At 59.4% G+C, this 56,898-nt stretch carries 52 protein-coding genes and 1 pseudogene (1 of these 53 only partly in view); 17 read left to right on the forward strand and 36 right to left on the reverse strand.

The features are described 5' to 3' along the window. Positions 1–236 precede the first annotated feature (236 nt). The 3 genes from AC07O1_RS24490 (at position 237) to AC07O1_RS24500 (ending at position 2,959) form a co-directional block, all read left to right on the forward strand. Complete coding sequence (locus AC07O1_RS24490; protein ID WP_495090434.1) at positions 237–959, forward strand: lysophospholipid acyltransferase family protein; 723 nt, start codon at positions 237–239, stop codon at positions 957–959. A gap of 288 nt (positions 960–1,247) precedes the next feature. Then, a complete protein-coding gene (locus AC07O1_RS24495) occupies positions 1,248–1,811 on the forward strand; it encodes a hypothetical protein (RefSeq protein ID WP_495090435.1) in 564 nt (187 codons plus the stop codon). A 176-nt stretch (positions 1,812–1,987) separates the two neighbouring features. Continuing rightward, entirely contained in the window at positions 1,988–2,959 is a 972-nt protein-coding gene (locus tag AC07O1_RS24500) for a magnesium and cobalt transport protein CorA (RefSeq protein ID WP_494993950.1), read from the forward strand. A 115-nt stretch (positions 2,960–3,074) separates the two neighbouring features. Here AC07O1_RS24500 and AC07O1_RS24505 read toward each other — a convergent pair whose 3' ends face one another. The 3 genes from AC07O1_RS24505 to AC07O1_RS24515 all read right to left on the reverse strand — a co-directional run bounded on the left by AC07O1_RS24505 (position 3,075) and on the right by AC07O1_RS24515 (position 7,287). Further along, positions 3,075–3,803 (reverse strand): amidotransferase, encoded by a 729-nt coding sequence (locus AC07O1_RS24505; protein WP_495090436.1) that lies wholly within the window; start codon positions 3,801–3,803, stop codon positions 3,075–3,077. A 108-nt stretch (positions 3,804–3,911) separates the two neighbouring features. Next, positions 3,912–6,056 carry a 3-hydroxyacyl-CoA dehydrogenase NAD-binding domain-containing protein gene (locus AC07O1_RS24510; protein WP_495090437.1) on the reverse strand — a complete coding sequence of 715 codons (2,145 nt, stop codon included), beginning with the start codon at positions 6,054–6,056 and terminating at the stop codon, positions 3,912–3,914. A gap of 25 nt (positions 6,057–6,081) precedes the next feature. Further along, on the reverse strand, positions 6,082–7,287 hold the full coding sequence (locus AC07O1_RS24515) for an acetyl-CoA C-acetyltransferase (protein ID WP_495090438.1): 1,206 nt from the start codon (positions 7,285–7,287) through the stop codon (positions 6,082–6,084). 122 nt (positions 7,288–7,409) lie between these two features. On the opposite strand from AC07O1_RS24515, the gene AC07O1_RS24520 reads away from it, so the two are divergent. Together AC07O1_RS24520 and AC07O1_RS24525 are read left to right on the forward strand one after the other, a co-directional pair. Continuing rightward, complete coding sequence (locus AC07O1_RS24520) at positions 7,410–7,568, forward strand: hypothetical protein (protein WP_495090439.1); 159 nt, start codon at positions 7,410–7,412, stop codon at positions 7,566–7,568. 447 nt (positions 7,569–8,015) lie between these two features. Continuing rightward, positions 8,016–8,822 carry a c-type cytochrome gene (locus AC07O1_RS24525; protein WP_495090440.1) on the forward strand — a complete coding sequence of 269 codons (807 nt, stop codon included), beginning with the start codon at positions 8,016–8,018 and terminating at the stop codon, positions 8,820–8,822. A 105-nt stretch (positions 8,823–8,927) separates the two neighbouring features. Here the strand turns inward: AC07O1_RS24525 and AC07O1_RS24530 are convergent, their stop codons facing one another. From AC07O1_RS24530 to AC07O1_RS24595, 14 genes are all read right to left on the reverse strand, one after another. Continuing rightward, positions 8,928–9,731 carry a transglutaminase family protein gene (locus AC07O1_RS24530; protein ID WP_495090441.1) on the reverse strand — a complete coding sequence of 268 codons (804 nt, stop codon included), beginning with the start codon at positions 9,729–9,731 and terminating at the stop codon, positions 8,928–8,930. Beyond that, positions 9,728–10,678: an alpha-E domain-containing protein gene (locus AC07O1_RS24535; protein ID WP_495090442.1), complete on the reverse strand. Its 951-nt coding sequence runs from the start codon at positions 10,676–10,678 to the stop codon at positions 9,728–9,730. The genes AC07O1_RS24530 and AC07O1_RS24535 overlap by 4 nt, the downstream gene beginning before the upstream one ends. A 12-nt stretch (positions 10,679–10,690) precedes the next feature. Beyond that, the gene (locus AC07O1_RS24540; protein ID WP_495090443.1) at positions 10,691–12,100 is read right to left on the reverse strand and encodes a circularly permuted type 2 ATP-grasp protein; all 1,410 of its coding nucleotides are present in this window, start codon (positions 12,098–12,100) and stop codon (positions 10,691–10,693) included. A gap of 313 nt (positions 12,101–12,413) precedes the next feature. Further along, positions 12,414–12,755, reverse strand: coding sequence for a ribonuclease E inhibitor RraB (locus tag AC07O1_RS24545; protein ID WP_493061445.1), 342 nt, complete (start codon positions 12,753–12,755; stop codon positions 12,414–12,416). A 191-nt stretch (positions 12,756–12,946) separates the two neighbouring features. After that, entirely contained in the window at positions 12,947–13,207 is a 261-nt protein-coding gene (locus tag AC07O1_RS24550) for a hypothetical protein (RefSeq protein ID WP_495090487.1), read from the reverse strand. A gap of 123 nt (positions 13,208–13,330) precedes the next feature. Next, positions 13,331–13,939, reverse strand: a complete 609-nt coding sequence (locus AC07O1_RS24555) for an START domain-containing protein (RefSeq protein WP_494993959.1) — start codon at positions 13,937–13,939, stop codon at positions 13,331–13,333. A 41-nt stretch (positions 13,940–13,980) separates the two neighbouring features. Then, entirely contained in the window at positions 13,981–14,235 is a 255-nt protein-coding gene (locus AC07O1_RS24560) for a YkgJ family cysteine cluster protein (protein ID WP_495010697.1), read from the reverse strand. A 169-nt stretch (positions 14,236–14,404) separates the two neighbouring features. Next, the gene (locus AC07O1_RS24565) at positions 14,405–14,869 is read right to left on the reverse strand and encodes a translation initiation factor 2 (RefSeq protein ID WP_495090444.1); all 465 of its coding nucleotides are present in this window, start codon (positions 14,867–14,869) and stop codon (positions 14,405–14,407) included. Positions 14,870–14,970: 101 nt separating this feature from the next. Continuing rightward, complete coding sequence (locus AC07O1_RS24570) at positions 14,971–16,410, reverse strand: aminotransferase-like domain-containing protein (RefSeq protein ID WP_495090445.1); 1,440 nt, start codon at positions 16,408–16,410, stop codon at positions 14,971–14,973. A gap of 198 nt (positions 16,411–16,608) precedes the next feature. Further along, positions 16,609–17,421, reverse strand: a complete 813-nt coding sequence (locus AC07O1_RS24575; protein ID WP_495090446.1) for an OmpA family protein — start codon at positions 17,419–17,421, stop codon at positions 16,609–16,611. After that, on the reverse strand, positions 17,418–17,774 hold the full coding sequence (locus AC07O1_RS24580) for a DUF4398 domain-containing protein (RefSeq protein WP_495090447.1): 357 nt from the start codon (positions 17,772–17,774) through the stop codon (positions 17,418–17,420). The genes AC07O1_RS24575 and AC07O1_RS24580 overlap by 4 nt, the downstream gene beginning before the upstream one ends. 230 nt (positions 17,775–18,004) lie before the next feature. Next, entirely contained in the window at positions 18,005–18,826 is an 822-nt protein-coding gene (locus AC07O1_RS24585) for a substrate-binding periplasmic protein (RefSeq protein ID WP_495090448.1), read from the reverse strand. Between the two features lie 80 nt (positions 18,827–18,906). Then, the gene (locus tag AC07O1_RS24590; RefSeq protein ID WP_477768316.1) at positions 18,907–19,836 is read right to left on the reverse strand and encodes an electron transfer flavoprotein subunit alpha/FixB family protein; all 930 of its coding nucleotides are present in this window, start codon (positions 19,834–19,836) and stop codon (positions 18,907–18,909) included. 2 nt (positions 19,837–19,838) lie between these two features. Next, positions 19,839–20,588 (reverse strand): electron transfer flavoprotein subunit beta/FixA family protein, encoded by a 750-nt coding sequence (locus AC07O1_RS24595; protein WP_477768317.1) that lies wholly within the window; start codon positions 20,586–20,588, stop codon positions 19,839–19,841. 545 nt (positions 20,589–21,133) lie between these two features. Here AC07O1_RS24595 and AC07O1_RS24600 point away from each other — a divergent pair. Continuing rightward, the gene (locus tag AC07O1_RS24600; RefSeq protein ID WP_495090449.1) at positions 21,134–22,798 is read left to right on the forward strand and encodes an electron transfer flavoprotein-ubiquinone oxidoreductase; all 1,665 of its coding nucleotides are present in this window, start codon (positions 21,134–21,136) and stop codon (positions 22,796–22,798) included. A 240-nt stretch (positions 22,799–23,038) separates the two neighbouring features. Here AC07O1_RS24600 and AC07O1_RS24605 read toward each other — a convergent pair whose 3' ends face one another. Next, positions 23,039–23,929: an AraC family transcriptional regulator gene (locus AC07O1_RS24605; protein ID WP_495090450.1), complete on the reverse strand. Its 891-nt coding sequence runs from the start codon at positions 23,927–23,929 to the stop codon at positions 23,039–23,041. Positions 23,930–24,109: 180 nt separating this feature from the next. On the opposite strand from AC07O1_RS24605, the gene AC07O1_RS24610 reads away from it, so the two are divergent. Next, on the forward strand, positions 24,110–25,162 hold the full coding sequence (locus AC07O1_RS24610; protein WP_494993968.1) for an NAD(P)-dependent alcohol dehydrogenase: 1,053 nt from the start codon (positions 24,110–24,112) through the stop codon (positions 25,160–25,162). A 15-nt stretch (positions 25,163–25,177) separates the two neighbouring features. On the opposite strand, the pseudogene AC07O1_RS24615 reads toward AC07O1_RS24610, so the two are convergent. Both AC07O1_RS24615 and AC07O1_RS24620 read right to left on the reverse strand, forming a co-directional pair. After that, positions 25,178–25,291 (reverse strand): annotated as a pseudogene (locus tag AC07O1_RS24615) (IclR family transcriptional regulator); the annotation flags it as partial. A gap of 146 nt (positions 25,292–25,437) precedes the next feature. Next, on the reverse strand, positions 25,438–26,220 hold the full coding sequence (locus AC07O1_RS24620; RefSeq protein ID WP_495090451.1) for an SDR family NAD(P)-dependent oxidoreductase: 783 nt from the start codon (positions 26,218–26,220) through the stop codon (positions 25,438–25,440). A gap of 210 nt (positions 26,221–26,430) precedes the next feature. Here AC07O1_RS24620 and AC07O1_RS24625 point away from each other — a divergent pair, with 210 nt between their 5' ends. Then, positions 26,431–27,579: an aldose epimerase family protein gene (locus AC07O1_RS24625; RefSeq protein WP_495090452.1), complete on the forward strand. Its 1,149-nt coding sequence runs from the start codon at positions 26,431–26,433 to the stop codon at positions 27,577–27,579. Positions 27,580–27,680: 101 nt separating this feature from the next. Here AC07O1_RS24625 and araH read toward each other — a convergent pair whose 3' ends face one another. The 6 genes from araH to araD1 form a co-directional block, all read right to left on the reverse strand. Next, on the reverse strand, positions 27,681–28,649 hold the full coding sequence (gene araH / locus AC07O1_RS24630) for an L-arabinose ABC transporter permease AraH (protein ID WP_123583067.1): 969 nt from the start codon (positions 28,647–28,649) through the stop codon (positions 27,681–27,683). A 9-nt stretch (positions 28,650–28,658) separates the two neighbouring features. Beyond that, a complete protein-coding gene (araG, locus tag AC07O1_RS24635) occupies positions 28,659–30,203 on the reverse strand; it encodes an L-arabinose ABC transporter ATP-binding protein AraG (protein ID WP_495090453.1) in 1,545 nt (514 codons plus the stop codon). A 63-nt stretch (positions 30,204–30,266) separates the two neighbouring features. Then, complete coding sequence (locus AC07O1_RS24640) at positions 30,267–31,277, reverse strand: substrate-binding domain-containing protein (RefSeq protein WP_494993972.1); 1,011 nt, start codon at positions 31,275–31,277, stop codon at positions 30,267–30,269. Between the two features lie 64 nt (positions 31,278–31,341). Beyond that, positions 31,342–32,217: an SMP-30/gluconolactonase/LRE family protein gene (locus AC07O1_RS24645; RefSeq protein WP_495090454.1), complete on the reverse strand. Its 876-nt coding sequence runs from the start codon at positions 32,215–32,217 to the stop codon at positions 31,342–31,344. Positions 32,218–32,268: 51 nt separating this feature from the next. Continuing rightward, positions 32,269–33,849, reverse strand: a complete 1,581-nt coding sequence (locus AC07O1_RS24650) for an aldehyde dehydrogenase (NADP(+)) (RefSeq protein ID WP_495090455.1) — start codon at positions 33,847–33,849, stop codon at positions 32,269–32,271. 10 nt (positions 33,850–33,859) lie between these two features. After that, on the reverse strand, positions 33,860–34,852 hold the full coding sequence (araD1, locus tag AC07O1_RS24655; RefSeq protein WP_494993975.1) for an AraD1 family protein: 993 nt from the start codon (positions 34,850–34,852) through the stop codon (positions 33,860–33,862). 272 nt (positions 34,853–35,124) lie between these two features. On the opposite strand from araD1, the gene AC07O1_RS24660 reads away from it, so the two are divergent. Beyond that, on the forward strand, positions 35,125–36,861 hold the full coding sequence (locus AC07O1_RS24660; protein ID WP_495090456.1) for an IlvD/Edd family dehydratase: 1,737 nt from the start codon (positions 35,125–35,127) through the stop codon (positions 36,859–36,861). Positions 36,862–36,951: 90 nt separating this feature from the next. Further along, entirely contained in the window at positions 36,952–37,674 is a 723-nt protein-coding gene (locus AC07O1_RS24665) for a FadR/GntR family transcriptional regulator (protein WP_427528430.1), read from the forward strand. Between the two features lie 12 nt (positions 37,675–37,686). Here AC07O1_RS24665 and AC07O1_RS24670 read toward each other — a convergent pair whose 3' ends face one another. The 5 genes from AC07O1_RS24670 to AC07O1_RS24690 all read right to left on the reverse strand — a co-directional run bounded on the left by AC07O1_RS24670 (position 37,687) and on the right by AC07O1_RS24690 (position 42,950). Continuing rightward, positions 37,687–38,490, reverse strand: coding sequence for an IclR family transcriptional regulator (locus AC07O1_RS24670; protein WP_495090457.1), 804 nt, complete (start codon positions 38,488–38,490; stop codon positions 37,687–37,689). A gap of 60 nt (positions 38,491–38,550) precedes the next feature. Beyond that, the gene (locus tag AC07O1_RS24675) at positions 38,551–39,861 is read right to left on the reverse strand and encodes an MFS transporter (protein WP_495090458.1); all 1,311 of its coding nucleotides are present in this window, start codon (positions 39,859–39,861) and stop codon (positions 38,551–38,553) included. A 174-nt stretch (positions 39,862–40,035) separates the two neighbouring features. Further along, positions 40,036–41,184: a galactonate dehydratase gene (gene dgoD, locus AC07O1_RS24680; RefSeq protein ID WP_494993980.1), complete on the reverse strand. Its 1,149-nt coding sequence runs from the start codon at positions 41,182–41,184 to the stop codon at positions 40,036–40,038. Between the two features lie 135 nt (positions 41,185–41,319). Then, a complete protein-coding gene (locus tag AC07O1_RS24685; RefSeq protein WP_495090459.1) occupies positions 41,320–41,940 on the reverse strand; it encodes a 2-dehydro-3-deoxy-6-phosphogalactonate aldolase in 621 nt (206 codons plus the stop codon). 32 nt (positions 41,941–41,972) lie between these two features. Next, positions 41,973–42,950, reverse strand: a complete 978-nt coding sequence (locus tag AC07O1_RS24690) for a 2-dehydro-3-deoxygalactonokinase (RefSeq protein ID WP_495090460.1) — start codon at positions 42,948–42,950, stop codon at positions 41,973–41,975. Between the two features lie 278 nt (positions 42,951–43,228). Here AC07O1_RS24690 and AC07O1_RS24695 point away from each other — a divergent pair, with 278 nt between their 5' ends. Beyond that, positions 43,229–43,936 carry a TetR family transcriptional regulator gene (locus AC07O1_RS24695; protein ID WP_495090461.1) on the forward strand — a complete coding sequence of 236 codons (708 nt, stop codon included), beginning with the start codon at positions 43,229–43,231 and terminating at the stop codon, positions 43,934–43,936. An 89-nt stretch (positions 43,937–44,025) separates the two neighbouring features. Here the strand turns inward: AC07O1_RS24695 and AC07O1_RS24700 are convergent, their stop codons facing one another. The 4 genes from AC07O1_RS24700 to AC07O1_RS24715 form a co-directional block, all read right to left on the reverse strand. Beyond that, positions 44,026–47,580, reverse strand: coding sequence for a molybdopterin cofactor-binding domain-containing protein (locus AC07O1_RS24700; protein WP_495090462.1), 3,555 nt, complete (start codon positions 47,578–47,580; stop codon positions 44,026–44,028). 16 nt (positions 47,581–47,596) lie between these two features. Next, positions 47,597–48,073: a (2Fe-2S)-binding protein gene (locus AC07O1_RS24705; RefSeq protein ID WP_495090463.1), complete on the reverse strand. Its 477-nt coding sequence runs from the start codon at positions 48,071–48,073 to the stop codon at positions 47,597–47,599. Between the two features lie 200 nt (positions 48,074–48,273). Continuing rightward, entirely contained in the window at positions 48,274–48,762 is a 489-nt protein-coding gene (locus tag AC07O1_RS24710; RefSeq protein WP_495090488.1) for a MarR family winged helix-turn-helix transcriptional regulator, read from the reverse strand. 276 nt (positions 48,763–49,038) lie between these two features. Beyond that, complete coding sequence (locus tag AC07O1_RS24715) at positions 49,039–50,091, reverse strand: 2,5-dihydroxypyridine 5,6-dioxygenase (protein ID WP_495090464.1); 1,053 nt, start codon at positions 50,089–50,091, stop codon at positions 49,039–49,041. 314 nt (positions 50,092–50,405) lie between these two features. Between AC07O1_RS24715 and AC07O1_RS24720 the strand changes: the two genes are divergently transcribed. The 6 genes from AC07O1_RS24720 (at position 50,406) to AC07O1_RS24745 (ending at position 56,519) form a co-directional block, all read left to right on the forward strand. After that, positions 50,406–51,554: an FAD-dependent monooxygenase gene (locus AC07O1_RS24720; RefSeq protein WP_495090465.1), complete on the forward strand. Its 1,149-nt coding sequence runs from the start codon at positions 50,406–50,408 to the stop codon at positions 51,552–51,554. After that, positions 51,551–52,369 (forward strand): alpha/beta fold hydrolase, encoded by an 819-nt coding sequence (locus AC07O1_RS24725; RefSeq protein ID WP_495090466.1) that lies wholly within the window; start codon positions 51,551–51,553, stop codon positions 52,367–52,369. The genes AC07O1_RS24720 and AC07O1_RS24725 overlap by 4 nt, the downstream gene beginning before the upstream one ends. An 18-nt stretch (positions 52,370–52,387) precedes the next feature. Next, entirely contained in the window at positions 52,388–53,140 is a 753-nt protein-coding gene (locus tag AC07O1_RS24730) for a maleate cis-trans isomerase family protein (protein ID WP_495090467.1), read from the forward strand. A gap of 12 nt (positions 53,141–53,152) precedes the next feature. Then, positions 53,153–53,785 (forward strand): N-carbamoylsarcosine amidohydrolase, encoded by a 633-nt coding sequence (locus AC07O1_RS24735; protein ID WP_495090468.1) that lies wholly within the window; start codon positions 53,153–53,155, stop codon positions 53,783–53,785. 226 nt (positions 53,786–54,011) lie between these two features. After that, positions 54,012–55,334 carry an MFS transporter gene (locus tag AC07O1_RS24740; RefSeq protein WP_495090469.1) on the forward strand — a complete coding sequence of 441 codons (1,323 nt, stop codon included), beginning with the start codon at positions 54,012–54,014 and terminating at the stop codon, positions 55,332–55,334. A gap of 105 nt (positions 55,335–55,439) precedes the next feature. Next, entirely contained in the window at positions 55,440–56,519 is a 1,080-nt protein-coding gene (locus AC07O1_RS24745) for a nucleoside hydrolase (protein WP_495090470.1), read from the forward strand. A 53-nt stretch (positions 56,520–56,572) separates the two neighbouring features. Here AC07O1_RS24745 and AC07O1_RS24750 read toward each other — a convergent pair whose 3' ends face one another. Beyond that, on the reverse strand, positions 56,573–56,898 hold the 3' portion of the coding sequence (locus tag AC07O1_RS24750; protein WP_495090471.1) for a GNAT family N-acetyltransferase. Its footprint extends 154 nt past the window's final position; the window shows 326 of its 480 coding nt (coding positions 155–480); the start codon falls outside the window, past its right edge; it ends in the stop codon at positions 56,573–56,575.

Genomic DNA, 56,898 nt, shown 5'->3' on the forward strand with positions numbered 1-56,898 from the left:
TTTAAAATACAAAACGCCCGATGCGGTGCATCGGGCGTTAGAGTGAAACAGGTGTAAACCTATTTCAGGACTAGACACCCGCCGTTTAAAGTCCCTCGGCCGCTCTAAACCGCATCTGACGCTATAAGTCGGAAACATGCGCTTAAACATCGGCCATCTCCCGCGTCTAACAGGCAATTGCCGAAAACAGTGCACATCCGTACACTGCGCCACCTTTTGTCCCGGCTGGCCTGTAAATGCTGTATTTGTTTCGTATGTTATTGATGAGCCTGCACTTTATCAGCGCGGGCGTGCTCGGGGTATTGCTGGGATTGTGCCGGCCGTTCAATCCGGATAACAGTCGTTTGTGCGCCCGTCTCTACGCCTGGCCGGCCATGTGTATTTTGCGCCTGCGGGTAAAGGCCGAGGTCGGTCCGCTGATGGACAACCCCCCGGGTTGCGTGATCATCGCCAATCACCAGTCCAACTATGATTTGTTCGTGCTCGGCAACGTAGTGCCGCGGCGCACAGTGTGCATCGGCAAGAAGAGCCTGAAATGGGTACCGTTATTCGGGCAGTTGTTCTGGCTCGCGGGGAATGTGCTGATCGACCGTGGCAACGCCCACAAGGCCCGTCAATCAATGCTGACCACCACCCACACGTTGCGGCACAAGGACACCTCGATCTGGGTGTTTCCGGAAGGCACGCGCAACCTCGGCGAAGAGTTGCTGCCATTCAAGAAAGGCGCATTTCAAATGGCCATTGCCGCCGGGGTGCCGATCGTCCCGGTGTGTGTCAGCAGCTATATCAAGCAAATGCGCCTGAACCGTTGGCGCAGCGGCAAAATCCTGATCCGCTCGCTGCCGGCGATTCCCACCGCCGGGTTGAGCCTGGACGATATGCCGATGTTGATCGCCCAGTGCCGCGAGCAGATGCGCGCGTGCATCGAGTCGATGGATCAGCAGCTACAACCGGACTGATGCCAAGCCCGCCTCGTGCGGGCTTTTTTTTGGTTCTTCACGGATTGCCGGGAAAGTCGTTCTTGATCGTCAAGCACACACCGGGCCGCGAGCCTTATACCGACATAGAACTTGGCATGTTTTCCAGGGTATCTGTGCCGCCATGAGAGTAGTTGCGAGCGTTTTCAGATTGTGCTTTAAAATATGGCCGCGAGCCTAAGGGTTCCTGGTGTGCTCCTGGACGGTGCGCTGGTCGAGTGAGGCGCAATGTCTCCAGGTCTTTTTACAAAAACTAAAAGGATTTTAGCTATGACGTCTCTTCAAGACATAAAACCTGAGCAGATCGATGCCCTCAACCAGCAATCACAGGCTGCCTTTGATGCACAAATCAAACGCCTGCGAGAGCTTTCCAATGCGAAGCCGGCGCTAGAAGAGGTTCTCCATCAGAACGTGGACCCGCAATCATTGTGTGGATGCGGGGAGCCGCAGAACATTTGCGGCTACTTCAACTTCGAAGGTTGCGGCGACGGTGGTTACCCTCATACCGAAACCATCCAGATTAGTGCGTCACCCGCCAAGATCGGACCAAATGCTCCTCAGCAAGGAGCCGCAGTGCGGTTCATCGGCCAGGCGACAGGTACGGGGACCGATATCAATCTTTCCGGTATCTACCTGCAAGGCAAGGTGCCTGATGCTGAGAACCTCATCGGCATCTCGTTGTTGCTGAAATTGTCGATTAGTCCAGGTTCGCTCACCCTGTACCTTTATGAAGGGCAGCGCCTGCTGGCCGTACTGGTCCATCCATCGCAATATGGCGGGAGCATTGGCGGGGAGTTCTCCGGCAGTGGGACCGGCTATTTCCAGCTGGCGTGATGTAGTCGACCAGGAATAATCAGCCCGACGCCGGGTAAGAAAGCCCTAGCCTCAAACGCTAGGGCTTTTTTTTTGCTTGCGAACTACCGCATTGTTGCTGACTCTGATCAGGTAGAGCACGCTAAGTTGCACCATGCCTGCCACTGCCATTTGATAATAAAAAGCGGACAACCATTATGGGTAGAGTCGTTGCTGCTGCCGTTTACAGCGCTGGTAAGAGAATCACCAACATCACCCTCGATGAAGGCAGTGTCTGGGCCGCAAAACCTGACCATTTCGTCTGGATCGGCCTGGAAGAGCCCACCCCTCAAGAGCTGGCCAGCCTGCAAAAACAGTTCAACCTGCACGAACTGGCCATTGAAGACGCCCTGGAAAAACACAGCCGACCGAAGCTGGAAACCTTCGGTGACGCGCTGTTTATCGTGATTTACTCGCCAATTCGCCACGAGGGCAAACTGGAGTTTATCGAGACTCTCATTTTCGCCGGCAAGGGTTACATTATCACCGCCCGCTACGGCCATTCGGCGTCCTACGCCCATGTGCGTCAACGTTGCGAGGCGCGACCGCTGTTGCTCGGTCATGGCGAAGACTTTGTGCTCTACGCCCTGCTCGATTTCGTCATCGAAAACTATCAGCCGGTCAGCGAGGCGATTCATGCCGAAATCAATGAGCTGGAACGCAACGTGCTGAGCAGTTCACTGAATGAACGCGATATCCAGAATCTGCATGGCTTGCGCCAGGATTTGCTGCGCTTGCGCCGATACGCGGCGCCGATGGTAGAGATCAGCGAAGAACTGCAGAAGCTGACGTTTCCGTTTATCGACAAGAGTATGCGCCCGTACTTCCGCGACGTGCAGATTCATGTGACACGGCAGATGGAAGACCTGGCAACGTTGCGCGATATCGCCAGCCAGACCATCGAGATCGGCGTGTTGCTGGAGGCGTCGCGGCAAAGCGTGGTGCAACGCAAGTTCGCAGCCTGGGCGGCGATTCTGGCGCTCCCGACGGCTATAGCCGGGATTTATGGGATGAACTTCCAGAACATGCCTGAGCTGAGTTGGCATTATGGTTATTTTTCGGTGATGGGGTTTATTGCGGTGGGTTGTGTCGCGTTGTGGGCGAGCTTCAAGCGGTCGGGGTGGCTGTAAGCGCTCTTTCGTAGCCACTGCCGCAGGCTGCGATCGACCGAGGATCGGGCGTGCTTTTCGAACCGCAGAAGCCCCTACGGGACTTATCGCAGCCTGCGGCAGCGGCTACAGGGGCTTAAACGGATTCAGCCTTCGGCTTATGGGCAACGAATCGCATCATCCACTCCGCCACAGTGGCGCCGTGGTGTTCATGGGCCAGGCTGGCCACGCCTTTCTGGTAGACCTGCTCGCCAAGGTGCTGCTGACGGATCTCCAGCAACGCTCGCGAATAGTCGTGGATGAACTCAGGGTGGCCCTGGAAACACAGAACCTGATCGTTGATGTGATAGGCGGCGAACGGGCAAAAATCGCTGGAGGCGATCACCGTGGCGTTTTCCGGCAGCGCGGTGACCTGATCCTGATGACTGATCAACAAGGTCAGCTCTTCGACCACCGGACTCATCCACGGCGCTTTGGCAGCCAATGTGTAGCTGTGGGTGCCGACACCCCAGCCCTGGGTCGCGCGCTCGCTCTTGCCGCCCAGCAGCAACGCCAGCAGCTGATGGCCGAAGCAGATGCCCAGCAGCTTGTCGCCACGCTCGTAGCGCGCCAACAGGTAAGTCTTGAGGGTTTGAATCCACGGATCAGTGCCAAAGGAATCGGCCTTGCTGCCAGTGACCAGATAGGCATCGAAACTCAAATCATCGCTGGGGTAGTCGCCTTGCATCACGTTGTAGACGGTGAACTCGGCAGCGATCGGTTGCTGTGAGAACAGGCGCTGGAACATCTGCCCATAACCCTGATATTGATCGACCAGTTCTGGACGCAAGATGTCGGTTTCCAGAATGCAGATGCGTAACGACATAAAAAGTACCTGACACGATTAGGCGATAGTGCGCACGTTTGAGCCTGCCTTGAAATGCCGTTGCAAGGCAAGCCCGGAACGTACCGCCGGGCAGTCGGGAACCTTCGGTCAGAACAGCTTCCCTTGAGCCGCTTTCTCCAACAGTAATGCCGGTGGTGCGAAACGTTTGCCATATTGCTCGGCCAGGTACCGGGCGCGGGCAATGAAATCCTTCAAGCCGTATTGGTTGATGAACTGCAACGCGCCACCGGTCCAGGCCGCGAAGCCTATGCCGAAGATCGAACCGATGTTGGCGTCGGCCGTCGAGTGCAGCACGCCCTCCTCCACGCAGCGCACGGTTTCGATGGCCTGCACGAACAGCAAGCGATCTCGTACGTCTTGCGCTGATATCTGAGCGTCGGTTTTTTCGAAGCGTTTTTTCAACTCCGGCCACAGGTGCTTTGGTCCCCCGGCCGGATAGTCGTAGAACCCCCCACCCGCCGCTTTGCCCGGACGTTTGTAGTCATCGAGCAGTAGATCGATCACGGCAAAGGCCGGATGTTGCGTCAGCGGTTTTCCTTCGGCTTGCAGATCCTTGGCGGTTTGCTGACGGATATGGCTCATCAGGCTCAGGGATACTTCGTCGGAAATCGCCAACGGACCAATAGGCATCCCGGCCTTGCGCGCTTCGGTTTCGATCATCGGTGCCGAAATGCCTTCGCCAAGCATGGCGATGCCTTCGTTGGTGAAGGTGCCGAACACCCGCGAAGTAAAGAACCCACGGCTGTCGTTCACCACAATCGGGGTTTTCTTGATTTGCAGTACGAAATCAAAACCGCGAGCCAGGGTTTCATCACTGGTGTTGACCCCTTTGATGATTTCCACCAGCGGCATTTTTTCTACCGGGCTGAAGAAGTGCAGACCAATAAACTTTTCCTGCTGCGGCACGGCAGCGGCGAGGCCGCTGATGGGTAAGGTAGAGGTGTTGGACGCAATGACCGCATCGGCACCGACCACGCGCTGCGCAGCGGACGTAACCCTGGCTTTCAACTCACGATCTTCGAACACCGCTTCGATGATCAGGTCGCAACCGGCCAGGTCAGCATCCTGCTCGGTGGTTTTGATTCGCGCCAGGGTGATTTCCCGCAGCTCGGCAGTCAGTTGCCCGCGAGCGAGTTTTTTGTCGAGCAACGCCGCCGAGTGCGCTTTGCCCTTTTCGGCGGCAGCGAGGTTGATGTCCTTGAGTACCACCTCGATACCGGCCACGGCGCTGACGTAGGCAATCCCGGCGCCCATCATGCCCGCGCCGAGGACACCGACCTTGTGTGTCACATAGGGTGCGAAACCTTGTGGCCGGGAGCTACCGGCATTGATCTGGTTGAGTTGGAACCAGAAAGTGCCAATCATGTTTTTCGCCACCTGGCCGGTGGTCAGCTCGGTGAAGTAGCGGGTTTCAATCAATTGCGCAGTGTCGAAATCGACCTGGGCGCCTTCCACCGCCGCACAGAGGATTTTCTCTGGAGCCGGCAGGCAGCCATAGGTTTTGCTGCGCAGGATCGACGGCGCAATGGCCAGCATCTGCGCCACTTCTGGATGGGACGGTGTACCACCGGGAATCTGGTAACCACTCATGTCCCAGCGCTGTTTGACCGCCGGGTTGGCGACGATCCACGCCCGGGCCTTGGCCAATAGTTCATAACGGTCAGCTGCCAGCTGATCAATCAATCCGGCCTGCAGTGCTTGTTGCGGTGTGACTTTTTTGCCTTCAAGCAGGTACGGCAAGGCTTTTTCCAGCCCCAGCATGCGCACCATGCGCACCACACCGCCGCCGCCCGGTAGCAGGCCGAGAGTCACTTCCGGCAAACCGATCTGCAGCGACTTGCTGTCCAGCGCCACCCGATGATGGCACGCCAGGCAAATCTCCCAACCACCGCCCAGTGCCGCGCCGTTGATCGCGGCAACCACCGGTTTACCCAAGGTCTCCAGCGTGCGCAATTGACCCTTGAGCGACAGCACCATGTCGTAGAAGGCTTTGGCTTCGGGCTTGCCCACCTTGATCAGTTCATTGAGGTCGCCACCGGCAAAGAAGGTTTTCTTCGCGGAGGTGATGATCACCCCGGCGATCGACTCTTTGTCGGCTACCAGCTGTGCAACGCTGGCGGCCATGGCATCTCGGTAGACCGCGTTCATCGTGTTGGCCGTCTGGCCCGGCAGGTCGATAGTCAGGACGACGATCTGGTCCTGACCTTTTTCGTAACGGATAGCATCAGTCATGAAAGTGCTTCCTTGATGTCAGGGCTCAGAGGCGTTCGATGATGGTGGCAATACCCATGCCGCCGCCGACACAGAGGGTCGCCAGGCCGTAGCGCAGGCGCCGCACTTCCAGTTCATCGAGCAAGGTGCCGAGGATCGCGCAACCGGTCGCGCCAAGCGGGTGGCCCATGGCGATGGAGCCGCCATTGACATTGACCTTGTCCGGGTCGATGGCCATGTCCTTGATGAATTTCAGTACGACCGAAGCAAAGGCCTCGTTGACCTCGAACAGGTCGATGTCTTCGACCCGCAACCCGGCCCTGGCCAGCGCTTTGCGGGTGGCCGGGGCGGGACCGGTAAGCATGATGGTCGGATCGGTACTGATGACCGCCGTGGCGACCACGCGCGCGCGCGGCTGCAAACCCAGCTCGCGACCTTTGGATTCAGAGCCAATCAGCATCAGTGCGGCACCGTCGACAATCCCCGAGCTGTTGCCTGGGGTGTGGACATGGTTGATGCGCTCCACATGGCTGTAGACCCGCAACGCCGTAGCGTCGAAGCCCATTTGCCCGATCATTTCAAAACTGGGTTTGAGATTGCCCAGGCCTTCCAGCGTGGAGCCGGCGCGGATGAACTCATCGTGATCGAGCAGGATGATGCCGTTTTGATCCTGCACCGGTACCAACGATTTCTTGAAGGAACCGTCCGCCCTCGCCCGTGCGGCTTTTTGCTGGGAGTGCAGCGCGAAGGTGTCGACATCCTGGCGGCTGAAGCCTTCAAGCGTGGCGATCAGGTCCGCGCCGATACCCTGGGGCGCGAAATGGCTGTGCATGTTGGTTTGCGGGTCAAGTGCCCAGGCACCGCCGTCGCTGCCCATCGGTACACGCGACATGGACTCGACGCCACCCACCACCACGAGATCCTCGAACCCGGAGCGCACTTTCATGGCGCCGAGATTGACCGCTTCCAGCCCCGAAGCGCAGAAACGGTTGATTTGCAGGCCGGCCACGCTCACCTCCCAATCGGCAACGGAGGCGGCAGTCTTGGCAATATCGGCGCCCTGATCACCGACCGGCGTCACGCAGCCGAGCACAATGTCATCCACCTGGCTGGTATCGAGTTCCGTGCGCTGTTGCAGAGCGCTCAGCAACCCGGCCAGCAGGTTCACTGGCTTGACGCTGTGCAAGGCGCCATCGGCCTTGCCTTTGCCACGGGGCGTGCGTAACGCATCGAAAATCAAAGCTTCAGTCATGACGTCCTCGAACCGCAGTACAGGTGAGTAATTGCTGAGTTCTCACATTAGGGTCTGTTGATGTTTGGTGACGATTCGTCACCAAACATCAACAGACCCTACGCGCAGCAGCGATGGATTCAATGACCGAAGCGCTCACTGACCTTGACGGTCACGCTCAGACGAACGGTAGCGAGCTAATTGAAAACGAGGATTTAGCAACGGAACTGTCTAGCCAAAGGGCGGCCAAGCAACTGGCAATAAACCTCATGCCTTTTATAAAGCGTTTAGCCAATGGTTGATACGAAATGGATCTAAAGCAAGTGCAATGCGGCCCCTAAGGTAAACCGTAGGAGGTGGTCGTCGGGCTTTGCCGAGACCCTCCTCAGAAAGGAAGTACAACGCTTTGCCGTCATGGAGATATGCAGGCAAGCATTTGACGCTCAGGACATAACAAAAAAGGCAGTCAGCCATGTTCAAACAATCGAAAGTACGTCAGGCCGGGCTCATTCTATTCGCCACCACACTGATCCTCATCTTGCCGAACCTCACCAGAGTGATCGGCTAAAGGTGTGGCCGTTTTACAGCGCCGCATTGCAAATGTGCCCCGGTTCACTACCGGGGCAGGCGCTTGTGTGCCAACCTTTGGGCAAGATCCGGAAGCTCAAGTGCGCCGTGGTCGATCACGTCTCCCCATCCCAGGACATCCTGCCGGGCGACGAAATTTCTGACGACATTACGGCGATCAATTGAAACCTTTCATTTTGCTTTGGGCCTTGCTGCTCAGCACGCCCCTGTACGCCGCACAACTGGTCCTGGACCTGGGTGCGGGTAGTCGAACCTGGCAAACCGAGGAATTGCTCAAGCACCCTCAAGCCCGGACGATCAGAGTTTCTGACGATGTTTCCTACAAGCGAGAGATGAGCTATCGCGCCGTGCCTCTGTCGGCATTGCTGACTGGCATCAACGCTGACGACCATCTGCAAGCAGTAGCGCTTGACGGTTTTGCCGCCGAACTGGCCGCCGCGCCGTTGCTCAATCGCGACGGTGCTCAGGCCTGGCTCGCGGTGGAAGACCCACAGAAACCCTGGCCGCCATTGGCCGAGGGCAAGCCAGGTGCCGGGCCGTTCTATCTGGTCTGGCTCAACCCGCAAGCCGGCCAGATCAGCCCTGAACAATGGCCCTTCCAGGTTGCCAGTATCAAAAAACTGGCCGCCGTTTCCGAGCGTTTCCCGGCCCTGCGCCCTGATCCGAAGCTGGTGCCCGGTGATCCGGTGAATCAGGGTTTTGCGTTGTTCCAGAAGAACTGTCTGGCCTGCCATCGTCTGAACGGCGCGGGTGACGCGCAGTTTGGTCCTGATCTGAATATCCCGTTCAACCCTACCGAATACTTCGGTGCCGACTTTCTCAAACGCTATATCCGCGATCCGCAAAGCCTGCGCCATTGGCCACAGGCGAAAATGCCCGGCTTCTCCGCAACCGTGCTACCGGATACGGAGCTGGACTTGTTGGTGGGGTATTTGAAGCACATGGCCGGGCGTAAGCAGCAGCCGTAATGGCTTGAGTCTTGTGCTGCCTGTTCCGGCCTCATCGCGAGCAAGCTCGCTCCTACAAGATAACGCGATGTAGGAGCGAGCTTGCTCGCGATGCGGTATCCCCTTTTATTGCTGCTGCACCAAAATAGTCGGCGTCGGTGAGATGAAGACTTTGGCGTGCATCTGCTCGCAACCACCGCCACGGCGCATGCCGCGTACCGGGCAGGCGTCCAGGTAGTCGAGGCCGACCGCCAGTTTCAAATGACGCTCGGGCCTGGCCAGTTGATTGGTCACATCAAAACTGTACCAGGCATCGTCGAGCCAGGCTTCGGCCCAGGCGTGGCTGGCCAGGTGTTCACTGTTCTCGCTGTACAGATAGCCCGACACATAGCGCGCAGGAATGCCCAGGCTGCGCGTGCAGGCGAGAAACGCATGGGTATGGTCCTGACAGACCCCGGCACGCCCGGCGAAGGCCTCCGCGGCGCTGGTTTCGATTTCAGTGGAGCCCGGTGTATAGGTCATGTGCTGGTTAAGACCGTGCATCAAGTCGATCAACGCGCTGCGATCACGGCGTGTGCGGCATTGCTTTTGGGCAAAGGCACGCAAGGCCTCATCCGCCTCGGTCAAGCGCGTGAAACGCAGGAATGGCAGCGCCGACTGGCTCTCATGCTCGGCTTCACGCTTTTCATCGATGTCCACTTGCCCACGGGCGCCGATGATGATGGCTTCATGCGGCTCGTCCATGGTCAACACATGCAGGATATTGCCGAACGGGTCCAATTGGGCACGCACCGGCCGCGGTAGCTCGAGCTGCCAACTGAGGACGTGCTGACGCTCGCTGTCGTGGGGGGTCAGACGTAAATACTGGATGCTCGCCCGCACCTGATCTTCGTAGTGATAGGTGGTCTCGTGGCTAATGGAAAGTCTCATGCAGCCTCCAGGTAGGAACTGTGAATAGCGTTGCCCAACTGGCGCACCAGCGGGATGAATTCGGTCAGCCAGGTGTGCAGGCCTTCGTCGAGGATTTCGTTGATGCCGGTGTAACGCAGACGCGCGTCTATCTCCGCCGCCAGGCGTTGCGCCGGTCGACCATTGGCGCCCGGCAGGCTGGCGAGGATCTGGTCGATCTCCTCGGTACAGGCACGCAGGGAACGCGGTACATCGGCCCGCAACAGCAACAGCTCGGCAACGTGCCGCGCACCGGGCGCGTCGCGGTAGATCTCGGTATAGGCCTCGAACGAAGACAGCGCGCGCAGCAAAGCGCTCCACTGGTAGTAAGCGTGGGCGGTGCCGTCGCTGACCGCTTCGGCCTGATCGCCGGCCATTTCGTAACGAGCATCCAGCAAGCGCAGGGTGTTATCGGCCCGTTCGATAAACGTACCGAGGCGGATAAAACGAAATGCATCGTTACGCATGATGGTGCCGTAGGAAGCACCGCGAAACAGATGGGAACGCTCCTTGATCCACTCGCAAAAACGGCTCATGCCGTAGCGGCTTAGGCCTTGTTCGGCGATACCGCGAATCTCAAGCCAAGTGGCGTTGATGTTTTCCCACATGTCGGCGGTGATTCGCCCACGCACCGCATGAGCACTGGCCCGTGCGGCACCCAGGCAGCTGTAGATGCTCGCCGGGTTGGCCGCGTCCAGCGCGAAAAAGTGCAGCAGCCGTTCAGCATGCAACGCACCGTGACGCTCCAGATAGTCATCCAGCGTACCGGTGATCATCAGCGGCATCGCCAGCTCATGCAAACCGTCACCACGGCCGTCCTGCGGCATCAACGACAGCGAATAACTGACATCGAGCATCCGTGCGAGGTTTTCCGCCCGCTCCAGGTAACGCGACATCCAATACAAATCCGAGGCAGTTCTACTTAACATGGCAGGCTTCCTTCAATCCTCGACCACCCAGGTGTCCTTGGTACCGCCACCCTGGGACGAATTCACCACCAGGGAGCCTTCGCGCAGGGCGACGCGGGTCAGGCCGCCGGGCACTACCCGGGTTTCCCGGCCAGACAGGACAAACGGGCGCAGGTCGATATGGCGCGGGGCGATGCCGTTTTCGACAAACGTCGGGCAGGTCGACAGGCACAGGGTCGGTTGGGCGATGTAGGCGTGAGGCTTGGCTTTGATCCGCGCGCGGAACGATTCGATTTCCGCCGCCGTCGCCGCGGGCCCCACCAGCATTCCATAACCACCGGAACCTTGAGTTTCCTTGACTACCAGTTCGGGAAGGTTCGCCAGCACGTGGGACAGCTCCTCGGGTTTGCGGCATTGCCAGGTGGGCACGTTCTTGAGGATCGGCTCCTCGTCCAGATAGAAACGGATCATGTCGGTGACAAACGGATAGACCGACTTGTCGTCTGCCACACCGGTGCCGATGGCATTCGCCAACACCACATTGCCAGAGCGATAAGAGGACAACAGACCGGGCACGCCGAGCATCGAGTCGGGATTGAACGCCAAGGGGTCGAGGAATGCGTCATCGAGACGACGATAGATCACATCTACGGCCTTCGGCCCGTCGGTAGTGCGCATGAACACACGGTCATCACGCACGAACAGATCAGCCCCCTCGACCAGTTCGACGCCCATCTCCCGAGCCAGAAACGCGTGTTCGAAGAACGCGCTGTTAAAGCGCCCGGGAGTCAATACCACGACGCTGGGGTTGTCCAGCGGGCTGGAGCTTTTCAGGGTGTCGAGCAACAGGTTGGGGTAATGATCGATCGGCGCAATGCGTTGGGCGGCGAACAACTCGGGGAACAACCGCATCATCATCTTGCGATCTTCGAGCATGTAGCTGACACCGCTGGGTGTGCGCAGGTTGTCTTCGAGCACGTAATAGGTGCCGTCGCCATCACGCACAAGGTCGACGCCAGAAATATGCGAATAGATATCGCGGTGCAGATCCAGCCCTTGCATGGCCAACTGGTACTGCTCGTTGGCCAGCACTTGCTCGGCCGGGATGATGCCAGCCTTGATGATGCGCTGCTCGTGATAGAGGTCGGCGAGGAACATGTTCAACGCCTTGACCCGCTGGATGCAGCCACGTTCGACGATCCGCCATTCACTGGCGGGAATACTGCGGGGAATAGTGTCAAAGGGAATCAGGCGCTCTGTCCCCTGCTCATCACCATAGAGTGTGAAAGTAATACCGGCGCGATGAAATAGCAGATCGGCCTCGCGTCGCCGTTGTGCCAAAAGCTCGTCAGGCGTTTCGGCTAACCAACGGGCGAACTCCCGATAATGCGGACGGACCTGGCCGCCGGCATCATACATCTCATCAAAATAGGTGCGGATCATGCCGTACTCCTTGTCACCCGGACACCAAGGCTTCGCAAGGCCCGTGCCAGCGGCATAAACGCTTTAATATCAATCAGTTGGATAATAGCCCGGCAGGTGCCGCACCATTCCCGTGCAGCAAACGCCCCAACTCGATCGCCCCCGCTTCATTGCGAAGCAATGCCTATAGCTATCACCAGCATAGTCAGACTTGATTTCGCTGCACGCGTGAACCTCTGGATAATCCGCGATCTTTTGATCTTCCAACAGCCACAAACGAAATCGGCCGACCCTGAGGTCAGCCGATGCTGAGCGTTGATGCTGTTCATAGGTGTTATGCGAGTAACCCTCGTACCTCCTGCTTCACGCCCCAACCTTCGATAATCCCGCCCAGAGGCTCGACCACCGCCTCGAAATCCTGCTCGAAGTCACCGATGCCGCCGTAGGTGGCATACATCACCTTGCTTAGCTCCAGATGCCAGGCCCCGTCATCACGCACGCTGATCTGAGCATTCAATGACTCACCGCGAAAATGTCCTGCCGCCCTGCGCGCCCGCTCCTCATCCGGGAAAATGGCGTAGAACTCGATGGGATGGAATCGTGAAAAATCAAAACCGCCCTCTTTCATGCGGCGCAGCACGCTGCTGCTGATGTCTTCTTGATAGGCTGTGCTCATGAAACGTCCTCCTCAAACTGATGGATAGACTTTCCGTACTCCCTGCGCTCGCAACCACAATGGTGAAAGCGATACGACAATAAGATTGCCGCCGGGAAACAAGCATGTAGCTGACAAGAGACCAGACCTTAGCGATTCATTCGCTGATCTCGATTGCAGAGTAGCGCGAAGCCAGCCCCTGTGCCAGAGCCTCAAGAAGCCGGGGTGATTTCGAGGATTTGAATGCTGTACTGATCTTTCAGGCTTTTGACCGTGGGGTCATCGATACGGCCTTCCAGATCATTGAGATCGAGCTCGGCCGGGACTGGCAGCAACTTTGAAAGTATCAAGTGCGCAGCCTGCTCCATGGTGGGTTTTTGCTCGCAGTCAAACTGCTCGACGGTTTGAACACCATGATCATCAACGAAAGTGACTTCCCACTTTTGCATTGGTGCCTCCTCGATAAAACCCATGGATGGGCTTACATCATCTCGACCTTGAGCAGTGAGCATCGTTCCACCCACAGCACTCAGAGACTTGCATAAAGAAGGCCGCCAACAGGCGACCTTCTTTCAAAGAGCAACCGGTTCAATACCTTATGGTTTTTCAGCGCGCTGTTTCAGCGCCTTCAAAGTGTTGAACGGGGCGTCAACGACGAACTTGTTGGCCAGCCACGACGGCACACTGCCGCCCGGTTCGGTGTGAACCTGGTAGGTCACTTCGATCTGATCTGCGCCTTTGGGTACGAACTTCCAGAAGCCTTGCACCTGAGCGACCCGCACGAAACCCTTTTCTTCAGGAATATACGTTGGCACACCTTCCAGCTTGCGGGTCAGGCTGCCATCGGCGCCTTCGACTGTGGTGACGTGCAGTACCGAATCGCGTGGGGTAACCGGCCAGGGCGGACTGAACTGAGTGTAGGTCCAGCTCTGATCGCCTTCGTGCTTGAGCAGTTTCTGCGATTTGCACTCATGAATCCAGGCGCACGCCCCTGAGACATCCTCTTGCAAGGCACGCAGTTTGGCGATGGAGGTCTTCATGATCGTCACGCCGCGATAGGCCTTGTATTGGGAGCCGGCGACTTCACTCAGGGAAATCTTGATCCCGTTTTCGTCCTTGGCAGTCTGCCAATCTTCGGCCTGAGCAGTTGCGGCCAGCAGAACAGTCAAACCACACAGCACAGCCATTCGATGCAGCGAACCCATTGTCTTATTCCTTATTGTTGAAGTTCCGTACATTGAAAACACTAAGCCGCCGTCATTTGCTCCCACCAACCCAATAACTTGATAGCTTCTTCACGGCTGCTGCCGCACACCTCGACATCCGCCTGAAAAGCCGCGCAGACCGCCGGCCGCTCGGGCATCCCGAAGATGGCGCACAGGTGCTCGGCAGTAAGGTGCACGCAACGTTCTCCCGCGGCTTTGCCATTGGGCATGCCGGGGATCGGTGAACTGATGGAAGGGGCAATGCAACAGGCGCCACAGCCTTCACGGCAATTCATGACGAACAAACTCCTCGTGACGGCCAAAGTGTTTAATGACGAGCAATAGAGTACCCGCTAAAACAGCCGTTTGAAATTAGCCAGACCGTGGTTTTTTCACTCAAACAGCCGTGACTGACCAGTCTCCGACAAAGCGTCAAGACCGTGGGTCACAGCAAGGTGTTTGTACTTACTGTTTGAACTGGAAATCCAGCGCGGCACCTTCGACCTCGCGACGCTCTTCATTACGTAGCTGCAACCCCATTTCATTGTTGAGCAAGCGACCATTGAGCTGAAACGGACTGTCCGACTTCGGTTTTGCGCCAAACAACTTTGGCAGTAATGGCTGTCGCCTGGTCTGCAGCAGTGCACCCGGGGGCTGCAAATCCCTGACCATATCCTGCGGCAGGCTCAAGTCCAGATTGACCGCAGGCAACGGGGTTTGCACTACTTCACTTGCCGGCTTTGACTTGGAAGCGATGGGCGCACGCTTTTTGACAGGCGCGTGTTTTTTTACCGATGCAGGCTTCTGCGATTTCGCCGTGGAGGCAGCCACAACCGGCTTGTCCTGGCTGGAAGCCGCCATCACCGTCACGTTATTGAAGACACTCAATAAGCAGACTAACAACCAACCAACAGGAAAAATCGCTTTCATAGGCACTACAGCACTAACGGCAGAGGGGGCATATGCTCGCTTGTTGAACGGTCCATGACAAGCTCCCGATAAGCCGACCACTCGACGGGACCCGGCCCCTGTCAGAAACCGCCCGACGCCTCCTGACAAAGCTGACTTGCGAGCATGCCCAAGGTCATCAGCGTTCGCTCGGCCTCGCGGTTCCACGGAATGCCGCAATTCAATCGAATGCAGTGATTGAACTGCTCGGTGTTACTGAAAATCAGCCCCGGCGCGATGCTGATGCCCTGTTGCAAGGCGCGCACATGCAGTTCTTGGGTATTGACCCGGCCAGGCAGGCTGACCCAGAGGATGAAGCCGCCGGTGGGTCGGGTCATCTGCGTGCCTTCCGGGAAATACTGCTGCACCGCCAGCTGGAAAGCACTGAGGTTCTTGCGGTACTCCTGACGGATATAGCGCAGATGGCGATCATAACCGCCGTTCTCCAGATAAGACGCGATCCCCATCTGAGTGACGCTGCACGCAGAATGGGTGCTGAAAGTCTGCAAACGCTGGATTTCCTGTTGGTACTTACCGGCGATCATCCAGCCGATCCGTACACCGGGTGACAAGGTCTTGGAAAAGCTCGAGCAGTAGATCACCCGATCCAGCCGGTCGTAGGCCTTCAGTGCCTTGGTACGGCCCTGCTCGAACATCAGTTCGCCGTAAATATCATCCTCGACAACCTGGATATCGAAATCCGATGCCAGACGCAGCAACTGCTTCTGTCGCTCCTCTGGCATGGTGCCGCCCAACGGGTTACTCAGGCGCGTGGTCAGGACCAGGGCCTTGATCGACCACTGGTTCGCCGCCAATTGCAGCGCTTCAAGGCTCATGCCAATGGCTGGGTCGCTCGGGATCTCGATGACTTTCAGGCCCAGCAGATCGGCCAGTTGCAGCAGTCCGTAATAGGTCGGCGACTCAGCCGCGATCAGATCGCCTGGTCGGGTCAACACCCGCAACGACATCTGCAAGGCGTCGACGCAACCGTGGGTGATCACCACTTCCGATGGATCGACCACCACACCGGCATCACGCATACGAATCGCCACTTGTCGGCGTAACGGTTCAAAACCCGGGCTAAACATGTAACTGAAGGCCCGTGGGCTATGAAAGCGCGTGACCTTGGCCAATTGCTGATGCAGAGCACGCACCGGCAGATAGTCGACACTCGGAACGGCGGCCCCCAGCGGAAACACGCCTTCGCGCCGCGACTCGACCAACACCTGCTGAATGATGCTGCTGCGAGTGACCAGACCTGGCCGCTCGACCCGGGCGATATCCGGGGTTGGCGCTGTCAGGGCCGGCGTCTGGTGCACGTAATAACCGGACTGCGGCCTGGCACGAATCAGCCCCTGGTCTTCGAGATTGGCGTAAGCCTGAAGCACCGTCGCATGGCTGACGTTGAGCTGCGAGCTCATCTTGCGTACCGAGGGCACGCGCTCGCCCGGCTGATAGACACCACGACGGATATCCTCAGCCAATTGCTGAGCGATACGTTGATAGAGCAAGAGATTGGTCATGACGCAGCACTCGATTTCACGGGCATTTTATTTTTGTGCAGAACAATACCGGAACAGTTTAGAAGTGTACGGGGACAGTTGCCACAATAGTTGACCGTACAGTGCAGTGTCAGCAAAAACTGTACTGTATTGCGAGCCAATTCGCAGGTACAAAAAAGCCCGGCACCTCAGGTTACCGGGCTTTCAGTGGCGAGGGTCTTAGCGGGAAGCGCCGAGCTGGCCTTTCTCGTCGGAGAACACAATTTCCACGCGGCGATTCTGCGCACGTCCGCGCTCGGAGGCGTTGGCCTCCACCGGATACTCATCGCCGTAGCCTTCGACCTGGATACGCTTGTCCTCGATACCCAGATCAATCAACACGTCGGCAACTGCTTGAGCACGATCGCGAGACAAACTGAGATTGTCCTGCTTGCCGCCGGTGCTGTCGGTATAGCCTTCAATCCGCACTACGCGCTTGGGATTGAGCTGGAGGAACTGAACGATTTTCAGCACCGTGCGATTGGCCGAGTTTTTCAAGTCCGCTTCGCCGGTATCGAACAACACATCCCCCAAGGTCATGACCAGACCGCGATCGGTCTGAGTCGTTGCCAGGCTGATGATCTGCTCTTCCAGCCATTTGCCCTGCTGCTGCACGCTGAGCAGCTTGGCCTCACGCAAGGCCAATTGCAGGCGCTGACGCTCCAGCTCAAGTTTTGCCGTGCGCTCCTGGTTCAGTATCTGTTCGCTGTGTTCGCGGGCAATTTCACTGTAGCGCTGGCTCAGGTAGGCGTAATGCGCCACATCCTTACCGCTGCCCCAGTAGCTCGACAGACGATCGGCGCGAGCCAGAGACTCACCGGCGCGAATCACGTCCTTGGGCGCGACGCGCAGCACATTCGAGTCTTCCTTGACCTTCTGGAAGTCGGCGCTGGCCTGGCGCAAAGCGGCGTCACTATGCTGGCCGGCACAACCGTACAGGCTCGCGCAACCGGCCAATAGCAGACCACCGAGTACTCTGGTCTTCAGGCTCATTGGGCATCTCCCAGTTGCTTGCGCAGGCGAGTGATACGGGTGTTGAGCACTTTCAGTTGTTCCTGGCTTTTCTGGGTCAGGACCCGTGCTTCAGCCAGACGGGCGTCCAGCTCAGCCTGTTCAGCTTGCATGCGCGCGTCCTTGAACGATTGGTGAACCATGTCAGCCTGAGCCTGGGTGAACTTGCCTTCAGCGAGTTTCAGCTCAGCGACGTCTTCAGTTGTCGCGCCCACGGCTCTGGCTTGTTCCAGGGCTTGCCCGGTCAAGCGCATCTGTTCATTCGGCGCCGGATCGGCTGCGCAACCGGCCAGAGCCAGAACGGCCAGGACAGCGAAAAGAGGTCGAATAGTCACTAGAAAATCCCAGGGTGCGTTCTTAATAAAGGGCGGATCGCGTTGATGCTGTGGTCGTGCCAGGCAAGGCGCGGGACGCAGGAGATGCTTTTCGCCTCTTCAAGTCCCGCAACGCAGCATGGCTCGACCACAGCTTCAACCCGAAGGGCCTGGCCCCAATGCTCATTGTTCCTGTCTCACCCCGATTTTGGCGGGGCGACGGCGCGACCGTCATTTATTGAGGACGCACCCTAAAGTTTTGGGCTGACGGGTTGCTGTAACTGTGCCTTCCAGCGCTCTAGATTGCGCTGCAGCACGGCTTCCGTCAGACCGGACGCGGGCAATTCTGTCATCTTTTTGGCCAACTGTCCGCGTAACCATGGGTCGTTGCAGGCAGAGTTATGGGAAACCGCGAGGAACAGGCCCGGTTTATCAATCGGTTGTGGATGGGCCGCCAGATCATTGGCCATCCCCAGAGTCTGGGCCGTCGCCATTCCTGCATAGCGTCCGGCAAGTACGTATTGCACCTCGCCTAAAAGCAGCTTCTGAAAAGCCTCGGTCAGGTTGGGCAGGCGCACAAGGCTCAACTGCGCCTTGGCGAACGCTTCAAACGGCTGGGTCAAACGGGCCTTTTCCGACACAGCACCAGGATGACCGTGCAAGTCTTTCGCCTCGTTGTAGGCCAGCACCGAATCCTTGCGAGTCCAGACCAGATAGTCGTTCTCCACCAACGGTGGATGAATGTAATCCAGCGTTTCCAGTTCATTCACCGTCAACGGTGCATCGGCGAGGATGTCCATACGTCCGCTGCGTACTTCATCCAGGGCTTGCGAGCGCAGGCCTGCGTACAGCAACTCGACCTTGAGCCCCAGCTCTCCCGCGATCTGTTGCAACAGATCGGCGCTGGCACCGATCAAGTGTGTCGGGTCTTGCGGGTCGCGCCACAGATACGGCGGTGCATCCGGGCTGCCGGTCACCACCAGGCGTTCGCATTTGCCTGCTGCAACCGACAGCACAGGCAAAACCGAAAGGCCCACAAGCAATGACAGGCCACTCCAGCGACGCAGATCCATGGCGAATTTCTCCCACTCAAATCAAAGACAATAAAAAGCCCGGCCAAAAGGCCGGGCTCTTTATAAGTCAGGCCGCTGGATTAGACCAGCTTCTCAAACTCGGGGATGGCTTCAAACAAGTCCGCCACCAGGCCGTAATCGGCCACCTGGAAGATCGGCGCTTCTTCGTCCTTGTTGATCGCAACGATCACCTTGGAGTCTTTCATGCCGGCCAGGTGCTGGATCGCGCCGGAGATACCGACGGCGATGTACAGCTGTGGTGCAACGATCTTGCCGGTCTGACCGACCTGCATGTCGTTCGGTACGAAACCGGCGTCGACCGCAGCGCGGGAAGCGCCAACAGCAGCGCCCAGCTTGTCGGCCAGGGCGTAGAGGTGCTTGAAGTTGTCGCCGTTCTGCATGCCGCGACCGCCGGAAACGACGATCTTGGCAGCGGTCAGTTCCGGACGATCGGACTTGGCCAGTTCTTCGCCAACGAAGCTGGAAGTGCCAGCGTCGTGAGCAGCCGCAACCGCTTCAACGGCAGCCGAACCACCTTCAGCGGCAACCGGGTCGAAACCGGTAGCACGCACGGTGATGACTTTTACCGACGCGTTGGACTGAACGGTAGCGATGGCGTTGCCGGCATAGATTGGGCGCTTGAAGGTGTCAGCGCTTTCAACCGAGATGATCTCGGAGATCTGGTCAACGTCCAGCTGAGCGGCAACGCGCGGCAGGATGTTTTTGCCGTTGGAGGTGGCGGCAGCCAGGATGTGGCTGTAGCCCTTGCCCAACTCCGCTACCAGCGGTGCAACGTTTTCTGGCAGTTGGTGTGCGTAGGCAGCGTTGTCGGCGACCAGCACTTTGGCCACGCCAGCGATTTTGGCGGCAGCTTCAGCTACAGCGCCAACGCCCTGACCGGCAACCAGAACGTGGATGTCACCACCGATTTTGGCGGCAGCCGCCACGGTGTTCAGCGTGGCCGGGGCCACTACTTTGTTGTCGTGTTCGGCGATTACCAAGATAGTCATGATTAGATTACCTTCGCTTCGTTTTTCAGTTTCTCGACCAGTTCAGCCACCGACTTGACCTTGATGCCTGCGCTGCGTGCAGCCGGCGCTTCGACTTTCAGGGTTTTGTTGGTGGAGGCGGTGGAAACGCCCAAAGCGTCAGGAGTCAGCACTTCAAGCGGCTTCTTCTTGGCTTTCATGATGTTTGGCAGGGACGCATAGCGCGGCTCGTTCAAACGCAGGTCGGTGGTGACAATGGCCGGCAGTTTCAGCGAAACGGTCTGTGCACCGCCGTCGATTTCACGGGTCACGGCAACGTTGTCGCCAGTGACTTCGACTTTCGAGGCGAAGGTGCCCTGACCGTAACCGCTCAGTGCAGCGAGCATCTGGCCAGTCTGGTTGTTGTCGCTGTCGATGGCTTGTTTGCCAAGGATCACCAGCTGAGGCTGTTCCTTGTCGACAACAGCCTTGAGCAGCTTGGCAACGGCCAGGGAAGTCAGGTCTTCGGCGGATTCGACGAGGATGGCGCGGTCGGCACCCAGAGCCAGCGCGGTGCGCAGTTGCTCTTGAGCGGTGGACGGGCCGATGGAGACGACGACGATTTCAGTCGCAACACCTTTCTCTTTCAGGCGTACGGCTTCTTCCACTGCGATTTCGCAGAAAGGGTTCATCGACATCTTGACGTTAGCGAGATCGACGCCGGAGTTGTCCGCTTTGACGCGAACCTTGACGTTATAGTCGACCACTCGTTTGACAGCTACAAGAACCTTCATGGATTCCTCGTTACTCTCCGGTGAAAAGAAAGTCGCCTAGGCGAACCTGGCGGTTGATGCTCATCGGGCACAAGGGCACCTCTAAAAACGCCGGCATTTGTAATGGTGACCCAGCTCACGAAGCGTGATGACCGTTCGTCAGTGGTGACTAACGAGTCATTCTGTGTCGCGACGTGTAAACTTCGCGCCAAACCTGAGCTGCGCGTCACCTTGTACTGCCTTCGCCCTGTCTTTAGAGGTGCTCTTGAAACCAACAGTCAGCCTACGGCGAGCGCAAAACCGCCCGTATCTTGACCGGAACGCCTATTCCGGTCAATACGGCAAAATGGTCAGTTTTAAGCCGCGCTTCTTTGATTTATCTGGCCTCCAGCAAATTCAAACAAACGTTTGTATTGGACGCTGGGAGTGGTGTAGATATAATGCGCCGCTTAGAGAGAAAGGTGATTCATCCATTGTCTCCTCTGCGCAGGCGCGCAGGAAATAATGGATGCGACATCAAACCTCCAATTAGAAAAAACTGTTGAGCCTTGAGTAGGAGATAGTCTGTGGAACGCGAATACATGGAATTCGACGTGGTCATCGTCGGTGCCGGCCCCGCTGGCCTGTCTGCTGCCTGCCGACTAAAGCAGAAGGCTGCCCTGGCCGGTAAGGAAATCAGCGTCTGCGTGGTCGAGAAAGGCTCCGAAGTCGGCGCTCATATCCTCTCCGGTGCCGTGTTCGAACCACGCGCCCTGAACGAACTGTTCCCGGACTGGAAGGAACTCGGCGCCCCGCTGAACACGCCGGTCACCCGTGACGACATTTTCGTCCTCAAGAACGCTGACAGCGCCGTCAAGGTCCCTGACTTCTTTGTGCCCAAGACCATGCACAACGAAGGCAACTACATCATTTCCCTGGGTAACCTGTGCCGCTGGCTGGCCCAGCAGGCCGAGAACCTGGGCGTGGAAATCTACCCGGGCTTCGCCGCTCAAGAGGCGCTGTTCGACGAGAACGGCGTGGTCCGCGGGATCATCACCGGTGATCTGGGCGTCGACCGCGAAGGTCAACCCAAAGAAGGCCTGTACACCCCTGGCATGGAACTGCGTGGCAAATACACGCTGTTCGCCGAAGGCTGCCGTGGCCACATCGGCAAGCAACTGATCAAGCGCTTCAACCTCGACACTGAAGCCGACGCTCAGCACTACGGTATCGGCCTGAAGGAAATCTGGGAAATCGACCCGGCCAAACATCAGCCAGGTCTGGTGGTCCACACCGCCGGCTGGCCGCTGGATATCATGGGCACCGAGAACACTGGCGGCTCCTTCCTTTATCACCTGGAAAACAATCAGGTGGTGGTCGGTCTGATCGTCGACCTGTCTTACAGCAACACTTACCTGTCGCCATTCGACGAATTCCAGCGCCTCAAGCATCACCCGGTGCTCAAGCAATATCTGGAAGGCGGCAAGCGCATCAGCTACGGCGCCCGAGCCATCAGCAAAGGCGGCCTGAACTCGTTGCCGAAAATGGTCTTCAAGGGCGGCGCGCTGATCGGTTGCGATCTTGGCACCCTGAACTTCGCCAAGATCAAAGGCAGCCACACCGCCATGAAGTCCGGCATGCTCGCCGCTGACTCCGTTGCAGACGCGCTGTTTGCAGGTTCCGAAGGCGGCGATGAGCTGAACGCTTACGTTGATTCGTTCAAAGCCAGCTGGCTCTACGACGAACTGTTCGCCAGCCGTAACTTCGGCCCGGCGATCCACAAGCTCGGCGCTATCGTCGGCGGTGGTTTCAACTGGGTGGATCAGAACATCTTCGGCGGCAAACTGCCGTTCACCCTGCGCGACACCAAGCCAGACTATGCCTGCCTGAAGCTGGCGGCCGACTGCAAGAAGATCGACTATCCGAAACCGGATGGCAAAATCAGCTTCGACAAACTCAGCTCGGTGTTCATCTCTGGTACTAACCATGAAGAAGAGCAGCCGTGCCACCTGAAGCTGGCCGACGCGAGCATCCCGATCAGCAAGAACCTGCCGCTGTACGATGAGCCTGCTCAGCGTTACTGCCCGGCTGGCGTATATGAAGTAATCACCAAGGAAGACGGCGAGAAGCGCTTCCAGATCAACGCCCAGAACTGTGTGCACTGCAAGACCTGTGACATCAAGGACCCTTCGCAGAACATCACCTGGGTTGCGCCGGAAGGCGCGGGTGGACCGACTTACCCGAATATGTAAGTCGCAGGCTTGAACATCAAGGCTCCCGAAATGGGGGCCTTTTTGTTGCCTGGAGAAAACACACCGCCCCTTGTAGCAGCTGGCGAAGCCTGCGTTCGGCGGCGCAGCCGTCGTAAACCCGGCGTACGCGCATTATCTGGAAGACCGAAGTGGCTGATTTCACGACGGCTGCGTCCGAACGCGGCCCGCACCGAACGCAGGCTTCGCCAGCTGCTACGGAGACCTCGCGGCGCCTGAAATCTAAGCCACCCGCTCATCCCCCGGATTACGCTCAAAGTAGCGCTTGTACTCGCGACTGAATTGCGACGTGCTCTGATAACCCACCCGATGCGCAACCTGCGCCACTCCCAGCCCTTCCGACAGCAACAACTGCTGCGCCTTGAGCAAACGCAAGCGCTTCAAATACTGCACCGGCGACAACAAGGTGCTGCGCTTGAAATGCTCGTGAAAGGTCGACGTGCTCATGTTCGCGCAACTGGCCAGAGTCTCGACGTTCAGCGGCTCGGTGAAATGCGCATGCAAGTGACTCAAGGATGCGGCAACCCGCGCAAACTGCCCCTGCTGTTCGACCAGCGCTCGCAGCACATCAGCCTGCGGGCCGCGCAACGCCACGAACAACAACTCACGCAACCGCGCCTGCCCCATGACCTGACACTCCAGCGGATCGTGCAGGCAGTGCAACAAGCGCTCGACACAGCCACGCATGCCGTCATCGAGTACCGCCGAGGTCATGGACTCGGGGGTTTGCGCAGGCGTATTGCGCCCATGCACCAACCCCATAGCCAACACCAGTTCGCCCAAAAGCGCGCGGTCGATGGCAATCGAAACCCCGAGCAATGGCGCATCAGCCATGGCAAACGTTTCGCATTCGAAAGGCACCGGCAGTGCCTGAATCAGGTAATGCCCGGCACCGTATTCCAGCGTACGCGCGCCCAGATAGGCGACTTTGCTGCCTTGGGCAATGATCATCAGGCTCGGCTCATAGATCTGCGGGCCACGCGCCACATCGCAACTGGCTCTGAGTACATGCACGCCGGGCAAGCGTGTCGGCACGAAACCATCACGGGTCGCCAACGGCTGAATCAGCGCAACCAACGCGGCATTGGCATCGAGATGACGGGTCAACAACATGGCAAAAACTTCACGAAAAAAGGGATGAAAGCATCATCGCAGGTCTGAGCGCCAATGCGACCTATCCACCGAGGATGCCGGAGGAATAGGCATAAGACGCGGAGGAATCGTCATGGCCGGTGAGGCGGACGGCGCGGAAAATCCCCCACCTCCCCCGTCACTGCTTTTGCGAGGTTCACCATGTATACCGCCATCGGTTACGCCGCCCAGTCAGCCACCACTCCCCTAGCCCCGATGACCTTCGAACGTCGCAGCCCGCGTGCCGACGACGTAGCGATCGAGATTCTCTACTGCGGCGTCTGCCACTCCGACATCCACCAGGCCCGCAACGAATGGGGCATCGCCGTTTACCCACTGATGCCCGGCCACGAAATTGTCGGCAAAGTCACCGCCATCGGCGCCAATGTCACCGCCCACAAGGTGGGTGATCTGGTCGGTGTCGGCTGCATGGTCGACTCCTGCCGCCACTGCGAAGCCTGCCATGCCGACCTCGAGCAATATTGCCTCGAAGGTCCGACCCTGACCTACGCGACCCCGGACCGGGTCGACGGCAGCAACACCATGGGCGGTTACTCCGACAGCATCGTAGTCAGCGAGCACTTCGTCGTACGTATCCCCGAGACACTCGACCCGGCCAGCGCTGCGCCGATTCTCTGCGCGGGCATCACCACCTACTCACCGCTCAAACACTACGGCGTGAAAGCCGGCGACAAAGTGGGGATTCTCGGCATGGGCGGCCTCGGTCACATGGGCATCAAGTTTGCCAAAGCCATGGGCGCTGAAGTGACGTTGTTCACCCGCTCAGCGAGCAAGGCCGAAGAAGGTCGTCGCCAGGGTGCGGACCACGTAATCGTCTCCACCGACGCCGAACAGATGAAGGCCGCAGCCGGACAGTTCAACTTTTTGCTCGACACCATTCCGGTGCAGCACGATCTCAACCCCTACCTCGATACGCTGCGCTTCGACGGCGTGCACATCCTCGTCGGCCTGATCGAGCCGATCGATCCGCCCATCCACGCCGCCAAACTGGTACTGGGTCGTCGAGTGCTGGCCGGCTCGTTGATTGGTGGTATCGCAGAAACCCAGGAAGTGCTGGATTTCTGCGCCGAGCACAACATCACCTGCGACATCGAAATGCTCGACATCCGCCAGATCAACGAGGCTTACAGCCGCATGATCGCCGGTGACGTGAAGTACCGCTTCGTCATCGACATGGCGACCTTGAAGGTCTGATCAGACGTTAGCGGCTTATACCTTACCTCCTAGCTCTGCCGATAGCCGAGCCGTGCCCCCTTTGATCAGGGGAATCAGCTCGGCCATTTTTTCCAGCGGCATGTATGGCACCGTGCTGGCGGTGCTTTGGCTGGGCACGAAGACCTCATCGGCGAAACGGCCCGCTCAAACAACCCACAGGGACGCTGGTCGAGCCGGCCTTCTACGCCGAGCGCAGAGGGGACTATCGTTCACTGCCTTTGATACAGCCGTTTTTTTGAGGGTGCACCAAACGCCTAGACCCAACCACCATCGACGATGAAGTTTTGTGCAGAACACATGGAAGACGCCTCGGAGGCCAGGAAAAGCGCCATGTTTGCTATATGGAAAGGTTCCACGTTACCCGGCAGGCATTGGCTGCGGCTAATCAACTCCCTGGCGGCATCGTCAACCCAGAGCGCGAGCTGCTTTTCTGTCATCACCCATCCTGGAACCAGGGTGTTGACCCTGATACGCCATGGCCCCAACTCCCGTGCCAACGCCCTGGTCATGCCGTGGGTTGCCGCTTTACTGGCCGCGTAGACCGGGTATCCACTGGAGGCCATCATCCAGCCAATGGAGCCCAGATTGATGATCGCGCCCTCTCCGGCGGCCTTCATCATGGGGACCACCGCCCGGGCGGCAAAAAAAGCATGCTTCAAATTGACGGAAATCAGTTTGTCGAAAGTCTCCGAGTCAACTTCATCCAAGGTGTGCCTGACATCATTGGCGGCATTGTTCACCAGGACATTCACAGGCCCCAGGGTCTGCGCAAAGCGTCCAATCGCCTCCTTATAAGCGCTCTCGTCAGTGATATCACAGTGAGCGAACTCGACCCTATGGCCCTCAGCCAACAATTGGGCCGCCAACTGCTCACCTTGGCTTTTGGCCATGTCCACGAACGCAACCTTTGCTCCCTGCCGGGCAAAAGCGCAAACCATGGCCTCACCGATCCCCGAGGCACCGCCGGAAATCAATACGGTTTTATCTTTGAGGTCGGTGTACACGGCCGGCACGCCGGCGCCCGTTTCATTAGTCATATGACGGTTACTCCACAGTAGGCACTTCGATTCAAGCAGCGGGACTCATGGTGCGCTCGGGCACTCATGGATCATTTTCGCCAGCCACCAAATTAGTCTTACTTTATATTGCAAAATCAGTCTTTCAGACTATAAATTTACTGCTTTTTCGACAAAATATCGCTAATTAGTAGAACTATTAAACTTAAAACAACAAAAGGACGTTCAACCATGCCGCAATCCCGACACCTGCTTTCCGGCCTCGGCCTTTCCCTGATGATGGCCAGCCTCGGCGTCCAGGCCGCTGGCCTGTCCAGCGAACACAAGGCTTTTGGCAAGACCCATGATGGAACCGCCATCGAGCAATATGTGTTGCGCAACAGCCATGGCATGCAAGCCACGGTCATTACCTACGGCGGCGTCTTGCAATCGTTGAAAGTGCCGGACAAGAACGGCAAGTTCGAAGACGTGGTACTGGGCTTTGACGATGTCCAGGGTTATCAGAGCGGCAAGGCATTCTTCGGCGCGACCATCGGACGCTACGGCAATCGCCTGGCCCAGGGTGCCTTCGAACTGGACGGCAAGCGTTACCAGATGCCGCTCAACGATGGCCCCAACTCGCTGCACGGTGGTGCGCTGGGTTTCGACAAGCGCGTCTGGAAAGCACAACCGGTCAACAGCAAGGATTCGGTCGGTGTGACCTTGAGCTACCTGTCGCCAGACGGTGAGATGGGCTTTCCCGGCAACCTGAAGGTCGAGATCACCTACAGCCTCAACGACCATAACGAGCTGCGCATCGAGTACAAGGCCTCCACCGACAAACCCACGGTGCTGAACCTCACCAACCACAGTTACTTCAATCTCGCCGGGGCCGGTAACGGTGACGTGCTCAAACAGCTCGCCACCTTGCACGCCAGCCATTACACACCGGTCAACGGCACCTTGATTCCAACCGGTGAACTGGCCCCGGTAGCCGGCACACCGATGGACTTTCGGCAACCGACCGCCATCGGCCAGCGCATCAAGGATGATCATCCGCAACTCAAATTCGCCGAGCCGAAACAAGGTGGTTTTGACTTCAACTGGGTCCTGGATGCCAAGGGTGATCTCAGCCAACTCGCCGCCGATGTGCGCGACCCGCAATCCGGTCGCCGCTTGCAGCTCTACACCAGCGAACCCGGAGTGCAGTTCTACACCAGCAACTTCCTCGACGGCTCGGTCAAGGGCAAGGCTGGTAAGGCCTACGGACACTGGAGCGCATTCACCCTGGAGACCCAGCACTACCCCGACTCGCCGAACCAGCCAGGCTTCCCTAGCACACGACTGGATCCAGGCCAGACATATGCCCAGAACACCGTCCTGAAGTTCTCGGCCGACTGAACCTGACCCAGAACCTGGTCTTGCAGGAGCTGTCGAGCCTTGGCGAGGCTCGACAGCTCCTGCATTGAACGCATAGAACATCCCACATTGAACAACCGCGATCAGCGTTGTTTCATGCGGTCGATCACCACGGCCAACAGCAGGATGGAACCCCGAATCACGTACTGGTAAAACGTGTCGATATTTTTCAGGTTCATCGCATTCTCGATGATCGCCAGAATCAACACCCCGGCAATCACGTGCCGAATCATGCCGATCCCGCCGCTCAACGACACCCCACCCAGCACGCAGGCGGAAATCACCGTCAATTCGAAACCCTGGCCGATCATCGGCTGGCCGGAGGTCATGCGCGAAGCCAGGATCACCCCGGCCAAGGCACCGATGACCCCGTGCACGGCGAAGATGATGATCTTGGTCCGGTCGACGTTGACCCCGGCCAGCAGCGCCGCTTCCTGGTTGCCGCCAATGGCCATGGTGTTGCGCCCATAGGTGGTGTAATTGAGCAGCCAACCAAAAAACAGGAAACAGCCGATGGTGATCAGGATCGGCACTGGCACGCCGAACAACTGGCCATTGCCATAGATGAAGAACTGATCCTGGGACACGCCGACTGCCTTGCCGTTGGCAAAGATATAGGCCAGGCCACGCACGATTTGCATGGTCGCCAACGTTGTGATCAGCGCGTTGATCCGCAGCTTGGCAATCACGATCCCGTTGATCAGCCCGACAAGCAGCCCCAGCAGCAGCGCCGCGCCGATACCGAGCAACACGCTGTCGGTGTCGCGCATTACCACCGCGGCAACGACCCCGGCACAGGCAATCACCGAGCCCACCGACAAGTCGAAATGTCCGGACGCCAGGCAATACAACATGGTGCACGCGGCGATGCCCGTGGTGGAAATCGCCAACCCCAGGCCGCGCATGTTCAGGGGCGAGAGGAAGTTGTCGATGAGCAGGGTGCAGAGCACAAAGATCCCCAGTGCCGCCAACAGCATCGCCCAATTATCGAGCAGGGCGCGCACATCCAGGGGTTTGTGCGTCGTCGGCAACGCGTTGTTTTGGGTTGTCATAGTCACCTCTCAGTTCACCTGGCCGTCAGCGCGTTGGCGCGGCAAGGCCAGTTGCAGCAAGTTGGATTCATTGGCCTGTTCGCGGTTTTTCTCGCCGCGCATCACGCCTTCGCAAAGCACCAGGACGCGGTCCGAGACGCCCATCACTTCCATCAGGTCGCTGGACACGACGATCACCGCAATCCCGCTGGCGGCCAGGTTATGGATAATCTGGTAAATCTCGGCTTTCGCGCCGATATCGATACCGCGCGTCGGCTCGTCGAGCAGCAGCACCTTCATCGGCATCGACAGCCAGCGACCCAGAATGGCCTTCTGCTGATTGCCCCCCGACAGGTACATGATTTTCTGCGCCGCATGGGGCGTTTTCACTTTCAACGCCTTGATCTGCTTGTCGGCGTTGCTCTTCTCCCAACTGTCGCGCAACAGCCAGCCAAACCGGGAATGAGCGCCGCGTGCGCTGATGTTGATGTTCTCGGCAACGCTTGCAAGCGGCACGATGCCCTCCTTCTTTCGGTCCTCGGGACACAGCAGGACGCCGGCGGCAATGGCATCGCGCGGCGAGCGCAGCTTCAGTTCCTCACCGCACAGCCGCAGGCTTCCAGCCGTACTGCGCTCAAGACCGCCAAGCAGGCGCAGCAGCTCGGTGCGCCCGGCACCGACCAGCCCGAACAGGCCGAGAATCTCACCTTGATACGCCTCGAAACTCACCGCGGAGCGCAAGCCAGGCCCCAACAGACCATCGACCTTGAGCGCCACCTCGCCCCGTTGACGAGGGCGGTAGTCGTAGATGTCCTGAATGTCGCGACCGACCATGCAGGTGACCAACTGATCGTGGGTCAGCTCGCTCATGTCCTCGAACGTGCGCACGTAACGACCGTCCTTGAACACGGTCACCGCATTGCAGATACGGAACACTTCCTCCATGCGATGGGAAACGTACAGCACCACTTTGCCCTCATCCCGCAGGCGCCCGATGATCGCCATCAAGCGCTCGATTTCCCGGGCCGACAGGCTGCTGGTGGGTTCGTCGAAGGCAATCACATGGGCGCCACGGGACAACGCCTTGGCGATCTCCACCAACTGCCGTTGCCCCAGGGACAGACGGCCGAGCTTTTCCAGCGGATCGATTTCATCGGCCAGGCCCTTGAGACAGGCCAGTGCCTGCTCGCGCAACGCACGGCGGTTGATCACACCGAAACGCGTGGGCAAATGCCCGAGAAACAGATTTTCCGCCACGGTCATTTCCGGCACCAGGTGCAACTCCTGGTGGATGACCGCCACTCCGCAGGCAATGCTGTCGGCGGCGCACTTGAAGACCATCGTCTGCTCGCCGATCTGCAGGCTTCCGCTGCTGGGGCTGTAGGCGCCACCGAGGACCTTGAGCAAGGTCGACTTGCCTGCGCCGTTTTCGCCCATCAGGGCATGCACCCGCCCCGGGTGGGCAGTAAAGCTGATAGCGTCCAGCGCCTTGACCCCGGGAAAGGTTTTGCCAATGCCGTTGAAGCACAGACTGCCGCCGGCACTGTGCTGTTGTTTGTTCAATTGCGCATGCATAACCACCTCATCACACCGATCAGGCAGCCTTGTCACCAAGGCCGCCGAGGAAAACAACCGACCTCAGTTCCACAGACCGATCTTTTCCAGTTCCTGCTTGAAGTTGTCGCGGGTGATCAGTGTCACCTTGTCCATCGCGGTGTATTTCGCGGGTTCCTTGCCGGTGGTGACCCACTCGAACATCATGCTCGCGGTGTTGTAACCCTCAAGGTGTGGACTGGGCAGCATCGAGCCGAAGAAGCCACTGTTGGGCTTCTTCAATTCGCCGATGGCGTCGGTGCCATTGATACCGATACCAATGACATTGGCTGCGGCAAAACCGGCGCTTTCGGTGGCGCGCACGGCGCCCAGTACACTGTTGTCGTTCATGCCGCCGACGATCAGTTTTTTCGCCGTACCCGGCAGCTTCACCAGTGCCGAGTTGGTGGCGTCCATGCTGCCCGGCACGTCGAGGGTCTTGAGCGGCGCAAACAGGATGTGGTCTTTCGGCAGGCCGGCGTCTTCAAGGGATTTGACTGACCCATCGATACGTTTCTTGCCGGTGTCGAGTTCGTTGTAGGTAGTGATCACCGCGTAGGTGTCTTTCCAGTCCCAACCGCGCTTCTTCGCTTCGCCAGCCATGGCGGCGCCCTGCTGCTGGCCCACTTCGAACGCGGCCATGCCGAGGTAGGGCACGTCCTCCATGAACTTGCCGCCGGCATCGACGAAGCGGTCATCCACCGCAATCACTTTCAAATCATTGGCCTTGGCCCTGGCCACGATCGCAGGGCCAAGGGAAACATCCGGCGCGCAAATCACGAAGCCCTTGGCGCCGTTGGCGGCGAGGCTGTCGATGGCCGAGAGGGTCTTCTCGCCATCCGGCACGGCGATCTTGATCACGGTAAAGCCCTTGTCCTTACCGGCCTTTTCAGCGAAAGCCCATTCGGTCTGGAACCAGGGCTCCTCCGCTTGCTTGACCAGAAACCCGATCTTCGCGGGCTCGGCGGCGGCCAGCAACAGGCTGCTCATGCTGACGGCCGATGCCGCCAGGGCGATACTGCACAGGGAACGGATTACACGATGACGACGATTCATAAGGTGACTCCTTGTTGTTGTTGTGAGTGCGAGCTGTGAACCAGTGCAGCCTGATGTTTGAAATTTATCCTGCAAATCGGTGACAGATTTTCCCGGCGATATCGACCTCAATGGCCAGCACCGCCCCGTCCAGCGGATGATTGAGCGGGCTTGCGGCGCTGGTGATGTACAAGGTTCGCAGATCCTTGCCACCGAACACGCAACTGGTGGGTCGGCTGACGGGGAGCTCGATCACGCGGTCGACCTCGCCGTCGGGCGCCAACCTGAGCAGGCAACTGCCATCCCAGCGGGCGTTCCAGAGATAGCCTTCGGCGTCCATGGCCGAACCGTCCGGGACACCGCGCGGGTGCGGCCCGAACCACTTCCGGGGCGGATCGAGTTGGCCGTCGATACCGATCGAATACCGATACAGCGTGCCGTCCAGGCTGTCGCCAAAATACACCTGCGTGGCGTCCTCGCTCCAAAGCAAGGTATTGGGAATACCCAGGCCACGCAGTAGCGGCGTGACTCGCGCATCGGCGTCGATTCGGAACAAGCCACCGGAACGCCGCAGGACCGGCAGGTCTTCGCCCTGTTCCCCGATATTGTTCTGCATGGTCCCCAGCCAGAGCCTGCCCCCGGCATCGCAACGGGCCTCGTTGGGACGATTGCCCGGTTGCAAATCGGCGACGCAGAGCAAGGTCAGGCGCGGCGCCGCTTGCGTGGAGCTCAGGTCAAGGCGATACACGCCGCTGCTCAGGGTCACCAACGCATCGCCGCTTTCGCAGGGAATGAACGCCGACGCAGGCTCCGGCAGTTGCCAGACCTGCAGATTTTCGCCACTCAGGCGTAATGCCTGTTGGCCGGCAATATCGACCCAATACAGGGCACGGCCGGGCGCGTCCCAGAACGGACCCTCGCCCAGTTGCGCACGGTGTTCGGTCACTGCGGTCCACACCATGAAGCCTCCTGGATAGTTACTGTTTTTCGGGCGCTGACGAGCTTGCGCGCGTTACAGCCGGTCACGCGATGGCTGTCCATCCACCAGACGTTGAATGCGCAACGGGTTGGCATTTTTCAATGCGTCCGGGAGCAAACTGTCGGGGTAGTTTTGAAAGCACACCGGGCGCAGGAAACGGTCGATGGCCAGGGTCCCCACTGACGTGCCACGGGCATCCGAGGTCGCCGGAAAAGGCCCGCCGTGCACCATCGAGTCACAGACCTCGACACCGGTCGGATAACCGTTGAGCAAGATGCGACCGACCTTCTGCTCCAGTAACGGCGTCAGCTCGCTGAACTGCGCGAAGTCCGCGGTTTCGCCAATGATCGTCGCCGTCAGTTGGCCGTGCAGCCCGCGCAATGCGGCGCTGAGTTGCGCCTGATCGGCCACTTCAACGAACACGGTGGTCGGACCGAACACTTCTTCCTGCAGCACTTCATCACCATTGACCAGCAAACTCGCATCAGCCTTGAACAACTGTGGCTGCGCCTGATTACCCGCTTGTGGATGGCCGGCCAGGTGCTCGATGCCAGGGTGCGCAAGGAGCCTTTGCAAGCCTTTGCCATAACTGCTCAACGTGCCGGTGTTGAGCATGGTCTGGGCGGGCTGGTCGCCGATCAGTTGTGCGACCTGCCGAGTGAACGCAGTGAACTGCGGTGAACCGATGCCGATCACCAGGCCCGGGTTGGTACAGAACTGACCGCAGCCTTGCACCACCGAGGCGGTCAGGTCACGGGCGATGGTATCTGCCCGCGCTTGCAGCGCCTGGGGTAACACGATCACCGGGTTGATGCTCGACATCTCGGCGAACACCGGGATCGGTTGCGGGCGTGCCGCCGCCATGTCGCACAGCGCTCGACCGCCCTTGAGCGAGCCGGTGAAACCGACCGCCTGGATTGCCGGATGCTTGACCAACGCCTCACCGACCCCGGCGCCATAGATCATGTTGAATACGCCGGCGGGCATTCCGTTTGCCTCGGCCGCCCGGATGATCGCATCGGCGACCCGTTCGGCGGTCGCCATGTGCCCGCTGTGCGCCTTGAAGACCAAGGGACAACCGGCCGCCAGCGCCGCAGCCGTGTCGCCGCCGGCAGTGGAAAACGCCAGCGGAAAATTGCTCGCGCCAAACACCGCAACCGGCCCCAGGCCAATGCGGTACTGACGCAGATCCGGGCGCGGTAACGGTTGGCGATCAGGCAACGCCCGATCGATGCGCGCCCCGTAGAAATCGCCACGATGCAGCACGTCGGCGAACAGCCGCATCTGGCCACTGGTACGCTTGCGCTCGCCCTGGATGCGTGCAACGGGCAACGCGGTTTCACGGCAAACCAGGGCGATGAACTCATCGTCCAGCGCATCCAGTTCATCGGCCACTGACGCCAGGAAATACGCGCGACGCTGCGCACTCAAGGCTCGATAGGCCGGGTAGGCCGTCGCGGCAGCATTGGCGGCGGCATCGACCTCCTGCGCCGTCGCCTGGTGGAAAGCATGGGGCAATGCTTCGCCAGTCTGCGCGTCGAAGCTCTGCAGGGTCACGGTGCCGGTCGCACTGCGCCGGCCGCCGATGTAGTTGTGACCAAGAATCTGAGTCATGCCTGTCTCCTTAAAGTGTGCCTACTTGACCGGGGGCCAGCTCCGCGTCGCCGCTGGCGATCCCGTTGATCAAGGGCGCGCCGAACTCCGCCTGACTGATTTCGAACACATCGCCCGGCTGTGTACGGATACCGTCTGCGAAAGACAGGGTCGCGGTGCCGAAGAAGTGAATGTGTACATCCCCCGGCCGCAGGAACTGACGGTATTTAAAGTGGTGGTATTCAAGGTTTTCCAGGCTGTGGCACATATTGGCTTCGCCACTGAGGAACTCGTTCTGCCATACGACCTTGCCATTACGCAAAATGCGACTGCTGCCAGCCAGGTGCTGGGGCAGTTCACCGACCCGCAGTTCAGGACCATAACTGCAATTGCGTAATTTGGAGTGGGCCAGGTACAGGTAATTCCTGCGCTCCATCACGTGATCGGAGAACTCGTTGCCCACGGCAAACCCCAGGCGATAAGGCTTGCCGTCGTGGCCGATGACATACAGGCCACCGATTTCCGGCTCTTCGCCGGCGTCTTCGGCGAATGGCGGCAGCGCGAATGCCTGACCCGGACGCACGACAGTGCTGCCGTCGCCCTTGTAGAACCATTCCGGTTGCACACCGACCTGACCGGCAGCGGGTTTACCGCCTTCCACGCCCCACTTGAAGATCCGCATGGTGTCGGTCATCGCGCTGTCGTCACCGGCCTGCTGATGCATCTTGTCCCGTGCCGCCGCGCTGCCCAGATGGGTCAGGCCGGTGCCGCTGACCAGCATATGCGCCGGGTCCGGGTGATCCAGTGGCACCAGTATCCTGAGCTCGGCCAGCAATTGCGCATAATCGTGACTCCCCCCCAGGCCGAGGCGCTGGACCTGCTGCCGCAGATCGACGCCCGTCTCGATGGCGGCCAGCGCCAGCTCGCGCACCGTGCGCGCGGATTGCACTTCACGGACCAGACCGTCCTCGACCACGCCGACCCGGCGCTCGCCGTTACTCAATTCGAACTGAACTAAACGCATGAACCTTCTCCTGATCGCGGGCTCAGGAAAAGCTTTGGTTTGAGCGTGATGCGACGAATCGGTCGCAGCTCCTGACCCATGGGATCGATCTCCAATTGTTATTTTTATGGAAGCTCGGGGACGCCTCTCGCGGAAAACCGCCAGGGTCATACCTCAGTTGCAAACGACTATATAGTATTACTATTTACTCAACAAGACTTCCAAACCTGAGAATTTACGCTTATGTTAGCGCCAGAAAAGAACAATATAGTCTTACTATAAGAGATCTAGCCATGTCTGATAAAAAACCCGACCTGCGCTCCGCCCAGTGGTTTGGTACCGCCGACAAGAACGGCTTCATGTACCGCAGCTGGATGAAGAACCAGGGCATTGCCGACCATCAGTTCCATGGCAAGCCCATCATCGGGATCTGCAACACCTGGTCGGAGCTGACCCCGTGCAACGCGCACTTCCGCCAGATTGCCGAGCATGTCAAACGCGGGGTGATCGAGGCCGGCGGCTTTCCCGTGGAGTTCCCGGTGTTCTCCAACGGTGAGTCGAACCTGCGCCCCACCGCCATGCTCACCCGCAACCTGGCGAGCATGGACGTCGAGGAAGCCATTCGCGGCAACCCGATCGACGGTGTGGTGCTGCTGACCGGCTGCGACAAGACCACGCCGGCGCTGTTGATGGGCGCCGCCAGTTGCGACGTCCCCGCCATCGTCGTCACCGGCGGGCCGATGCTCAACGGCAAGCACAAGGGCCAGGACATCGGCTCGGGTACCGTGGTGTGGCAACTCAGCGAACAGGTCAAGGCCGGCACCATCAGCATCGACGACTTCCTGGCGGCCGAGGGCGGCATGTCTCGCTCGGCGGGTACCTGCAACACCATGGGCACCGCCTCCACGATGGCCTGCATGGCCGAGGCACTGGGCACCTCCCTGCCCCACAACGCGGCGATTCCGGCGGTGGATGCGCGCCGTTATGTCCTGGCGCACATGTCCGGGATGCGCGCGGTGGAGATGGTTCGCGAAGACCTGAAACTGTCGAAGATCCTCACCAAGCAAGCCTTCGAAAATGCCATTCGTGTCAACGCCGCCATCGGCGGTTCGACCAACGCGGTGATTCACTTGAAAGCCATCGCCGGGCGCATCGGCGTCGAGCTTGAACTGGATGACTGGACCCGCATCGGTCGCGGCATGCCGACCATTGTCGACCTGCAACCGTCCGGGCGTTTCCTGATGGAAGAGTTCTACTATGCCGGCGGCCTGCCGGCCGTCCTGCGCCGCCTCGGCGAAGCCAACCTGATTCCTCATCCCGACGCTTTGACCGTCAATGGCAAGTCGATCGGCGACAACACCAGAGAGGCACCGATCTACGGCCAGGACGAAGTGATCCGCCCCCTCTCCAACCCGATCCGCGCGGACGGCGGCATCTGCGTGCTGCGTGGCAACCTGGCCCCTCTCGGTGCCGTACTCAAACCTTCCGCCGCCAGCGCCGAACTGATGCAGCATCGCGGCCGTGCGGTGGTGTTCGAGAACTTCGACATGTACAAGGCGCGGATCAACGACCCGGAGCTGGACGTCGATGCCGACTCGATCCTGGTGATGAAAAACTGCGGTCCCAAGGGTTATCCCGGCATGGCGGAAGTAGGCAACATGGGCTTGCCGGCCAAATTGCTGGCCCAGGGCGTCACCGACATGGTGCGGATTTCCGACGCGCGCATGAGCGGCACGGCGTACGGCACCGTGGTCTTGCACGTTGCCCCGGAAGCAGCTGCCGGCGGACCTTTGGCCGCCGTGAAAGAAGGCGACTGGATCGAACTCGATTGTGCCAATGGGCGCCTGCACCTGGACATCCCGGACGCCGAGCTGGCGGCGCGCATGGCCGACCTGCAAGCGCCACAGAAACTGATCGTGGGCGGCTATCGCCAGCTGTACATCGACCACGTGCTACAGGCGGACCAGGGCTGCGACTTCGACTTTCTGGTGGGTTGCCGCGGCGCCGAGGTGCCGCGTCATTCACACTGATAGTGAATCGGTTCAGGCGTGCAGGAGCGCCTGATAGAGACGGCAGCGATGTTATGATGCCGTGTATTTCGTCAGAGCAGCGCCCCTGTCATGGATCAGCAGTCCCCCAAGCCACGCAAGAGCATGCATGCCCAGATCGTCCAGGAACTGGGCATGCACATTGTCTCCGGACGCCTCAAGCCGGAAGAACGATTGCCCCAGGAGGCAACGCTGTGCGAGACCTATCAGGTCAGTCGGTCGGTGCTGCGCGAAGCCACCCGGGTGCTGAGCGCCAAGGGGCTGGTGTACTCCAAGCCACGGGTCGGCGCGCTAGTGCGCCCACGCTCGAAATGGCACTTGCTGGATCCCGACGTGTTGTCCTGGCTGATGCAGTCGACGCCTCACAGCGAGTTCTTCAACACCTTGTCGGGCGTGCGCCGAATCCTTGAGCCGGAAATCGCAGCCATGGCCGCCACCACGGCGACCGACGCCGACATTGCGATCATCGAAAAAGCCTACCAGGCCATGGAAACGGCAACGACCCACGAAAACCTCTTGCAAGCGGACCTGGATTTTCACCATGCGATTGCCGACGCGACCCGCAACGACTTGCTCGCCTACATGTGCAACATGCTTTCGCTGCCGCTGCGCGAGTCAATTAGCATCACCAACCGGCGCCCCGACATTCAAAGGCTCAGCCTGCCCCGGCACAAGGCGATACTGACCGCCATCAAGAATCGTGATGCCCTCGGTGCCCGGCATGCCTCGCTGGTGCAACTTGACGACACCCGTGTCGCCCTGGATACCGTGATGAACGTCCTCACCCCGCTGTAACGCAGGCCCGGCTCAGGCCTTGGCCCCCAACTCCGCGGAAAGCCGGGCGGCGACCTGCTTGATCAGCGGGATCAGCTCGGCCATTTTCTCCAGCGGCATATAGGGTACGGTGCTGGCGATGCTGATCCCGGCGACGATTCGCCGGCTGGCATCACGTACCGGCGCCGCGACACAGCGGATCGACGGTTCATTGTCTTCCAGGTCAAACGCGTAACCGCCCGCCACGTACTCCAGCATGCGCTGCTGGAATTGCTCCCAGGATGGCTCCGGGCGCTGCGGCCATAACTGGTTTTGCCCGCCCGCCGGCAAGCTGGTCCGATACAGGCGCTGCCACTCCTGCGGCGAGTCATCGAGCATGAGCGCCTTGCCGATCCCGGTGCGCGCCAAGGGCATGCGATGACCGACCCGCGAACGCATTTCCGGGCCATTGCGCCCAGGATTCTTGTGCAGGTACAGCACGTCGTCGTCTTCACGAATCGCCAGGTGAATGGTATCGCCGGTCAACGCCGACAGCTCATCCAGATAGGGTCCGGCGAGCGTCACCAAAGGCAACTCTTCACGGGCCTGGAAGCCCAGTTCGATCAACTTGGGCCCGAGCAAATAGCCGATTTGCGGCACCACCCGTAAATATCGCTCATCGACCAGGCAACTGGCCAGACGATGGGTGGTGCTGCGGGTGGTACCGATCAGCCGGGCGATTTCCTTGAGGTCGCGAGCGCCACTGGCCACGGCCTGAACCACACCCAGCCCACGAAGCAGCGTTTGGGTGCCAGTCGGCGCAGCGTCCCTGGCGTTTTTTGGGGCGTCTTCCTGCATATCCAGCCTTCAACAATGAGCGGGGGAACGGGCGGCATTATGGTCGCCCGTCCCTCAGGTCTACAACTTGATACGCTCAACCTTTCCTACCAACAAGACGTAGGAAAGTGCACCAATCAATGCAAGCACCGCGATATAGGTGATCGCCGGGGCGAAGGAGTCGCCGCTGGCGAGAAAGCCGATCACGATCGGCGTGGCGATCGCCGCCAGATTGCCGATGCAGTTGAACACCCCGCCCGTCAGCCCCAACAAGCGTGCCGGCGCCAAGGTCGAGACCAACGACCAACTGATCGAGGCCAACCCGTTGCCGAAAAACGCCAGCGCCAGGAAGGCAATCACCCACGGCGTCGATTCGACAAAGTTGGCACCGATGATCGAGGTGGAAATCAGCAGCCCGCCAATGATCGGCAACTTGCGGGCGAAGCCGACCGTCGCGCCGCGGCGGATCAGCCAGTCGGAGAAGAACCCCGAGCAGAGCACGCCAATGAACGCCGCGAGAAACGGCAGCGACGCCAGCAGGCCGGACTTGATGAAGTCCATGCCGCGATATTTCACCAGATAGGTCGGAAACCAGGTCAGGAAAAACCACAACGTCGAATTGAGGCAGAACTGTCCGAGGTAGATACCCCACAACTTGCGTTGGCTCAACACGGTGCCCAGGTCCGTCCAGCTGAACGGTGCCTTGCGCTGGGCCGTCTCGGCCTGGATATCGACCAACCCGCCGCCCTCACGGATGAGCTCGACTTCCGCCAGATTGGCCCCCTTGAAATCCCGTGGCTCGCGATACACCGCGTACCAGATGGCCGCCCAGAGAATCCCCACCGCACCGGTGCTGACGAATACCATGTGCCAGCCGTATTGATGTTGCAGCCAGGCCAATACGGGCGTCAGAAAGGCCAGCCCGACGAACTGCCCGGAGGTGTAGAAGCCGATAGCGGTCGCGCGCTCACGCTCGGGAAACCAGGTGGTCACCACCCGGCTGTTGATCGGATAGGCAGGCGCTTCCAGCGCGCCCACGGCCATGCGCAAGACGAACAGCGCGATGAAGCTCGCAGCGAAACCGAGCATCACCGTGGCCACCGACCACAGTAGCAGCGCAACGCTGTAGAGGATGCGCGGCGGCACCCGGTCCACCAGCCAGCCACCGGGGATCTGCATGGCGGCGTAGGTCCAGCCGAACGCCGAGAAGATCAGCCCGACATGGATCGGATCGATACCCAGTTCGCTGGTCAGCGCCGGAGCTGCAATCGACAGGTTACTGCGGTCCAGGTAGTTGATCACCACGGTGATGAACAGCAGGACCATGATGAAAAAACGCTTGCGGCTCGGCGTCACCAACGACGCCTGCCCGGTAAAGACTTCCGGTTGCATGGGGAGTGCCTCTTCTTATGGTTATTGAAGGCGTTGAATTAGCATTGATCGTTCCCACGCTCCGCGTGGGAATGCATCCCGTGACGCTCTGCGTCACATCAAGAGCGGACGCAGAGCGTCCATGGCGGCATTCCCACGCGGAGCGTGGGAATGATCAGGCGCTTGAGCGTTGCCTTACCACTCGGCAAAACTGCCATCGGCATGGCGCCAGATCGGGTTGCGCCAGCGGTGACCAATGGCGGCGCGTTCGATGACGTATTCCTCGTTGATCTCGATGCCCAGGCCCGGACCGTTCGGGATTTTCACGAAGCCTTTGTCGTAGTCGAACACCCGCGCATCCTTGACGTAATCCAGCAGGTCATTGCTTTCGTTGTAATGGATGCCCAGGCTCTGCTCCTGGATAAACGCGTTGTAGCAAACCGCGTCCAGTTGCAGGCACGCCGCCAGGGCAATCGGCCCCAACGGGCAATGCAACGCCAGCGCCACGTCGTAGGCTTCGGCCATGTTGGCGATCTTGCGGGTTTCGGTGATACCGCCGGCATGAGAGGCATCCGGCTGGATGATGTCGACATAGCCCTCGCTGAGCACCCGCTTGAAATCCCAACGGGAAAACAACCGCTCGCCCAGCGCAATCGGCGTGCTGGTCAACGGCGCCAACTCTTTCAATGCTTCGTAGTTTTCGCTGAGTACCGGCTCTTCGATGAACATCAGCTTGTAGGCGTCGAGTTCCTTCATCAGCACCTTGGCCATCGGTTTGTGCACCCGGCCATGGAAGTCCACGCCGATCCCCACATTCGGTCCCACCGCATCACGCACGGCGGCGACGTTGGCCAGCGCCAGGTCGACTTTCTCGAAGGTATCGACGAATTGCAGCTCTTCGGTGCCGTTCATTTTCACCGCGGTGAAACCACGCTCGACGGCGTCCCTGGCAGCCCTCGCAGTGTCGGCCGGACGGTCGCCGCCGATCCACGAATAGACGCGAATCTTGTCACGAACCTGTCCCCCCAGCAGATCACTGACCGAGACCCCCAGCGCCTTGCCCTTGATGTCCCACAGCGCCTGATCGATCCCGGCCAGGGCGCTCATGTGCACCGCCCCGCCACGGTAGAAACCGCCGCGATAGAGCACGGTCCAGATGTCTTCGATGTTGCGCGGGTCCTTGCCGATCAGATAGTCCGACAGCTCATCAACGGCCGCCGCGACGGTGTGGGCCCGGCCTTCGACCACGGGTTCGCCCCAGCCGGTCACGCCTTCGTCGGTTTCGATTTTGAGGAACAACCAGCGCGGTGGAACGATAAAGGTCGTCAGTTTGGTGATTTTCATTTTCATCTCTCTTGTTATGAGATCTTGTAGGAGCAGCCGGTCGACGCTCGATTGCTCGCGATGCAGACGGCGCGGTCTACCTGCTTCACCGCAGTGATGCCATCGCGAGCAAGCTCGGCTCCTACAGGGATTGTCTTAGCGCAACGCGTTCCATGCCTGCACATAAGCCTTGGCGCGGACCGCCACTTCGTCAGGCGTCAGCCCCGGTTTGAACAGGCCGGAGCCCAGACCGAAACCGCTAACGCCCGCCTCGAGAAATACCTGCATGTTGTCCGGTGTGATCCCGCCCACCGGGATCAGCAACGTTCCTGCCGGCAGCACCGCCAGCCAGGCCTTGACCACCGCCGGGCCCATTTGCTCTGCCGGAAACATCTTCAACACATCGGCGCCTTCGGCCAGTGCGGCAAAGGCTTCGGTCGGTGTGGCAACGCCCGGCGACAAGTACAAACCCTCTGCCTTGGCCGCGCGCAACACCTTGGGATCACTGTGGGGCATGACGATCACCTGCCCGCCGGCCGCCTTCACTTGCAGGACCTGTTCCGGGGTCAACACCGTACCTGCGCCGATCAGGCAATCGGCGGGCAAGATGCTGCGCAAAATGCGGATACTTTCGTACGGTTCAGGGGAGTTGAGTGGCACTTCAATGACGCGAAAACCTGCCTGATACAACACCTCGCCGATGGCCGCCGCCTCTTGCGGGCGCAGGCCGCGAAGGATCGCGATCAGACCGTTTTTCGCCAGTGCTTGCTTGAGCATGTCAGACCTCCTGGTAGTTGAACGCAGACGGTTCAGCCGAGCAGCCCGGCCGCTTCGGCCAAGTGCCATAAACCGCGTTCGGTGGCCTGTTCGGCCAGGCTCACCTGAGCAAAACCGCAGGTATCGAGCGCCCGGCTGTAACGGGCACAGAGCTGGGAGTTGCCGATAAGGATGATTGAGGGCAATTGGGCGCTGTTGCGTCGGCGGCGCTGTACGCTGGAGAGGGCCGCAAGTTCATGCCCAATCAACAAGCCCGACAGATAGTCGGCTTGCTCGGTGGAACTGAGCTCGCCCGTCAGGCCAAGACAACGCGCACTGAACAAGGTCGAAAGAGGTCCGATCTCGCCGTCAGCGGACAGCGCCACCTGCACACCACGATCAAATGCCTCGCCATCAAAGGGCGCACCGCGCTGTTGGGTACGCCCCAGAATGCTGTGTTCACTGAGCACAGCGAACAGCTCGCCGGTCATGAACGTGTCGAAGTGCACGATGCAGCTGCCGGCCACTTCCACCCACTTTGAATGGCTACCCGGCAAGCCGATCAACAGATTGTCTCCCGCGCCGACAGGCAGACTCTGCAGCACGCCGAGGACCTGGGTCTCTTCGCCACGCATCACGTTTGGTAGCCGAGAACGCTCAATCACACCGGGCACGATATGCACATCGACGCCGCGCAAGCTGCGTACGGTTTTTAAGGAGGTGCCCAGATTGGCGACATTCGCCGGAGTGTCGCAGTAAGCGGCCTCACCCCAACCCTGGGCACTGCCGACCATGCCACAGGCGATCACTGGAAGATCGGGCAGTGCATCGAGCCAGTCACCGCAGGCGTCATCGAAGGCCAGTTCGAAACCATCGGCGCACATCTGGCCGGCAATCATCCGCGGCGCACCGGGCAACTGCATGATCCCCGACGACAGCGAACGCTGTTCGAGCACCTGGCCGCCGGCAGCGAGTTTGTAAGCCCGAAGTGAGGTTGTCCCCCAATCGAGCGCGATCAATTGCGCCTGCATCGCTTCACCTGAAATTTGTTTTTGGCAGTGAGTGCGTAGAGCTGATGCAGGCGACTATAAACCTGAGGGAAGACAAATCTCAATATATAAATCAACATCCCATATACAGGGATTATTATTTCCCTGTAAGAGCGAGCGGTGCGGCGATCCGACTTGCCCGCGATGAATACGCCACGGTCGACCCAAGAAGTCCCGGTGATTGTGCCAACGCCTCGCGGGCAAGGACTGGGCGCCCCCCCTGCTCCGACACAGGGACGGCGTAATTGCTCGACTGCCACATGCTATATTCCCCGCCGTTTCCGTTTCGCAGAAGGAAGTCCACGGTGAACAAGAAGACTGGCATTCGGGCCGAGCAAGCCGATAAGACCCGCGCGCGAATTCTTCAGGCTGCGGTCAAGGTCTTCACCCGCGACGGCTATTCCGGCGGGCGGGTCGAGAGCATTTCCCGCGAAGCCGAGTCCAATGACCGGATGCTTTATTACTACTTCACCAGCAAGGAACGGCTGTTCATCTGTGTGCTGGAACACATCTACGAACAGTTCAACAAGGCTGAAAGCAAACTCAAGCTGGACCTGAGCGCCCCCCTGCAAGCGCTGCAGGAACTGGTGGCGTTCGTCTGGAACTACTACGTCAAACACCCGGAATTCGTCGCCATTCTCAGCATCGAGAACCTGCACAAAGGCAAACATGCACAGCAATCCAGTGAGCTGCGCCGACTCTCAGGGGAAGCGGTCGGAGTGCTGCGGCCGATCATCGAGGCCGGTCAGGCGCAAGGGCTGTTTCGCGAGGATGTGGACCTCAAGCATGTGTATCTGATGATCGCCTCGCTCTGCTATTTCTATAACTCCAATCAGCACACGCTTAGCTCGTTTCTCGGCGAAAACCTGGCGGATAAACGCCAGCAACAGAATTGGCTGGGGTTTATCAGTGACCTGGTGGTGCGTGGGGTGATGCAGTTGCCGGATAGTCGATCTGGTCAGGATTAGCGTTGACTGCACCGGCCTCATCGCGGGCAAGCCCGGCTCCTACAAGGACTGTGTAATACCTGTAGGAGCGTGGCTTGCCCGCGAAGCTTTTAATGGGTTCCCGGATTGGCTCGCAGGTGCGCGACCTTCTGTTCCAGCCGTTGCCATTGCGGCGCCGTTGAGGCAAACCGGCTGCGCAAATACGCCGCCAATTCCGCCACCTGGGTATTCGACAAACTGTCCTTGAAACCCGGCATGTAGCCCAGATCCTTGGTGGCCGGCACCGCGATGCCTTGCAAAATGACCTTGATCAGATTGTCCGGCTGATCGCTGTGCACATTGGTATTGCTCGCCAGAGACGGGCTGACACCAAACAACTTCGGCCCAAGCCCGTCAGCGTGACAGGCCTTGCACGAGCCTTCGAACACCCGCTGGCCGTTGCTCAACGACAGGCTTGCAACGGGTGCCTGCCGAGTGGCTTTGTCCACCACGTGCGCTTCGGCCTGTGCGTCATTGAGTGAGGCCAGATACACCGCCATCGCCCGTACATCGGCCTTGGGCAGTTTCGCCAGTTCGCTGACTACCGGCCCCATGGGACCAGCCGCCACACCATGAGCCTCGGAATAGCCGCTGCTCAGGTAAGTGAACAATTGTTCCTCGGTCCACGGCGTCGGCGCTCTGGACAAGCCGTTCAGCGCCGGAGCCTCCCAACCGTCGACCGTACCGCCAGCGAGGAACGCCGCCCCACCCTTCTCCGCGCCCATCAGGTTGCGCGGTGAGTGACAGGCCGCGCAGTGGCCCAGACCATTGACCAGATACGCACCGCGATTCCATTGCTCGCTACGTTCGGGTTGCACGGTGATCTCGCCGCGCCGTAGATAGAGCGCATTCCAGCCAGCCATCAACGGTCGTAGATTGAACGGAAAGCGCATCGCGTTGGCCTTTGCCTGTTGGCTGACCGGGGTTTGCGACATCAAATACGCGTACAGCGCCTGCATGTCGGCATCGTTGATATTGCGAAACGCGGTGTAGGGAAACGCCGGGTACAAGTTGCGCCCATCACGGCCGATGCCGTCACGCATCGCCCGCTCGAACGCCGGATAAGACCAACTGCCGATTCCGCTCTTCACGTCGGGGGTGATGTTGCTGCTATAGAGCGTGCCAAAGGGTGTTTCCATCGCCAACCCACCGGCATTGGTCACGCCACCGGGCGCGGTATGGCAAACCGCGCAATCACCCACCGCCGCCAACAAACGCCCGCGCTCAAGGGTCGCCGCCGACCAGGTGCCGGTGCTTGGCGGAACAATCGGGGCGATTTCAGCGTGAAACGGCCAAGCCGTGGCGGCCATCCCGAGCATCGCGCCGAACGCCGCGAACAGTGAACCAAACAACCATTTCGAACGCTTGACCGGCGACTTTGCCGGCTCATCACAGGTCCCGGCGTTGAGCGCCGCCAACACCCGCTCCGGGGTAATCGGCAGTTCGCGAAAACGAATTCCGGTGGCGTCAAAAATCGCGTTGGCAATCGCTGCCGCGCTCGGCACCGAGGCGGACTCTCCGGCGCCCATGGGCGGTTCGTTCTGACGCGGCATCATCAGCACGTCGATCTGCGGCACCTCGGGAAAGGTCAGGATTGGATAACCGCCCCACTCCTTGCTCGCCACCGTCGACTCTTCGAAGGTCACGCGCTCCTTGAGTACGCGACTGGTGGACTGAATGACGTTGCCGTGAATCTGATGCTGCACCCCCGCAGGATTGATCATCATTCCCGAGTCATGACCGATCACCACCCGTGTGACCGAGACGTCGCCGGTCTGCCGGTCGACGGCCACATCGGCGACCCAGGCCGCCCACGCGGCGCCGAAGCCAGGAAATTTGCTGTGGATATAACGCGCATACGCAAAGCCGCGCCCGCGCAACAGATGGTCTTCATTCGGGGTTTGCATCGGCGCGGTGCGCGGCACCCAGGCCGCGCGTTCAGCGGTGGACTTCACCAGGTCGATAGCCCGCTCGTCGCGCAAATAGCGCAGTCGATACTCCACCGGATCGACACCGGCGGCGAACGCCAGTTCATCGATATAGGACTCGTGGGCGAAGGTGTTGGGCAATGCCGAAACGCCACGCATCCACGAGGCGCGGACAATCGGCGCCATGTCGTTGATGGTCACCCGCATGTGCTCGAAGTCATAGGGCGGGATCGACGTGCGATCGCCCATCTCGAACATCGCCGCCACTGGCTCGACCCGTCCGGTCAGTAGCAGGGCCAGGGTGGGCGCACCGTTGGACGGATAGCTGGTCTGAAAGTCATAAGCGGCGACACTGCCATCGGCATTCAAGCCGCCGTCAACGTCCATCAACTGCGCAGTACCCTTGGGCTCCCAGAGATGTTCCTGCTCGCGGGTCAATTGCACCCGCACCGGTTTGCCGACGGCCCGCGACAGTAGCAAGGCATCGGCGCAGACATCGTCGGCACAGTTGCGCCCGTAACAGCCGGCGGCTTCCATACGAATAATCTCGATCGACTCTTCCGGGCATTCCAGCAGCCAGGCCAGATCGGCCCGCAGCAAATGCGGATTCTGACTACCGGACCACACGCGAATGCCTGACACCTGATAATCCGCCAGCCCACAGGACGGACCGATGGAGCCGTGCATCTGATACGGCCACAAATACCTGCGTGGCATCCGCTGACTGGCCCCCGCCAACGCTTCGTCGACATTCCCCTGATCGAGCACGGTGCGCTGCACCCGCGGATTGTCACGGATCGCTTGCTCAATATCGCTCAGGTCCGGCAGCTTGTGATTCCAGGGTTTCCAACTGATCTTGAGTTCCTGGGCGGCCTTGATCGCCTGCTCTTCACGTAACGCCACGACACCGACAAAATCGCGAATCACCACGACCCGCACGATCCCCGGGATATGGGCGATGGACGACTCGTCGACTTCCAACAGGCTATTGCCGACAAAATCACCGCAATCGAGCCCGGCATAAGGCGGGCGAATCACCCGGCCGTGGAGCATGTCCGGCACGCGCATATCGTGCACGTAGGTCAGCTCACCAGTGGCCTTGGCCGGGATGTCGACCCTCGCGGCGCCCTTGCCCACTAACCGATAGTCTTCTGCCGGCTTGAGCGGCGCGTTACCGGAGATGCGCAACTCATCGTGCTCGCCGCGCACCAGCTCTGTGTAACTCGCGGTACGACCGTCTGGCGTCTTGATCACGCCGCTGTCCACACTCAGGCTTTCTACCGCCATGGCCCAACGTTCGGCGGCCCGATCCAGCAGAAAACGCCGAGCTTCAGCCGCGGCATTGCGCAACGGGATCGCTGAAATCTGCAGGGTCGCGCTGGCGATGGTCGCGCCCTGATTCGGCGCACGCTCGGTATCACCGAGCACCATGCACACCTGATCGAGCTGCAGGTCCAGCTCTTCGGCGACGATCTGCGCCAGCGAGGTGCGAATGCCGGTGCCCAGATCCACATGACCGTTGAAGGCATACACCCGCCCGTCATCGCTGACGGCGATAAACAACCCCAGTTCCTTGGGTTTGATCAGTGGGGCGCAGCCTTTGGCCACTGGCCCGGAGGGCGGCAGGATGTCATCGACGATCAGCAGTACGCCGGTCTTGGCCAGCAATTGATTTCGGGTGGGTGTTGCGTCAATCATGGTCGTCGATCCACGTTCAAGGCGTTTGACGGGCGGCACGCAGCACCGCGCGGAGGATTTCGATATGAGTACCGCAACGACAAAGGTTGGCCGAAAGCTCGTTGCGGATCTGTGTTTCGCTGGGGTGAGGATTGCGGTCGAGCAAGGCTTTGGCAGTCATGATCATGCCGTTCATGCAGTAACCGCATTGCGCCGCTTGTTCCTCGATAAAGGCTTGCTGCACCCGGTGCGGCGCGGCGCGGGTGCCGAGCCCTTCCAGGGTGACGATCTCGCGACCGACCGTGCCGGACAGTGGAAATACGCAGGAACGCGCCGCCACCCCATCGATGATCACCGTGCAGGCGCCGCACTCGCCGAGACCGCAGCCATATTTCGGGCCGTTGAGGTGAAGATCGTTGCGCAGGATCAACAGCAACGGCGTATCCGCCATCGCTGTGACTGATGAGGTGTGGCCGTTGACCTCAAGCGCTACCGTGATTTCCTGCGTCGTCATCCGCTTCGCCCGCTTCAGTTAATGAAGTATTCACTACACTAAACAGTCGAGAGAAAAATCGCGAACAGGGCCAACCTGTGGCTTCGCGACACACTTAACTGGTGAAGTGGTTACTACATGAAACGAGAGCAAAATCGATGCCAGATTCGAACGTCTGGCGTTTGGAGCACCGTTGAAGGTCGAATGATGCCTCGTAGCTGCTACAGGGCTACGGGGTCGTCGATCATCTTGCGCAGGAGAAACAACACCGCGACCTGCTCGGCCGGATTGAGGTTACTCATGGTCAGCTCGGTAATGCGCCCGGCGCAGGGCACGGTTTGCTGCACCAGACGGTCACCGGCTTCGGACAGGCCGACGATGACTTTGCGTCGATCCTGCGGGTCCGGTTCGAGGGTAATCAACTCGCGAGTCTTGAGCCGCTCGACGATACCGCGAATGGTCGCCTGATCGACGGCAGTCGCCTTGACCAATTCGGTCAGAGAGCTCGGCCCGTTATCCCGCACGGCGCAGAGGGTGACGAACTGCACGGCGGTGAGCTGCGAGTCGCCGACGTTCTGCTGGAAGATCGCCAAGTGCCGTTGATAGGCTTTGCGCAGCAAATGGCCGACTTGTTCGGAAAAAACGTAGGAAGAAGGGTCAGAAGTATCCGGCACGGCAAGCTCGAAAGGCGATGAACAGTGGGGAAGCATGATGGACAGGTTGGGGGTGGGACTCAAGGGGGGACAACTGGCTACTTGAGTCGAGCAACTCCTGTGGCGAGGGAGCTTGCTCCAATGCCGTTCAGTTAAGGACATATAGGTCCCTATTGTAGGAGCCGAGCTTGCTCGCGATGGACTCAAGGGTGGCGCGCTCATTCAGAAAATACGCGTTATCGTTAACGTCCATCGCGAGCAAGCTCGGCTCCTACAAAAAGCTGCGTTCGCTTAACTGAATGGCATTGGGGCAAGCCCCCTCGCCACAGGGTCTTAGCGAACCCTGGAAGCCTCGGGGGCGACGACATCGCCGCCGATGACCACCGCCAGATCATCCAGATACACATTGCAATTGCGCAACGGAATATCCAGATGGCACGGCGTTTTGCGGGTACCGCCGACCTCCGTGTTCGGCCCAGTGGAGAAAAGGAAGTTACCGTAGAACGCCCGGGCGTCCATGCACATGCCATCGTTCTTATCGTGCAGCCCCATGGCGGTCCACTGCGCTCGCGGCTGCAGCCCCCAGCCGATATGGGAGATGCCGTAGACCTCGGGATCGTTGAAATACTTCATGTAGTCGCGCAGGTATTCGGCCTCGAAACCACCGTGGATCGAGGTGATAAAACCCTTCTCGATTTCCAGGGTGATCTTCTCCCGGGTATAGGTCTTGAACGGTAGCAGAATGTCGCCGATGTCCAGCACCAGCACGCCCTCAGCGGTTTCTTCGTTAGGCCAGGAGAACAGAAAGCCACTGGGCCAATGGTCCCAGCGTCCCGGTTCATCGGCGAAACCGTACTCGGTGACTGAAGGATATTGCCCTAGAGCAGCGCGGAAATCGCTGCCAGCGCGGGAGGTGACGTGTATCGATCTGGCCTGTTTGAGCAGTTGTTCCGCCGCCAGCACCCGAACCTTGTCGGCCTCGGTCGGCAACATGCGCGCCAGTACTTCTGGTGGCTCGACGGCCAATAGAATCCGTGTACCGGTCTTGAGGATCTGCTCCTGCTCCGGGGAGTGCAGCAACATCATCGTGTCGACGATCAGATCCGCCGCTTCCAGCGCCCGCTGCGCCGCGATATTGCCGGTCAACGCGGTGTCGCCGCAGTAGGCGGTCATGTCGTTGCCCATCGCCGTCGGATGATTGAACGAGGGCAATTCCACCGCATAGACCTTGGCCCCCAGGCGCTGCGCAGCGTCCATCGCGGCACGCACAGTGCGCGGGTCGGAATAGTGGCTCTTGAGCACGGCGACGCTCTGCGTCGGGTCGACTTTCGACAGCTTCAACACGTGCTCGAACATCTGGGTCAGTTCGCAATCGCTTACCGGCATTTCCTGTCTCCTTGAATCGTCTGCTGTCGCACCAAGTAGAGGCGCCTCGCTTCACCCTAGTGCACTTTTATAGCGTACACACCATTTAAAAGCGATAAGACCTGAATTGACGACAGACTGCAAGAGCCAGAGCACAACGTTACCAACCCACACAAACCAAACAAAATATGGTTACTTAGCGTTACCAAGGGCAAATATCGCTCGAATTTATTTTTTCAGCCGAACTCTTCTCATTTTAAAAAAAGAGCGTATACACTTTAAAAACCTTGCGGACAGATCCCGCCAGTCAGCCAGAAAAAGAGGAGCACGCCCCCATGGGAAGCACACAAAAAATCGCCATCGTCGGTGCCGGCCTCGGCGGTGCCGCCGCCGCCACGCTGTTGCAACAAGCCGGGTTCCAAGTGGATATCTACGAACAGGCCCCCGAGTTTTCCCGCCTCGGCGCCGGGATTCATATGGGCCCGAACATTATGAAAGTCTTCCGGCGCATGGGCATCGAGCAGCAGCTCGACCGAATGGGCTCGCACCCGGATCACTGGTTCAGCCGCGACGGCATCAGCGGCGAGTACTTATCCCGCATCCCGCTGGGGGATTTCGCTCGCAAGGAATACGGCGCGTCCTACGTCACTGTGCACCGGGGCGACCTGCATGCGTTGCAGATGTCGACGATCAAACCGGGCACCGTGCACTTCAACAAGCGTCTGGAAACCATCGAAGAAACCGACAGCCAGGTGCGCCTGACTTTCAGCGACGGCGAAGTGACCTACGCGGATATCGTCATCGGCGCCGACGGCATCAACTCGAAGATTCGCGAAGAGCTGCTTGGCCCGGAAAAACCGCTGTACAGCGGCTGGGTTGCGCACCGGGCATTGATCCGCGGCGAGCAATTGGCCAAGTACGATTTGCAGTTCGAAGACTGCATCAAGTGGTGGACCGAGGACCGGCACATGATGGTCTACTACACCACCGGCAAGCGCGACGAGTACTACTACGTCACCGGCGTGCCACACCCGGAATGGGATTTCCAGGGCGCGTTCGTCGACAGCAGCCGTGAAGAAATGTACGACGCATTCCAGGGCTATCACCCAACCGTCCAGGCGCTGATCGAATCCACCGAGAGCGTGACCAAGTGGCCACTGCGCAACCGCAATCCGCTGCCGCTGTGGAGTCGCGGTCGACTGGTGCTGCTGGGCGACGCCTGCCACCCGATGAAGCCGCACATGGCCCAAGGCGCCGGTATGGCCATCGAAGATGCAGCGATGCTGACCCGCTGCCTGCAAGAAACCGGGCTGAGCGACTACCGCACCGCGTTCGAACTCTACGAAGCCAACCGCAAAGAGCGCGCCTCGCGGGTGCAGTCCGTGTCCAATGCCAACACCTGGCTGCGGACTCAAGAAGATCCGGCCTGGGTCTACGGTTATGACCTCTACGGCCAGGTGCTGAAATCGGGGGTGGCCGCGTGAGCACCTTCCTGCAGGGCGGCAACGTCCAGGCCAACGGCATTCGTCAGCATTATCTGCGCTACGGTGGCCAAGGCCCGGCATTGATCCTGATTCCGGGCATTACCAGCCCGGCGATCACCTGGGGTTTCGTCGCTGAACGCCTCGGCGAACATTTTGACACCTACGTCCTGGATGTACGCGGTCGCGGCCTGTCGTCCACCGGGCCGGAACTGGACTACAGCGCTGACGCCTGCGCTGACGACATCGGCGCGTTCGCTCAAGCGCTGCAACTGGACAGTTATCACTTGGTCGGCCATTCCATGGGCGCGCGCTTTGCCGTACGCAGCGCGGTCCGTCATCCCGAAGGCGTGAACCGCCTGGTGCTGATCGACCCGCCAGTGTCCGGCCCGGGTCGTCGCGCGTACCCGAGCAAATTGCCATGGTACGTCGACTCGATCCGCCAGTCGCTGATCGGGATGGACGCCGAGGCGATGCGTGCCTTTTGCGCCACCTGGACGGACGAGCAACTGCAATTACGTGCCGAATGGCTGCACACCTGCTACGAGCCGGCGATCGTCAGGGCCTTTAACGACTTCCACGATGTCGATTTCCATCAGGACTTACCGAAACTTCAGGCCCCCGCCCTGCTGATGATCGCCGGTCGCGGCGGAGTCATTCAGGCCGAAGACGAAGCCGAAATCCTGCAACTGCAACCGAACATTCGCATCGCCCACGTCACCAACGCCGGGCACATGATTCCTTGGGATGACCTCGAAGGCTTCTTCGCCGCTTTCGGAGATTTCCTCGGCGCACGTTTGAACTCGCCCCTGAATTAAACGCATCGGGAGATTTTTATGCTCAAGCCTTATCGCATCGGTCAGATTGTGCCGAGCTCCAACACCACCATGGAAACCGAGATCCCGGCGATGCTCACTGCGCGCCAGTTGATCCGCCCGGAACGCTTCACCTTCCACTCCAGCCGCATGCGCATGAAGCAAGTGCGCAAGGAAGAGCTGGCAGCAATGGACGGCGAATCCGACCGCTGCGCCATCGAACTGTCCGATGCCAAAGTCGACGTCCTTGGTTATGCGTGTCTTGTCGCGATCATGGCCATGGGCCTTGGCTATCACCGTAAATCCGAACAACGCTTGCGCAAGGCCACCGCCGATAACGACGCCAACGCACCGGTGATCACCAGTGCCGGCGCGTTGATCGAAGGCCTGAAAGTCATGGGCGCCAAACGCATCGCGATTGTTGCGCCGTACATGAAGCCACTGACCGAACTGGTGGTGAATTACATCCGTGAAGAAGGCTTTGAAGTGGTCGACTGGCGCGCGCTGGAAATCCCCGACAACCTCGAAGTGGCCCGCCACGACCCGGCCAGACTGCCGGCCATCGTCGCGGGGATGAATCTGGAAGGCGTTGATGTGATCGTGCTTTCAGCCTGCGTACAGATGCAGTCGCTGCCGGTGGTGGCGCAAGTCGAAGCCCAGACCGGCAAACCAGTGCTGACAGCGGCTATCGCCACCACCTACGCCATGCTTAAAGCACTGGACCTGGAACCCATTGTTCCCGGTGCCGGCGCGTTGCTCTCTGGCGCTTATTAAAAGGTGAGCACGATGAGCGAGCAAACCGCTAACGACAACTATCAAGGCGTGTGGGGTCAGCGCATTGGTTTCGGTCAAAAAGCCGCGCTGCTGATGATCGATTTCATGCGTGGCTACACCACCGAAGGTGCGCCGCTGTTCGCCCCCGGCGTGGTCAGCGCCGTCGCCGAAAGCGTCGAGCTGCTGGAAAGCGCCCGGCGTCAGGGCATCCCGGTGGTGCACACCAATATCCGCTACCATCCCGGCCATTTCGCCGACGGCGGCATCTGGGTGAAAAAGGCCCCGGTGATGAAAGACATGGTCGAAGGCAACCCGTTGGCCTCGTTCTGCGAAGCGGTGTTGCCGCGCGCCGATGAAGTGGTGATCAGCAAACAATACGCCAGTGCCTTTTTTGGCAGCAGCCTGGCCTCGATGCTGCACGCCCAAGGCATCGACACCGTGGTACTGGCCGGTTGCTCCACCAGCGGCTGCATTCGTGCGACAGCAGTGGACGCGGTGCAACATGGATTTCGCACCATCGTCGTGCGCGAATGCGTTGGCGACCGGCATCCGGCGCCCCATGAAGCGAATCTGTTCGACATCGACAGCAAGTACGGCGATGTCGTCAGCAAGCAGGAGGCGATTGCACAATTCGAACGGATGTAATGCATACAACGAGAACCGCGCCATAGAGCGCCGGTCCTGCCGGGTTTGATTCAGGTGTCATAAGTATTTTGACCACGACCCAGCGTAAAAAAACTGAGCACAGCTCGTTATGAAACGAGCGTGCCCAGTCTTCTGACACTGCCTTTGGAAGCCGCCCCGGCGCTCCCAGAGCGCTGGAAAAAGCGGCTGTATAAAAACCATAAGTCACCGCCAGGAGACACAAGCCATGCCCATTGCGAACGCGAATACAGATGCAACAACCGCGACCACCGTCGCCAACCCGATTCAAGCGCTCTACCACAAGATCACCTGGAAGCTGATTCCCTTCCTGTGTTTCTGCTACCTGGCCGCCTACCTCGACCGGATCAATATCGGCTTCGCCAAACTGCAGATGCTCGATCAACTGCACTTCAGCGAAACCGCGTTCGGTCTTGGCGCCGGGCTGTTCTTTGTCGGTTACATCCTGTTTGAAGTACCCAGCAATCTGGTGCTGGAAAAAGTCGGTGCGAAAATCTGGATCGCGCGGATCATGATCACCTGGGGCCTGCTTTCGGCCTGCACCATGCTCGTGACCTCCACTACCCAGTTCTACATCCTGCGCTTTCTGCTGGGTGCTGCCGAAGCGGGTTTTCTACCAGGGGTTTTGTACTACCTGACCACCTGGTTTCCGACCTATCGGCGCGGGCGCATTATTGCCTTGTTCATGATTGGTCTACCGCTATCCAGCGTGATCGGCGGCCCGCTGTCGGGCTGGGTCATGGGTCATTTCGATAACCTGGGTGGCCTGCGCGGCTGGCAATGGTTGTTCCTGATCGAAGCGGTGCCCAGTGTCTTGCTCGGTATCCTGACTTTCTGGGCCTTACCCAACAGTTTTCAGCAGGCCAAATGGCTGAACGACGAAGAAAAGGCGTTGCTAGAAAACGAACTGCGCACCGATGAGGCCGGCAGCACAGGCAGCAAACACAGCTTTCGCGACGGCTTCTTCAACCTGAAAGTCTGGATGCTCGGCGGTATCGACTTCTCGATCCTGCTCAGCGCCTACGCCATGGGTTTCTGGATGCCGACTTTCATCCGCAACGCGGGAATCGTCGACACCTTCCATATCGGCGTATTGACCGCCTTGCCAAGCATCGCGGCACTGCTGGGTATGCTGCTGATCGGCGCCAGCTCCGACAAACATCGGGAACGTCGCTGGCACATCATCGTGCCGTTTCTGATCGGCGCCGCGGCCATGGCTAGCAGCACCTTCTTCACCCACAACGTGATCGCCACCGTTGCGCTGTTCGCCATCGCCTCGGCGGCAATCATCGGCGCGGTACCGGTGTTCTTCAGCCTGCCAGCGACTTTCCTCAAAGGCACCGCCGCTGCGACCGGTTTCGCCCTGGCCTGCTCGCTGGCGAATATCGCCGGTCTGGTCAGCAACTCGCTGATGGGCGTGGCCATCGACGTCACTGGCAGCAGCGCCGGGGCTTTGTGGTTCTTCGCCGGGTGCTTGATTCTCAGCAGCTTTCTGGTGATCGCATTACCGGCAAAACTGGTGAACCGCTAAAACGCCCTCCAACGTAGCAGCTGCCGAGCCGCACAGCTCGGCAGCTGCTACGCAGGGCGTCTGTTACGCAATGATCAAAAACAACAACTGTCAGGTGAATACCCCATGCAACGTTTCATCAAACGCTGTGCGCTGTTTGTCGCCGTCGGCCTTTGCACCGGGTCGCTGCAAGCGGCGGAAAAAGTCATCTTCGACACCGACTTCAACGTGCTTAACGATGACGGTCAGGCCTTCATCATGCTCGCCCAACTGCATGCGCAGAAGCGTATTGACCTGCTGGGTCTGACCCTGGTCAGCGGCAACGCCTGGGTCGACCAAGAACAAGTCGATGCGCTCAAAGCCGTTGAGCGCATGGGCCTGGAAAAAGAAATCGGCGTGTATTCCGGCGCGGCCTACCCGCTGCTGCATGACTTCGCCACTTATCCACAGGAGCAAGCGTTCTTCGGCGCCGGCTGGCCGGGGGCGTTCAAGAGTCCGCGGCCAACTTCCGCCGCGCAACTGATCGCGCCGCCCGATGGCCTGGCGACTCACACCCAACTACGCAAGGAAACCGCACCGCAGTTCATCATCGACAGCGTGCGCGCCAACCCCCATGAAGTGACCCTGCTGGCGATCGGCCCGCTGACCAACCTGGCACTGGCCATCCGTCAGGCGCCGGACATCGTGCCGCTGATCAAACGCATCGTGTATATGGGCGGCGCTATCGAGATTCCGGGCAATACCACGCCAGCCGCCGAGTTCAATTGGTGGTTCGACCCCGAGGCGGCGAAGATCGTCCTGCGCTCGCCCATCGAACAGGTGATTTTCCCGAACGATGTCTGCGAAAAAGTCACCTTCGATGCCTTGATCTACAAGCGTATCGTCGCCCACAAAGGCGTGATTCCAGACCTGTACAAACACGAGTTCGGCCCCCTGTTCAGCAAGGATCCGGGCTATCACCGCTTCACCTGGGACAGCCTGCCCACGCTGTTTTTGGTCAAGCCGCAAATGGTCACCGAAGCCCGCGATATGTGGGTCGACGTCGACGCCCGGTTCGGCCCGGATTACGGCCGCGCATTGGGCTACAAGAAAAACCCGCCGGTGGGCACGCAAAAAGCCAAAGTGGTGTTCGCCATCGATCAGAAGGCGTTCTGGGATGACTATGTAACCTTGGTGACCTTGCCGGCGCCAGTCAAGCGGCCTTGAGGTCTCTCAGCTAACCCTCCGCCCCCAAAAGGGGCTGGGGAACTGATTGCCCATCAACCTTGGGCAAACTCCCTCAACACCTTCCCTTCCATGCGATAACGCACCCACTCATCCTGTGGCTGGGCACCGATCGATTTGTAAAATTGAATCGCCGGCTCGTTCCAGTCCAGTACGCTCCATTCGAACCGTCCGCAGTCGTTGGCGCAGGCGATTTGTGCGAGGTGACGCAGGAGTTTTTTACCCGCTCCGCCGCCACGCTGTTCAGGGTTGATGTAAAGGTCTTCGAGGTAGAGGCAATTGCTCCCCAGCCAGGTCGAGTAGCTGAAGAAGAACACCGCGAAGCCAATCGGCTGCCCGTCCCGCAGACAGATCAGGCCAT

The organism is Pseudomonas sp. GW821-FHT07G10, from assembly GCF_059418545.1.

What these genes read in the sequence shown, in the direction of transcription:
- AC07O1_RS24595 (WP_477768317.1), bottom strand. Translation starts at nt 20,588, where the DNA reads ATGAAGGTTCTTGTAGCTGTCAAACGAGTGGTCGACTATAACGTCAAG.
- AC07O1_RS24490 (WP_495090434.1), top strand. Translation starts at nt 237, where the DNA reads ATGCTGTATTTGTTTCGTATGTTATTGATGAGCCTGCACTTTATCAGC.
- AC07O1_RS24730 (WP_495090467.1), top strand. Translation starts at nt 52,388, where the DNA reads ATGCTCAAGCCTTATCGCATCGGTCAGATTGTGCCGAGCTCCAACACC.
- AC07O1_RS24720 (WP_495090465.1), top strand. Translation starts at nt 50,406, where the DNA reads ATGGGAAGCACACAAAAAATCGCCATCGTCGGTGCCGGCCTCGGCGGT.
- AC07O1_RS24590 (WP_477768316.1), bottom strand. Translation starts at nt 19,836, where the DNA reads ATGACTATCTTGGTAATCGCCGAACACGACAACAAAGTAGTGGCCCCG.
- AC07O1_RS24700 (WP_495090462.1), bottom strand. Translation starts at nt 47,580, where the DNA reads ATGATTGACGCAACACCCACCCGAAATCAATTGCTGGCCAAGACCGGC.
- AC07O1_RS24610 (WP_494993968.1), top strand. Translation starts at nt 24,110, where the DNA reads ATGTATACCGCCATCGGTTACGCCGCCCAGTCAGCCACCACTCCCCTA.
- AC07O1_RS24540 (WP_495090443.1), bottom strand. Translation starts at nt 12,100, where the DNA reads ATGATCCGCACCTATTTTGATGAGATGTATGATGCCGGCGGCCAGGTC.
- AC07O1_RS24685 (WP_495090459.1), bottom strand. Translation starts at nt 41,940, where the DNA reads ATGCTCAAGCAAGCACTGGCGAAAAACGGTCTGATCGCGATCCTTCGC.
- AC07O1_RS24545 (WP_493061445.1), bottom strand. Translation starts at nt 12,755, where the DNA reads ATGAGCACAGCCTATCAAGAAGACATCAGCAGCAGCGTGCTGCGCCGC.
- dgoD (WP_494993980.1), bottom strand. Translation starts at nt 41,184, where the DNA reads ATGAAAATCACCAAACTGACGACCTTTATCGTTCCACCGCGCTGGTTG.
- AC07O1_RS24620 (WP_495090451.1), bottom strand. Translation starts at nt 26,220, where the DNA reads ATGACTAATGAAACGGGCGCCGGCGTGCCGGCCGTGTACACCGACCTC.
- AC07O1_RS24575 (WP_495090446.1), bottom strand. Translation starts at nt 17,421, where the DNA reads ATGAGCCTGAAGACCAGAGTACTCGGTGGTCTGCTATTGGCCGGTTGC.
- AC07O1_RS24665 (WP_427528430.1), top strand. Translation starts at nt 36,952, where the DNA reads ATGGATCAGCAGTCCCCCAAGCCACGCAAGAGCATGCATGCCCAGATC.
- araH (WP_123583067.1), bottom strand. Translation starts at nt 28,649, where the DNA reads ATGACAACCCAAAACAACGCGTTGCCGACGACGCACAAACCCCTGGAT.
- AC07O1_RS24500 (WP_494993950.1), top strand. Translation starts at nt 1,988, where the DNA reads ATGGGTAGAGTCGTTGCTGCTGCCGTTTACAGCGCTGGTAAGAGAATC.
- AC07O1_RS24645 (WP_495090454.1), bottom strand. Translation starts at nt 32,217, where the DNA reads ATGGTGTGGACCGCAGTGACCGAACACCGTGCGCAACTGGGCGAGGGT.
- AC07O1_RS24695 (WP_495090461.1), top strand. Translation starts at nt 43,229, where the DNA reads ATGCTATATTCCCCGCCGTTTCCGTTTCGCAGAAGGAAGTCCACGGTG.
- AC07O1_RS24565 (WP_495090444.1), bottom strand. Translation starts at nt 14,869, where the DNA reads ATGAAAGCGATTTTTCCTGTTGGTTGGTTGTTAGTCTGCTTATTGAGT.
- AC07O1_RS24550 (WP_495090487.1), bottom strand. Translation starts at nt 13,207, where the DNA reads ATGGGTTTTATCGAGGAGGCACCAATGCAAAAGTGGGAAGTCACTTTC.
- AC07O1_RS24520 (WP_495090439.1), top strand. Translation starts at nt 7,410, where the DNA reads ATGACCGAAGCGCTCACTGACCTTGACGGTCACGCTCAGACGAACGGT.
- AC07O1_RS24510 (WP_495090437.1), bottom strand. Translation starts at nt 6,056, where the DNA reads ATGACTGATGCTATCCGTTACGAAAAAGGTCAGGACCAGATCGTCGTC.
- AC07O1_RS24675 (WP_495090458.1), bottom strand. Translation starts at nt 39,861, where the DNA reads ATGCAACCGGAAGTCTTTACCGGGCAGGCGTCGTTGGTGACGCCGAGC.
- AC07O1_RS24535 (WP_495090442.1), bottom strand. Translation starts at nt 10,678, where the DNA reads ATGTTAAGTAGAACTGCCTCGGATTTGTATTGGATGTCGCGTTACCTG.
- AC07O1_RS24660 (WP_495090456.1), top strand. Translation starts at nt 35,125, where the DNA reads ATGTCTGATAAAAAACCCGACCTGCGCTCCGCCCAGTGGTTTGGTACC.
- AC07O1_RS24505 (WP_495090436.1), bottom strand. Translation starts at nt 3,803, where the DNA reads ATGTCGTTACGCATCTGCATTCTGGAAACCGACATCTTGCGTCCAGAA.
- AC07O1_RS24570 (WP_495090445.1), bottom strand. Translation starts at nt 16,410, where the DNA reads ATGACCAATCTCTTGCTCTATCAACGTATCGCTCAGCAATTGGCTGAG.
- AC07O1_RS24690 (WP_495090460.1), bottom strand. Translation starts at nt 42,950, where the DNA reads ATGCAGGCGCAATTGATCGCGCTCGATTGGGGGACAACCTCACTTCGG.
- AC07O1_RS24560 (WP_495010697.1), bottom strand. Translation starts at nt 14,235, where the DNA reads ATGAATTGCCGTGAAGGCTGTGGCGCCTGTTGCATTGCCCCTTCCATC.
- AC07O1_RS24605 (WP_495090450.1), bottom strand. Translation starts at nt 23,929, where the DNA reads ATGTTGTTGACCCGTCATCTCGATGCCAATGCCGCGTTGGTTGCGCTG.
- AC07O1_RS24705 (WP_495090463.1), bottom strand. Translation starts at nt 48,073, where the DNA reads ATGACGACGCAGGAAATCACGGTAGCGCTTGAGGTCAACGGCCACACC.
- AC07O1_RS24650 (WP_495090455.1), bottom strand. Translation starts at nt 33,849, where the DNA reads ATGACTCAGATTCTTGGTCACAACTACATCGGCGGCCGGCGCAGTGCG.
- AC07O1_RS24710 (WP_495090488.1), bottom strand. Translation starts at nt 48,762, where the DNA reads ATGCTTCCCCACTGTTCATCGCCTTTCGAGCTTGCCGTGCCGGATACT.
- AC07O1_RS24670 (WP_495090457.1), bottom strand. Translation starts at nt 38,490, where the DNA reads ATGCAGGAAGACGCCCCAAAAAACGCCAGGGACGCTGCGCCGACTGGC.
- AC07O1_RS24735 (WP_495090468.1), top strand. Translation starts at nt 53,153, where the DNA reads ATGAGCGAGCAAACCGCTAACGACAACTATCAAGGCGTGTGGGGTCAG.
- araD1 (WP_494993975.1), bottom strand. Translation starts at nt 34,852, where the DNA reads ATGCGTTTAGTTCAGTTCGAATTGAGTAACGGCGAGCGCCGGGTCGGC.
- AC07O1_RS24740 (WP_495090469.1), top strand. Translation starts at nt 54,012, where the DNA reads ATGCCCATTGCGAACGCGAATACAGATGCAACAACCGCGACCACCGTC.
- AC07O1_RS24745 (WP_495090470.1), top strand. Translation starts at nt 55,440, where the DNA reads ATGCAACGTTTCATCAAACGCTGTGCGCTGTTTGTCGCCGTCGGCCTT.
- AC07O1_RS24515 (WP_495090438.1), bottom strand. Translation starts at nt 7,287, where the DNA reads ATGACTGAAGCTTTGATTTTCGATGCGTTACGCACGCCCCGTGGCAAA.
- AC07O1_RS24495 (WP_495090435.1), top strand. Translation starts at nt 1,248, where the DNA reads ATGACGTCTCTTCAAGACATAAAACCTGAGCAGATCGATGCCCTCAAC.
- AC07O1_RS24640 (WP_494993972.1), bottom strand. Translation starts at nt 31,277, where the DNA reads ATGAATCGTCGTCATCGTGTAATCCGTTCCCTGTGCAGTATCGCCCTG.
- AC07O1_RS24715 (WP_495090464.1), bottom strand. Translation starts at nt 50,091, where the DNA reads ATGCCGGTAAGCGATTGCGAACTGACCCAGATGTTCGAGCACGTGTTG.
- araG (WP_495090453.1), bottom strand. Translation starts at nt 30,203, where the DNA reads ATGCATGCGCAATTGAACAAACAACAGCACAGTGCCGGCGGCAGTCTG.
- AC07O1_RS24585 (WP_495090448.1), bottom strand. Translation starts at nt 18,826, where the DNA reads ATGGATCTGCGTCGCTGGAGTGGCCTGTCATTGCTTGTGGGCCTTTCG.
- AC07O1_RS24530 (WP_495090441.1), bottom strand. Translation starts at nt 9,731, where the DNA reads ATGAGACTTTCCATTAGCCACGAGACCACCTATCACTACGAAGATCAG.
- AC07O1_RS24625 (WP_495090452.1), top strand. Translation starts at nt 26,431, where the DNA reads ATGCCGCAATCCCGACACCTGCTTTCCGGCCTCGGCCTTTCCCTGATG.
- AC07O1_RS24555 (WP_494993959.1), bottom strand. Translation starts at nt 13,939, where the DNA reads ATGGGTTCGCTGCATCGAATGGCTGTGCTGTGTGGTTTGACTGTTCTG.